Genomic DNA, 57,671 nt, shown 5'->3' on the forward strand with positions numbered 1-57,671 from the left:
AAAAGCTGCTGCTCACCGGTTTGTATATTAATCGCTTTCAGTCCCATATTTCTTTTATACCCGACTAAGACAATGTTTTCGTCATAAGGGACGATACCAGTGATATCAATTTCTTTTTCGGCTGTCTGGTCTCCTGTATAATGCCTGATTTTCCTTATGGTATGGTCTTTTTTATTTAAAACAAAAAAACAGTCTATGTTGAGAGCCGAAGTAAAGAGCAAGTTTTCTCCAGTAATGTCATCGACCATTTCTCTGATTGGCATATTTCCATAGCCCAGATGTTTATAGTCGATTTTAGTGGTTTTATTATATTTTCCACATTTCACCAAAAATGAGGTATTGGATAATTTATACCAAAGAGTGCCATCACCATCTACAAAAACGGCTCTTGGATGTTCATTTTTTTTCGGTTTGATCTCTGGAGGGAGAGGCAATTGTATTTCCTTTGCCACTCCTTGTTCTAAATAATACTTTAATATTTTTCCTCGATTATTGTTGATGAGCACACTGCCATCGGGGCTTTTTACCAAGTTTGAAAATCCATTTCCCTGTATCTTATGTTCTTCCCCATCTAGTCCTACATAGGTTTCGACTATAGCGAAACTATCTACTGACTGATCGTACTTGGATAATATTGCCGACAAAACCCAAAGTTCACCATTAGAATCAATACAAGTGCTGTTAATGTTTCCGACTAACCACTTACCTTTATGTTCTTTTTTGTATTGTACTATTTCATACCCATCATACCTGCTCAAAAAACTACCCCCATATATCCACATATACCCTCTCCCATCTTGTACAAAGCCATTCACGTAGTTTGCCGCAAGCCCATCATCCACTGATAAATGTTTAAAACAGTTATCTGGAACTTGTTGTGAGAACAAATTTTGGGAAAGGAAACTGTATACAAACAAAAAGATTAGTTGAGCCTTATTTCTCATTAGTTTTAGGTTCTAGATAATGATTAGAGCTAAGTAGCTTATCATAATTAATACACATACTGGCATAGATATTTTTTTTACTCAGCTAGCGGACTTTCTCTCAGGACAAAAAAATCCATGCATAGCAACGCTACAGATTGATTTTTTTAACAACGCATAGCAAAAAAAAAGGAACAACTAATATGCATGAGTATTTGTGATTAGCGACTTAATAAAAAAACAATTATTAACTTGGTTGAGAACGGGGCATAAAACCTATTATTATAGCGAAAAGCTTTCCAACACTTTTAACAAAATTCACGACAAGCAGTTTCTCTAAATACTTAGAAAATAAGCCAAGTTCATTAAAGCTTAATGCAACTATGGCTATATCACCTCTTTGAGGCTCTCCTCCATCCATAAATTCGCCCAAAAAGACCTCTAAGCACTCTTTTTGACATCCCAACCCGAAGCCTTGCATCTCTTCAAACACGACTTTAAGATTCGATGTGTTTTGTGAATTGGACAGAGGGCCTTATCCATCCCATCTCGGATGTAGGCGGTGTCACCTAAGAGATTTTAGTAACTATTTTCAGGTTGTTCAAATTGTTTTGCCAGGGTTCGTATCTACTCCACTAAGTCTGCTTTGGTCAACTCAATCTCCTGAAGTTCTGAAAGGTTCAGTGGCATTACGAGGCTCATTTCCCAATAGCTCCCAATGGCATGTTCATTCACCGCAGCTGGATGAAACACAAAGTTATCTTCCGTGCTTTCCGCAGAAGGAGGCCTGTACCAAGACTGCGCTTCCACTACCACTTTTTCATACCCCACCCCAAAAGCATTTACACGAAAAGAATTTGTCTCAAAAGGAGAAAAGATACTGCCTTCCTTGGTTCGGGCTATCAAAAACGTCGCTTTTTCTATTTGCCCATTCTCACGGTTCAACTTTGCCAAAATACTCACCTCAGCACCACCACCGTAGCCATAATCTGAAAACAACACACTATCAAAAGCATGCGTTTGACTGTACCTTTTTTGGAAAGAAGCATCTGTACTATCACTACCATTTACCGAAAAAACAACCCATGGATTATCTTCAGGATCAAGGTTAACTAGCGTCGCCTGCTCTCGCAAACCTGAAATAGCATGAGCCACCCGCCAACTAACATTTCCTGCCGCATCGGTTTTTTGTACATAAGGGTCTTGGTTGGTATTGCTTACTTGATCGTAACCCACTTCGTAGGTATTTCCTATCCTGTCCTTCACCAAAGTGAGGGTTTCAGGCAAAATAATCTCTTCTTTTTCCTCATCCTTTTCAAAAAGGCTACAGCCTACTATTGGCAAAAGGACAGCGAATAAAATATACTTCAACTTCATGATCTATGTGTTAGGTTTTATATCCTCCCAACGAACAAGAAGATGATTTATGGTAACAAATTCAATTTTGAAGTATTCAAAAATACTGATAAGCACCGTGTGCAGGAAAACGCCTGTATATTGACATAAAAAAACCTTCCACAATAGATTCATATTACGGAAGGAGAAATGTATCATTGTTATGATACTAAAACATTACAATTTTATTCCAATCATAGCGATGTCGTCCCGCTGTGGTTCATCTCCCATATACTCATCCAAGTACTTTTCCAAGTATACCTTTTGGTCTAGCAAGGCCAAACCTTTGACTACCTCTAACTGCTCCTTAAGGCGCTTCCTGCCAAGCCTCCTCCTGTCCAAAGCCCGATGCTGGTCTATGTAACCATCTGTGGTAAGATAAAGCACCGTTCCTTCCTCAAAAGAAAACTCCTCTGCCCTGAAGCTGGTCTTTTCGGTCTTGCTTCCACCTACCGACATACGACTGCTCTCAAACACCTCCAGCGGGGCGGTAGGGTACTGTACAAACAGAAAGCTCTTCGCACCGGCAAACACTACCTTTTGATGCCCCTTGTTTTTATAGATGGCGCAGAGCCCCATGTCCATGCCATCTCGGTTTCTACTCGTCTCTTGGCGTAATGCCTTCACTATGTTGTGGTGGAGGTGAGCAAGGATTTCTTTAGGGTCTGTAACTCTCATCTCACCAACTATCCTATTGAGCAAGGAACTACCTATCATACTCATAAAAGCACCTGGCACACCATGCCCTGTACAATCTACTACGGCAATATAAGTCACCCCGTCCCCTTCGTGCATCCAATAAAAATCTCCAGAGACAACATCCCGCGGACGAAAAAGCACAAAATGGTCACTGAACTGGCGCGCAAGCTCTTCTTCCAAGGGCAAGATAGCCTGCTGGATACGCTGGGCATAGTTGATGCTCGCTGTGATCATCTCATTCTTTTGGGAAATCGACTCGTTGGCCTCCTGCAAATAATCCCGTTGCTGTTCTAGCTCCTCTGCCTGTTGGGCCATCTCTTCATTTTGTACCTGAATTTCGTCATTGGCTTCTTGCAGTTCCGAAGTTCGCTCTTGTACTTTTCTCTCCAAAAGCTTTTTCTGCTCCTTTAGCTTAAAAGTCCTGTATCTATAGAACCCAAAAGCCCCACCTATCACTAGCCCCCCTACTATCAGCCTAAACCACCAAGTTTCCCACCAAGGGGGCAGGATCGTTATTTTCAAAGAAAGACCCTCTTCATTCCACAAACCATCATTATTAGCAGCTTTTGCCTTAAAAACATATTCACCTGCATTTAGATTGGTATAAGTTGCTGTTCTTTTTTCACCTATATAATTCCAATCTTGCTCAAACCCTTCCAACATGTAGGCATACCGGTTTTGCTCAGGGTTGGTGTAATTGAGCGTAGTAAGCTCCAAACTGAATATATTTTGCTCATGGGTAAGCGTTAGGTGCTCTAGGCTACTAATATCTTCCTCTAGAGGAGACCCCTCATCTTTGAAAGTAACCTCTTTATTGAACAAATTAAATTTTGTGATAAATACTGGAGGTATATTTTGGTTTGATTTTATTTCTTCTGGACGAAAAACATTCAGCCCTTTCACACCCCCAAAATACATTTCTCCCGTACTCGAATACAAAGACCCATCGTCAAACCCTTTACTCTGCATCCCATCTTTCACCCCAAAGCTTGTTACATCACCCGAAGCCGGATTAAACCTAACCAACCCATTTCCAGTTCCCATCCAAAGGTTGCCTTCTTTATCCTTTTGAATAGACTTAACCTCGTTACTTGGAAAACCATGACTATATTGATTATAGCGTGTTATCGTTTCTGTTTCCTCATCAAACAAAAGAAGCCCTCCCCCTCGTGTACCCATCCACATTTTGCCCTCTCCCTCTTCTAAAAAACAGTCCACTGCAAAGCTATCGAAGTACGTATCCTTTGGTAAAATAAAATGCTTAAACTGCCCCTTATCTATTTCATATTTAAACACATATAAACCCGATCCTTTTTGGGCACCCACCCATAAGTTGTTGTACGAATCTGCATAAAGTACATTTAGCCCATCGGTCAATGGAACACCTTCCTCTCTCGAATAAGAAAAATGCTCAAACTCTTCGGTTACAGGATCGAACAATGAAAATGCAATCCCAGTCTCTCCGCACCAGTTGTATCCTACCCAAATCTTATCATCTGCACTCACAGCTACTTGCATTACATGGTTACAAACTAATGATTCGGGATTATCTTGGTTCATCATATAGGTCTTAAATTTACCCGTTTTAGGGTTAAACTTATTGAGCCCGCCATTCCATGTCGCTACCCAAATTGTCCCATCTTCCGTTTCTGCCAATGACAATACATCATCTGATGAGAGACTTCCTTTGGTAGGGCTGTGTACAAAATGCTCAAACTTCTCTCTTCTAGGATCAAATTTGTTCAATCCTTTGAATGTACCTATCCAAATACTACCATCTTTCCCCTCCAAGTAGGACGTAACCATATTGTAGCTCAAGCTGTTTTCTAAATCAAACCCTTGTTTTTTGTACAACCTAAATGGCTTCAAATTCGGGTCTAATATATTGACCCCTTCATAATGGGTCCCAATCCATATAAGCCCATCAGAAGACCGATACATACTCACTATATTATTGTTTGAAAGGCTATTGGGGTAGTTTATATCATTTTTAAACTCTTTGATTTCACCAGTCTTTAGGTTAACAGACCTTATTCCTAGATTTTCCACATACCCAACCAGTATTGTATTTTCATCGTAAGAAACAGCTCCGGCAAGAAACTTATTTACATAAGTAGTATTTTTCCAAGTATGCCTAACCTTCCTGAAGGTTCTCTCTTTTTTATTGAATAGAAAGAAAAAAGAGAGGTTTGCATTAGGAATCAATATTAGATTTTCGCCTGTATAATCATCAAGGATTTTATTAAGACCCACCTCTCCAAAACCAAGGCTTTTATAATCCAAAAGTACCGCAGGCTCTCCCTTTACGCTCATCACCAAATATGAACTATTAGCCAAATTATACCATAAAACCCCTTCTTTGTCTATAAAGATCGCCTTGCTCTCATTGCCTTGTTTTTCTTCAATTTCTTGTGGTACAGGCACAGAGCTCTCTTCCGATAATAACGTCTTTGTATCTACATGTACTATTCTTTTCCCACCCTTGCTGGCAATCAAGTTGCCGTCGCTATCAACTTCTATATTATTAAACTCTCTTAGGTCAATATTCTCCCCTTCAAGGCTCTTATAGCTTACTATTCTAGTAAAATCATCTGTAGGTTCATTGTACTTCAAAAGCGCAGAACTGGTAAGAAACCACAGCGTCCCAGCCTTGTCAACACAAGCATCATAGGGGTAGCCGTAAAAACTTGTAGAATCATTAGGGTCGTAAGAGTAATGGACTGTACTGTAACCATCGTATCTATTCACACTACCTTCGCCATAAATCCACATATACCCCCGGGCATCTTCCACAAAGCCATCCACATGGTTCTTGGCCAAGCCATTATCCATTGAAAGATGTTTAAACGTATTATCAGGAATATATTGGGCAAATAGACATTGAGAAATAACCCAAAAACAGGTTACTAAGAATATCGTTTTTCTTATTTTCATTGTGCTTTTGTTCGTATCTATTGGTTATTGGTCAGTAAAAAAACATCTCTATAACTCAAATAATAGTTCTAAGGCGAAACGTCAGAATTAGCTTTTAAAAGCTGAAAATCGACATAAATTTTCCATCATTGACTTTTTGTTGAGAAATAACAGACCAAAAACACCCCTCGATGGAGTAAATGTTTAGTCAAGAAATAAGCAGCTGAGGGTATATTGTATAAATGATGTCTAAAAAATAAGGAAGAATTTTTCGGAAGAATCAGATACCTCAAAACAAGCCTATCTATTGATAGCGCCATACCGACCTCCTGGTTCTTTTTTGACAGAACTATATACAGCTCGCCTAAACCAGCAAATTATACTTTAAAAAAAATACTTGATGACATCAAAATATGGCAACCTATAAGTCGGTTGCTTAGCCTTGGTTTTTCGCCAACGGTTAGAGTTCTTTTTTGATTTATAAAAATCAGTTTTGAAGCAAGTCAAGTGCTTCCTCCACCGAATGGACGGGCAACTGGCAAGCCTTGTTTTCACAGACATAAATGGTGGTTTTACCGTCTACTGCGGTTCTATTTTTGAGTAAAGGCAAGTTGCTATCCTCAGTCGTTGCCAAAATTATTTTGTTAGGAAAAAAGCGTTCCGAAATGGCTTGGGCAAAAACATGGCACTCTTCTCCAACTATTGCTATTTCGGCAGGTGCGCTTAGTTTGAGGCATGCCAAAGCAGCCCAGTTGCTCATATAGCGCAGTTCCGAACCAAGTATTTTACCCACCTGCAACAGCATTTGCTCCGATAGTTGGGTGTAATCGACATCATCGAAAATCAGCCCAAGCCAGTGGAGGTTCGTCGCCATAATGGAGTTGGAAGCGGGAATTACATTGTCCATTATTTCCTTTTTCCTTGCTATGAGCTTCTCCGATTTCGCATCGGTGAAAAAGAAAAGCTTCTCTTCCTCATCGTAAAAATTAGCTAAAGTATAATCCGTTAAGTCCTTGGCAAGCTTCAAATATTTCTCTTCAAAACTAATTTGGTAATATGCTAGAAAACCTTGGATAATAGCAGCATAATCTTCCAAAAAACCATCGATGGTTGCTTTTCCATTTTTATAATTGTGGAACACCTTTGCCCCGTCCAGCAGCTTTTCTTCAATGAAGGCAGCATTTTTAGTCGCTAACTGGAGGCAAAGCTCACTTTTCGTTGCCAAATACGCATCGGCAAGTCCTTTGAGTATCAGCCCGTTCCACGAAGCCAGCGTTTTATCATCAAGCCCAGGTCTTATCCGTTTTTCCCTTTCGGGCAACAATTTTTCCTTCCAAACTTCCAGCTTCGCCAAAAGCTCTTCATCGGGTTTTTCATGCAAAGCCAAAATGTTGCTCCCTTCCCAATTTCCTTTCTTTTCCAAGCCATACGTGCCTATAAACCGTGCCGCTTCAGCTCCCAACAGTTTCTCTATTTCATCCTGATCCCAGACATAAAACTTACCTTCCACACCCTCACTATCCGCATCCAGTGCCGAATAAAAAGCTCCTTCGGGGCTGAGCATCTCTCGCTCTAGCCATGCCACCGTTTCGTAGATCACCCCTTCAAAAAACGGGTCGCCAGTAATGCTAAATGCTTCGGCATAAACCGAAAGAAATTGGGCATTGTCGTACAGCATTTTTTCAAAATGTGGGGCAAACCAAAAAGCATCTACCGAGTAGCGGGCAAAGCCTCCGCCAAGCTGGTCGTAAATTCCCCCCATTGCCATTTCATCGAGGGTAAAAAGTGTATGTTGCAATGCTTTTTCATCTCCCGTAAGGGCATAATAACGCAATAGAAAGCTATAAATAGAAGGCATGGGGAACTTAGGAGCGCCTTCCATTCCCCCGTTGGCAGCATCAAATTTTTCAGTAAAACCATCGAAACTATCCATTAGCATTTCCAGATCAATCCCCTCCAAACCTTCTCCTTGGGTGTATTTTTCGAGATCGCTTTTGTTCAGGTGAGCTTTGAACTTTTGGGCAGATTCTTCAAGTTCAGGTCGGTGTTCGGAAAAAGCCTTCGCTATCTGCTGGAGCAAGTTTGCCCACTGCTGCGGTTGGAAATACGTCCCGCCGTAAAATGGCTCTCGACTTGGCGTAAGCATCACATTGAGCGGCCAACCGCCTTGTAAGCCCATTGCATGCACCGCATCCATATAAATTTGGTCAATGTCGGGGCGCTCTTCCCTATCCACTTTTATACACACAAAATGCTCGTTCATAATCGTCGCAATCTGCTCATTTTCAAAAGACTCTCGCTCCATCACATGGCACCAGTGGCAAGCCGAATAGCCTATGCTCAAAATAATCGGTTTATCTTCCGACTTTGCCTTTTCCAAAGCAGCTTCGCCCCACGGATACCACTCCACGGGATTGTAAGCATGTTGAAGTAAATAAGGGCTACTACTTTCTACCAGTTGGTTGGGCTTTTGACTTTGATCCATATCTCGCTTTCTGTTGTATATAATTAGGTTAAAAGAGAAACCTAACAGCGAAGATATGGTTTTGGGAAAAGAAAAAAGGGTTACGGGTTACAAGTTGCGGGCGCGAGGTAGAAGTTATTTACAAAAACCTGCAACCCGAAACATGAAACCTGTAACTGCAAGTGGACAACCGAGCACATTTACGAATTTCACATTCCACCCTACAGCAATCTCATCAAACCAATTCAAACAAATCGTCTTTTATCCTTTCCATTCTTTCTGCTTCCACTTTCGCCTGTTTCATGTGCCCGAAGTTGGTGGCAAAATAGATCAGAGGGTTATACATATTTCCTGTCGATCTTTTTAGCACCGAACTGAAACTATAAAATTTCTTCCTTGCGTTTATCTTGCCCATCTGCAACTCATAAGGGCTCATTCCTTTAGGTTTAAATACTACTGTGTTATGATCATAATACTTCCAATTGGTAGTAGTCAGTCTTCCTTCTTTTTTCAGGTCATCGTAAACTTTCGTTCCTGGGTACGGGGTAAGCACATTCAAAGAAACTGTACTGACTTTATTTTTGATCAAAAACTCAATGGTTTCATCAAAAACCTTCGGTGTATCATTATCAAAACCAAACACCATAGAAGCATGAATGAGAATACCCATTTTTTTGATTTTCAACAAAGCTGCTTCCAAATCCTCTATGTCTTTTATCGCTTTTCTCATAGACTTTAGCTGCTCTACAGAAACACTCTCCAAGCCAAAAAACAAGGCTTGGCAACCGCTATCCGCAGCTAATTGCATCAGCTCATCGTCTTTTACTAAAAGTGAAACAGAAGCTTGCCCCACCCAATGGATATTCAGTGGCTTAATAGCCCTAAAAAGCTCCTTGGCATACTTCGGATGGCCAATAATATTATCATCCAAAAACATGAAATTTTTCGCCCCAGATTCCTTTATATCCCTCACCACATTCTCTATGGACATATGTCTGATTTTCTTGCCAAAAAGGTTGGTCACGCAGCAAAAATCACATTTGTAGGGACAACCCCTAGTGGTCATTATTGGGATGAGTTTGAAGAAACCTTTCTTCATTATCTTGCTATAATTCTTGGGCACATACCTGTCCAAATCTGGAATAGGGTCGTGGTATCTCTTTTTCAATTCACCCTTCTCTGCATCTTCCACCAACTGTTCCCAAACACCTTCTGCCTCACCAACTACCACACTATCTGCATGTTCAAGTGCCTCTTCGGGCAAAATGGTAGGATGCACCCCTCCAACTACTACCGTTTTTCCTCTTTTTTTAAACTCTTCACAAACTTCATAAGCACGAGGAGCATTAGCCGTCATAAAACTTATTCCCACCAAGTCACAAGGCTGGTCGAAGTCAATTGCTTCAGCTTCTTCTTCCAACACTATTACCTCATGTTGCTTGGGAGTAAGCCCTTCCAAAATATACAAAGCAAGTTGAGGCATCATCAGCCCCTTGTTAGTTCTTTTTTCGCCATCAACGGCAGGAGAAATTAGCAAAATTTTCATAAAAAGTTGAGTTAGATAAAAAGTACGCATCATACATCAACTAGCATAAAAACAGCAATTGCATGATGTTTTAATCAAAAAAGTCAGATTAGATCAGTTATAAGTATTTTGTTATTTCAACTGTAATCTATTTCTATGGTGGTGTAAGTTAGTGGGAGTTATAATGAATAGCAATAAAAAATGTCCATAATAAATCATGCTTATAAGAAGGCATAAAACAACTATTAACAGCACAAAACAACGAAACATTGCACCTGAAATTTGAAAAAAGCATTTTACGGACAATGAAATAAGACATCTGTCACCAAGCAGTGATAATATATGTTAGCAAGAAGAGCATTTTAAAGAATAGCGAAAATATATTGATCAACAAAGCAAAATCAAACACTATATTTGAGTGATAAACCACTGCCTACACGTTATCTATGTAAACAAGATTTTTTCAACCAGCAAGAAACAATAAATGGCTCAACACACATCTGCCAGGGTCGGCAACCAGTCCGACGAGAAAGTGAGAAGTTTGGTGAAAGCTTTCCTCAAACAAAGGAAGACAGCCGCGACCAAACACGAAATAGTGACGGAAACGGGGCTTTCGGTTTACGACGTGGAAGATGCCCTGGAAGACTTCATAGGCACTTACCAGTGCGTGCTAAAAGCCGATGCAGACCACAACCTCTCCTACAAGTTCGACTTCTCGGATGTGGTGGGCAAAAAGGACTTTTGGAAAGAGGCTCAAAAGCTTGGAAAAAAGCTCGCCAAGTGGGCGTTTATGGGCTTTATCACCTTTATGCTCTTTTACAATGTGTTGGTTTATTTTCCTTATTTGATAAGCATCGCACCGAAATTACTGCTTTTGCTGTTTTTTCTGGGCTTATTTTCAATGATTGCTTTTTACTTTTATGCTAAAAGTGAAAAAGAAGGTGGAAATAAAAATAGCCAAATAACCTTAGGCAGTCGTTTTCAAAAAGTTTACCGTTTCTTCGTTGGAAGGAGGATGTATTTCTATTTAAGAGATAAAATCAATGTAAATGTATTCCAAACTATTTTCAGCTTTGCTTTTGGGGAAAACAAGCAAGAAAATGAAGTATTGGAAATGGAAAAAAGGGTATTGACGTATGTCAAAAACAATAATAATATACTTACGCTACCAGAACTAATAATGCTGACAGGATGGGATACCGATAAAGCTGACAAAGAAATCACCAAATTCATGTATCATTACGAAGGTAATGTTACAGTGAATGAAGATGGGGTTTTAATCTATCATTTTCCTCACTTAGAGTTGGAAGCAACCACATCTCAAGCAGAAATTTCCAACTTACTGATTTGGAATGATTTGACCCCACGGAAGGATTGGAACAACAATTACATCTATGAAAATGGCTTTATAACTGTACTGAATGCCTTTATATTATCAGCATCTGCAGCATTTATCATATCACCAGACAACGGAGAGTTCAATTTTTTATCTAAAAATATAAACATCCATTTTTTACCCTTGATTTTCTCCATTACCTTTTTCGCCATTTTCATTTATGGGAAGTGGAAATTCAAGAAAAATATGCTTGACAAGCTACAACGGAACAGGTATTATCTGTATCTCAAAAAAGTTTTTTCAAATCCTCTAGAAGTTGCCTTCAAAGAAAACTGCTCCTTTCAAGACAAAGCCTTCAACGAGCTAGATGCAACATTTGAGCATACTCCAGAAGGCAATGTTTATGCATCATTTCATGGAATTACAAATGAATTGGAAACAGTTGGCAATTTGGAGAAAGTTAAATCTTTAGCCCAATTTGATTTCAAGACGCAAGTAGCCGAGAGCCCATTTACAAATATGGGTAAGTGGATTTTGAAAAAAACTAATTCAAATGGAATGACTTATATTCTGAAGGAAAGAGTCGATTTGTTTTCTCACATACGCTTAGTACTCTTTTTTGCAATCTTCTTAGCCTTTGTCACGCTTACCATCTATGTGGAAGGCTCCTGGGTAGTAGCAAGTACATTCCTACTTTACTCAGGTTTTCTTTTTCTCAAACAGGCTTCACAGTTTATTAATTCTACTATAGTTGATGTAAAAGAAACTACCCTCCGCACTAAAAGCAAACCGTTTCCTTTTGCTTGGAATCAAACATTTGAATTAGCTCTTGTAGAAAATTTATATTGCCGAAAGAAAGCTCAGCAACATTTCCAATTAGCGGCAAACGTACATGGGCAAAAATTCACCAAAGTAATTGCTAAAGGAGAAAGTAATGAAACCCTACTCTGGGAAATAGCCACAGAAATAATGGAGTGGAAAGAAGAGCATCAGGAATAGTTTAATTAACCAACCAGCAAGAAACAATAAATGGCTCAACACACATCTGCCAGGGTCGGCAACCAGTCCGACGAAAAAGTGAGAAGTTTGGTGAAAGCTTTCCTCAAACAAAGGAAGACAGCCGCGACCAAACACGAAATAGTGACGGAAACAGGGCTTTCGGTTTACGACGTGGAAGATGCCCTCGAAGACTTCATTGGCACTTACCAATGCGTGCTAAAAGCCGATGCCGACCACAACCTCTCCTACAAGTTCGACTTTTCGGATGTGGTGGGGAAAAAGGACTTTTGGAAAGAGGCAAAAAAGCTTGGGAAAAAGCTCGCCAAGTGGGTGTTTATGGGCTTTATCACGTTTATGCTGTTTTACAATGCGTTGGTTTATTTTCCTTATTTGGTGGGAATAGGTCCTACCTTATACTGGTCATTTGTAAAGGGTATCGTACCTGTTATCCTAGCCTTGTTTATCTATGCTATTTTATACGATTACACTTCATTATTTGACAATATTAGCATCCTAGATAAGATCAAAAAGTTTTTTCTTGGAAAACGGGAATATATTTTCTCCTTCAATAAATTTAGACCGAACCTATTCAGAACAGTATTTGAGTTTGTTTTCGGAGAAAAAACCAACCAAGTTGATGACATATTAGCAGTAGAAAAAAGGGTATTGCAATACGTTCTTTCCAATAACAAAAGGCTAACTGTCTCTGAACTTATTATGATTACAGGTTGGGATAGCCTTAAAGCAGACAAGGAAATCACCTTATTTATGCACCATTATCAGGGAAACATTGAGGTCTCAGACAAGGGCGTACTCATTTATCATTTCCCGAATTTGAGTGCAGAAGACGCCTCCTTGCCATCAAATAAAACAGAGCAACTGTTTATTTGGAATAATTTGCTTGAGATAAAAGAATGGAATAAAAATTTCATGTTTGAAAACACAGTAATTATAGTTATAAACCTATTTATCTGCATTACTTCAGGTATACTACTTACACTTCCAGAAGCCGAGGAATATCTCATTTTTTCAATTATCAATATTCATATTCTCCCTTTCATTTTCACGCTCTCTTTCTTTTTCGCCTCTATCACAAATAAAATCAAATTCCAAAAAGAGAGGGCTCATAAAATAAAGAAAAACAGGTACTTCTTGTACTTGAAACAGATATTTTCTAACCCAGAAAAAGTAGCCTTTGAAGAAAAAAACCACCTCCAAGATACTGCCACAAACGATTTGGAAGCCATATACCACAACACACCTGATGGGGCTATACATCTGTCATTTCAGACCATTATAGATGAACTAAGTACTGTGGATTCACTTGAAAAAATAAAGAAAAAGGCTTCTTTACCCCTCCTTTCTGAGAGCACAAATTCAAAGAGGGGATATGAAAAACTAGGTAAGAGAATTTATAAGAAGTCAAGCCCTGATGAACTAACATTTGTCTTTAAGAAAAGAGTTGAGATAGAAACTTATTTTCGAATCTTATTCTTTTTGGTAATGACAACAGTTATTATATACGGTATAAGCACAACGTCGACACCTTTTTTTCTCTATTTTCCAATTTTAATATTTTTCCTACAAGGCTTCTTTAGAAATCTACAAACCTTTATTGCAGCAACCAAACTCACAATAAACAACAAGATTTGTACTATTAAATCTGGGCCAATCCCGTTCATAGGAACGAATTGCACATGTTATTTATGGCAGCTAAACAGTGTGTTCTGTAAAATTGATCATGGAAAAACCCATCAATTGTTAGCTTCGACAGAACATAAAAGCTTTTATCTGCCACTGATCAGAAGAGACGTTTCCAGAACCCTCCTCTGGGAAGTAGCAATCGAAATAATGGAGTGGAAAGAAGAGCATCAGGAGTAGTTTATTTAATCAACCAGCAAGGAACAACAAATGGCTCAACACACATCTGCCAGGGTCGGCAACCAGTCCGACGAGAAAGTAAGAAGCTTGGTGAAAGCTTTCCTCAAACAAAGGAAAACAGCCGCCACCAAACACGAAATAGTGACGGAAACGGGGCTTTCGGTTTACGACGTGGAAGATGCCCTGGAAGACTTCATTGGCACCTTCCAATGTGTGCTAAAAGCCGACGCAGACCACAACCTCTCCTACAAGTTCGACTTTTCGGATGTGGTGGGGAAAAAGGACTTTTGGAAAGAGGCTCAAAAGCTTGGAAAAAAGCTCGCCAAGTGGGCATTTATGGGCTTTATCACCTTTATGCTGTTTTACAATGCGTTTGTTTATTTTCCTTATTTGGTGGGAATAGGACCTACTCTTTTTTGGGTTTTGTCGGTAGTCCATCTTCCTATCTGGGTTCTACTTTTTATTTATGTGATTCTCGATGATAAAACCAATTTACTCAATAAGGGAATTAAATTTAAGAAATCCGTTTTTCGGTTTTTTATGGGTAAGCGGAAATATGTTTATTCTATAGACAAATGGAATAAAAACATATTTCAAATAGTTTTTGAGTTTGTTTTCGGTGAAAAGGACTCTCAATCAGAAGTTGTTTTATCCGAAGAAAAGAAAGTATTAGAATACATAACCTTGAATGGAAATAGAATTACAGTTTCAGAGCTTGTAATGATTACAGGTTGGAATCTTCATAAAGCTGAACAAGAAATAACCCTTTTTATGTACCATTATGGAGGGAATGTGGAAGTAACTACAGAAGGAGTTCTTATTTATAACTTCCCTGACCTCCTGCCCGATTCTTCTGCCAAACCTGAAAAGGTGGAAAACCTTTATATCTGGAATAATTTACTACCAATAAAGGACTGGAATTCAAATTACATCTTTGTAAATGGTTTGATTGTTATAATCAATTCTTTTATCCTAATCACATCTACTTTTTTGATTTACTCTTCTGAAAGCGGTTCAATCCCATTTTTGCCTAATGAAGTAAATATACATTTGTTGCCTTTTTTATTCTCCTTATCCTTTTTTGCAGTATTTATTTATGGAAAAAGCAAGCATTTGAAGCGGAACGCTGACAAACTAGCCCAGAACCGCTTTTTTTTGTACCTAAAACAAGTATTTGCAAACCCTGAAAAAGTTGTGTTTGAAAAACAGAACCTTTTACAAGATTCTGTTACAACTATTTTCAATGCTACTTATGAAAACTCAGACGATGGGTCAATTCATATTTCATTCCAAAATATAATTGAAGAATTAAATGCTATTGGTACTTTATCAAGAATCAAGAAGACGGCTGTTCTAGAAATAAACCGAGAGAAACATAAGCCAAAGGAAACATATGAGAAGTTAACTAAACGTATTTTCAAACAGACAACTGCCGACAAATTAGTTTATGTATTTAGAAAAAAGGTTGATTTGTATGTTTATACGTACGTAATAGTATATTCTGTAATTGCCATCGCAAGTCTATATGCATTGGCATCATCCAATGTATCAACTGGCTTAAGAACACTATTCTTACTTCCTACTTTTGCTTATTGTAGTTATAGTGCCTTAAAACATTTTAGCTGCTTTACTAATTCAACAAGGCTAGAACTTACCAATAAATCTTGTACTGTAAAAAGTGGGCCAATACCCATTGGTCCAAATTCAAAATGTTACTTAAATCAAATTGAGGGTGCTATAAGCAAGCCAGATATTGATTACCTACATCAACTTTTATTAAATACAGAAAACGAAAAGTTCTACATTCAGCTAGTTCGAAAAGAAGATTCTAGAAACCTAATGTGGGAAATAGCCACAGAAATAATGGAGTGGAAAGAAGAGCACCTAAATAACTAAGCGCTGGCAACGCTCCTTAGCCGAATATCTCTTAATTTTGCAGCTGATTTTTATTAACAGGAAACTTCGAGCTACGCTAGAAATTAAAGACATGAGTAAAAAAGTAATTTTATTGCTTTCTATTGTTGTCGTTGTCATCAATGCAACCAGCCTAACAAATGAAGTATTCACATCAGATTCAGCACTTTATGCATCCATCGCCAAGTCTTTCAGTGCTTCAGGCAACTACTTGGATATTATTGTGCTAGAAAGAGATTGGCTAGATAAACCCCATTTCCCTTATTGGTTATGTGCGCTCTCCATCAATATTTTTGGGGCAAATGCTTTTGCCTACAAACTCCCATCTATCTTACTTTTCTTGGTTTCCTTGTTCTACACCTTCAAGCTTGCCGAGAAAATCTACAATAAGGAAACGGGGTATTTAGCTGCAATTATTCTTGGGTCTTCTCTGCATATAATCATCTCGAATAACGATGTGCGAGCCGAGGCCATTCTGATGGGGCTGATCATGGGCGCTATCTACCACATGTACAAGCTCACCCAGCGGTTTTCATTTGCCGATCTGGTGCTCACGTCACTATTTAGTGGCACTGCCATCATGACCAAGGGGCTGTTCATCCTCATTATTATCTATTCCGCCATTTTCGGGAATATGATTTTGAAAGGGCAATTCAAGGAAATGCTAAAATTCAGGTGGATTTTTGTACTCCTCCTCACGTTTGTCTTCATTTTTCCAGAGCTGTACGCTGTTTACACCCAGTTTGACCTCCACCCCGAAAAAGTGGTTTTTGGCAGAACAGGAGTTTCCGGCTTGAAATTTTTCGTTTGGGATAGCCAATTTGGAAGGTTTTTCAACACAGGTCCTATCAAAGGGTCGGGAGATCCTTTTTTCTTTTTCCATACCATGCTCTGGGCCTACGCACCTTGGGTTTTTATAGGCTTTACCGCTTTGTTTATCTATGTAAAAGAGCTATTCAAGCGTAAAAAAGACCAAGATTACCTTACCCTCCTTGGCTTTTCTATCATGTTCGTCATCTTTTCCGCATCAAAATTTCAACTACCTCATTACCTGAATATTATATATCCTTTTATATCCATTTTAACAGCATCTGTATTGCTGCAAAAAGGCAATAAAAATCCCATTAAGAAGATTACAAACATTTCCCTAAACCTATATGCGGTTGTCTATATTTTAATGATTGCTTTGTTAGAATATTTCTTTCGAACCGACTACCCCGTCATCGGAATTACGCTATGTATAGTACTTACTGGGGTCATCATTTTTTTCAACGTCACCAAAAAATATGGAGAAGGGAAGCCTATCATTTTTGCAGTTCTTGGAGTTGCTATATTTGCCATCTTCCTCAATTTCAGCTTTTACCCAAGCCTGTTCAAGTACCAATCAGGCGTTTTCATGGCTGATTTTGCCAACGAAAACTATCCCAAAGAACCCATCATAGTCACCCACAACGAAGGGCTGATGGAATACTATTCTGAAAATAAGCTGATCCATTTGGATAGCCTTGGCAGCGTAGATGAAGCTATTCAAAAAATATCAACTTTTAATAAAGTGCTTCTTTATACGGATAAAGAATTGATGGATGAATTCACCGAAAAAGGACTGAAATACAACATCATACAAGAATACGAGCATTATCATATCACCACGCTAACCAAAGAGTTCATCTTCTACAAAACAAGACCAGAAGAACTAAAAACAAGATATTTGATGGAAGTGTGGGTAGAGTAAATTGTTTTTTGAACCTCTACTACTCATCATAACAAGCTATTTTCACATAGTCGGGTTCTTCTAGGAGTTGGTCTTTTACCACCTCGCCTTCTTCGTTGATATAGAGCATCACGTATTTGCCCGCCTGCGATATTTCTCTTTCTACTAGGTAAAAAGGCGTGGTTTCATCCCCAAGGTTGATGATTTCGGTATATTCCTCTTGGATCAGCCTGCCCTTGTGGTTGCTGAGCAAACCGTAGCCGCTGCTGCGGTAGGTCACTATCACTACATTTTCAGGGGTATTGTAGAGGTATTCAAATGTATCGAAGGTTTCGGGGAGGAAGTAGTTTCCGCTAAAGTTGTACAGCTTCCATTTGGCTTCGTGCCTCACCAGGCTTACCGTATCGTTCCAGTAGCGCACATCGTCAAACTGGAAATCGGCTACGACTTCGTTGTGCTTGTCCACAAATCCAAACTGCCCTTTTTTGGCAATAAAAATACTGTCCGACTGCCCGTAGAGCTTTAGGGTAGCATCGTATTCAGGAGCTATCACTTCGCTTGTTTTCGCATTGAACAAGCCAAATTTCTTTGTCTTAAAAAGCGAGAAATAAGCGTCTTTGTAGTGGGTAATCACCTCGTACGAAGGCTTTAGCACCGTTTTCCCCCGCAAGTTTGCCAAGCCTCGCTTCCCATAGTTTTCTATCATCACCATCTCCTCATCCAGCAAGGTGATTTTTTGGTACTTATTGCCCAAAATTTCGTACCCGTCTCCTGAAAGCAATCCCTTTTTCCTGCGGGCATCTTCGGTGATGATAAACGGCATGTACTCGTAGCTCACACTGTCCACTGGCAACTTTGCCGACTGGATGTTGAGCGACCTGTACTTGGTAAAATCTGTAAGATCGTCTTTATAAAAATAGCCCAACTTCTTCTTTCCCTGCTCCAGCAAAATCCCTTTGTCTTCCACAAAATGAATAGTGTCGTACACATTTTGGATAAAGAGCTCGCCCTCAAAATTAATCACGCCCCACTTGCCACCTACTCGCACGGCATAGCTTTTTTTGCCCACTATCACTTCTTCATAATCCACAGGCGATATTTTTTGTCCCTGCATATTATAAAAATTAAATCCTGTCGATTTCTCGGCAAGCCAGCCTCCAGGTGTATCTCTTATCTCATCATTTTCGGGCACTACGTCCTCATAGGCATAATTTTTTATACTTTGCTTCCCTCCCTTGCTTAGGTTGAGGAAATACTCATGAGAAACCTCAAAATCATCGTACTCTAGTTGGATAAGGTGGCTGGCATCACCCTTTGCCGAGAGCAAAATCTCCTCGTTCACATACGCCGACTTTCCTCCATTACTGAGCGAGATCACCCCCGCTTCCCTATCAGTATCAATAAATGAATACTCCATGGGAAGTACCAGCTGGTCGTTCATCGTCCGGATGCCGAGGGCGCCATATTTCTTTACACTTACCAAGCCTCTCGAAAGCAATTGCACATCGTCATACTGATTGTCCATCAGCTTAAACCCAGCTTGATGATACAAGCCAAACAGCTTATTTTTGACCGTAAGCAATACGCCAGGGGCAAAATATGCTACCTTATCAAATTCATAAGGCACTATTACCCTTCCTTTTTTGTCTATAGCCCCCGTTTTTCCATTACTAACCACTACTATAAAATCATCGAAAACACCACTACAGCGGTAGCTTTCACCTATATCCTCGTAGCTTGGCGCAAGCATGAGCTTTCCTTGCTGGTCCATAAAACCAAACTTTGCCGAGTCGGGGTCTATAAATGCATAAAAGTTTATTTGGCTCATTTCCACCGCCTCTTTTGCCCAGTCTTTATTGGGAAAATTGGGGTAAATAGAGAGAAATCCTTGAGGCGAATCGCTCAAAAACCAAAGCCAATACCAAGCCCTTTCTACATACCTATTGCTCGGATAATCGGCAATAAACTTTGCGAAAGTGGAAGGTTTGGTATCTGCCGTAAACAACTGGTAAAGGTGTAGTTCTGCTTCTGGTTTGTGCGGATTATCTGGATAATCCCGTATAAAAGCGGCATAACTTTCTATGGTCGCTTCTTTGGTTTTGGCATCGTAGAGCAATTTGTGGTAGCGCTTCTTGGCTTCTTCCACTTGCCTAGCCTCGGGGTACGTCTCAAAAAATGACAAATAAGCTTGGTAGGTATCTGCTTTGAGCGCCGCGGCAAAAGCAATACTATCTCTTAGTACAATGGCCGAATCCATCTGATTGGCCGCCACAAACTCATTTATGAATGTCTGGTACCCAGCTAAATCGTGGTATTCCCGCGCCCTTTCAAAAGCCAAGCTGTCCACCTTTGCCCTAGTATCTCGTATCCGCACTTCCGAAAGCCCAGCTTTATCGAGCTTTAGCACCTCTTTGCCTTCCAGCTTCTGCAAAGTTTCCAAAGAAGTACTGACCGCTTCGTAAGCTTTATCTATGTCATAAAAAGGATTGGCCGTATCGAGGTAATAAAGGCTGTAGAAATAATATGCACCTGCATCTAGTGAATCTTTTTCCAATTTCTTCTTTAAAGAAGCCTCCAGTTTTTCAAAATCTTGCTTCTCCAAAAGCTTCTCTAAAGCCTTGACACTTTGCGCTTGGAGGTTCATAAAAGTGGAAACCAGAAAAAAAACAGTAATCAAAAAACGAATCATCGTATTCCGAGTTGAAAGATGGAATGAATAGGTTTGTTGCTAATTATCGGTCTACTACCTCTTCTTCGTAAAACGTAAAGTGTTTAAGACGCAAAATTTAGATAGAGAATAATACAGGTGATTATTTGGAAAGTCAAGCCTCAAAAGTAATCATTTTTCAGTTTTTAGGATAAATATTAAAAGTTCTGAAACTATTACCGCAGTTCTAATATTGGCTAAAGGTCTAAAAACAATCCACTTACCTTTTCCTTATAACAAGAATTACATTTTTTTATAGGAAATCTAATTTTTGCCCCTATTTTTGTTAATGATTACCAATAACAAGTCACTACGATTCACTTCACAACTTTTACCTCCATTCACAATCCAATAACTCACGACCTTTTATCAAACATCTTAACCCAAGATTTAACTACTTTTTTTAAGGTTGCCGTCACTGCTACTTTCTTTTCGGTTTAGACTAAGTCATTTTCTCGTAACTATTGATATATAAATAAAAGTTTAGCATTTCTCATTAAACTCAAATTCACTTATGAAACATTCATTGTTGTTTCTCATTTTATCAGCTTTCGTTTTCTTCTCTTGTTCCAAGGAAAAAGAGCAAGAAGCAGTAGTAGAAACGGTGACCGTAAATGGTACAATCACGAACTCAAAGACCGAAAAAGTAACAATCAGTTACAGAACTCCATCATTGGACAGCGAAAAGATCACTCTAGCAGAGCTAGGGCTTGACAGTACAGGATATTTTGAAGCTACTTTTGAACTAGCCGAACCAGTTCAAGCCATGGTATCTAATGGCGAGTACACCAAGGTATACCTGGAGCCAGGCGATTCTCTCAGTCTTACCATCGATGCCGAAGAGTTTGACGAATCGGTAGCTTGGACAGGTATCGGCGCTGAAAAGCAAAATTATTTTGCTAAAAAAATGCTCTTGAACGAGGAGCTTATGGCAAAATACGACGGAGGTTTCCGTGGGCTAATGATGCTCGAACTAGCCGATTTTGAACTAGCGATGGACTCGATACTCATGGCTAACAAGGGGCTTTATACCGAGTTTTTCGATAGCTTAGAAGTAAGCGATGCGTTCAAAGCGCTAGAAGAAGCTGAGCTTATTGCTGACTGGGGTCAGAAAAAAATGATGTACCCAATGTACCACAAGTATTATTCAGACTTGGAAGAATTTGCAGTACCCGACTCCTACTATGTATTTATGGAAGAGATTCCTATGGATGAAGCTTACTTGGCTTCAAGTAACTTCAAAAGCTACTTAAACAATATTGTTCGTAAAGAATTTACTGCTTATACCGAAGCAAACCCACAAGATTCTTCTGTGAAAGAAATGTCAGGTTATAGCTTGAAAATGTACGAAATAGCATCAAACTTAGAGGCTCCAGGGCCAATCAAAGATTTCATAGCTGCAAGCCAAGTATTTGATTACATCAGTTTCTCGGGAGTAGATAGCATTGCCGACAGCTTAATGACTGCTTACAAAGCAATAAATATAGACGAAAAAAACTTAGCATCCATTGAAGAAAACTACGAAAAATGGGTGATACTCTCAGAAGGTAAACCCGCTATTGATTTCACTTACACCAGTCTTGATAGTACCGAGGTTTCCCTCAGCGATTTTGTGGGCAAGGTGGTGTATATCGACGTTTGGGCTACATGGTGTGGTCCTTGTATGAGAGAATTGCCTTCTGCCAAAGAGCTTCACACCTATTTTGGCGACAGGGAAGATTTGGTTCTCTTATATGTTTCGATAGATGAAAACATTGATGCTTGGAAGAAACTTCTGTCAGAAGACGAAGAGTTCCGCACTATGGGCGTGCATGTGATAGGCGATGATGCTTGGAACAGCTCAATCAACAAAGACTATATGATCAAAGGTATCCCAAGGTATATTTTGATAGGGAAAGACGGAAAAATAGCCGATGCCACTGCGCCTAGGCCATCGAGCGGAAATGAGATAAAAGGGGCGATAGAAGCGCTACTTACCGCAGGAGCAGTTTCGAAGCTATAAGCTAATTCATATGTGAATACGAGCCGTTGCCAAAAAATTAGGCAACGGCTTTTTTGTTTTATGATCACCCAATATCACATGTACACTTTACGATTAATACTGATTTAAACATATTAAGTCTTGTTGACAGCATGTAGGCTAATGTTTATGAGCGCACCCGTTATACTTGTACACTCGAAAGGTTTTCGACAAACGAAGCCAACGATTTAAGCAAGAGAACCAATTAGCAAGCCAGCTATACAAAACCTTAATTATTAACCAGTGCTTACTTAAACAAGTAACTAGGCAAACTAACTTTATAGGCACTGACTAACCCAATACAGAATACATGGAAGTCATTAAAATGTACGAGTACCAAAGCCGGGAATCTGGATACATCCAAGATTATGTGGCAAGTCTTATGACAGACGGAGATGTTTACAATCTCAAGTGCGGACAAGCCATAATAGATATTAAAAATAAAGAAGCTGGGGAAAAATTGCTAAACCAACTATTTATCAATGTAAAAGAAGTCCCTTCCTTACTAAATGACCTTGGGTCAGAGTTCAACTCTTTTTTCAGCTTCGAAACGTTATATGTTTAGTACAAATAGATTACCATTACAACTTCTCTAACTACTAGCTCCAAGGCAAATACCTTGGAGTTTTTTTTGCTCAAAACTCAAGTAACAACACAAACAATAGATAAAAATATCTTTGGGAATTCAATTAAAAAAAGAAAGTAGGTAGGGATAAAGTTGATACTTGATTTAACTTGTATTGCAAACAACGGTTTGTTCACAACTTCTTCATTTAACCGAGGTTAGCCTTTGATATTCTAACACAATCTACCAGAACAAATTAGTTTGTATAATAAATGTCATTACTCAAAAAATACCGTTCTAGCATAAATCCCCTGCTGTTTAGGGAAGGCATTTATTTAGTGAAAAATACAAATAACACTCATGACTCAATTCTATATTTCATCCTTAATAATAGTTTTTGTAGTAGTACCGCTCATACTGCTCTTGTTCAGAGTTCTCTTTAAAAAATCAATTCTATATATCATTTCTGTTTCGGTAGTATTGAACAGTATGGTAGCTGCGATATCAGGTATGTTAGTTGGCTTTACGGGTAATTTATGGATTATTCCTGTAGCAGCTATTGTCTATACAATAACCTTGTATCTTGGAATTCAATTTTTGAAGACCAAAGTAGGCAAACCGTTGACTAATATGACTGAAAATATAGAACAGCTTTCTAAAGGTTTTTTTTCGGTACAATTTGATGCTGAAATAGCCAAAAAAAATCACGAATTAGGATACATTAATAAAGCCTTGATCAATATGCTTGCTAACCTTAAGGAAAGTATTTCTATTGCAGAATTAGTTTCCCAAGGAAAAATACACAGTGCTACTATTGATTTTGAAAAAAATGATAAGCACGGAGATTTAGATATTGCCCTCAAAAGGATGATTCACCAGCTAGCTTTGACAGTAAACAACATTTCTGAAAGGTCGGGTGCTATTTCTTTGGGATCAGAAGAAATCAACAAAAGTTCACAGATTGTTGCACAGGGTGCTACCGAACAAGCGAGCTCTTTGGAAGAGATATCCTCTTCAGTAGAGCAGATGACAGGCAATATCAATCAAAATGCTGAAAATGCACAAGGTGCCGAAGAAATAGCAAGTCAAACTACGATAAAGATGCAATCGGTAAAATCTTCATCGGATGCCACATTTGACGCTATAAAGGATATTGCGGAGAAAATTCAAGTAATAAATGAGATTTCAGATAAGACCAATCTATTGGCTATAAATGCTGCAGTAGAAGCTGCTAGAGCCGGAGAACAAGGAAAAGGCTTTGCCGTAGTGGCCACTGAGGTCAGAAAACTTGCAGAACGAAGCAGAAACTCAGCTGAAACTATTATAGAGCTTACCAAAAAATGTGTAAAAGAGGCTGAAAACTCAGGTCTTTTACTCGATGAACTGACACCAGGTATGCAAAAAGCATTCAATCTAATCCAAGAAATTTCTTCTGGAAGTGCTGAACAAAGGGCAGGTGTCGAACAGATTAATGCTGCTCTAGCTCAGCTAAACCAGGCAACTCAACAATATGCTTCATCAGCGGAAGAATTAGCTTCTTCTGCTGATAATTTTAATGCACAGGCTCTGCACTTAAAGAAAGACGTTGCCTTCTTTAAATTAAGTGAGGAAAACGAACAACAGTTTTCAAAAGGTAAAATCCTTGATCAGATTGAAAGGTTGAAATCTATTTTAGATGCAACCGAAGAAGTCAGCAAAAACACTCCTACCAACAGCATGCTGACAAATGAACCAGGATCCAAAATTTCTTCCCCTAAGGAGTCAGGTCCTACTATTCATTTGGACAACGATGACGATATTGAAATTCCAGAAGAGAATTTCACCATAGGTATTAAAAACCATTCGGTAAACGGAAATACAGAAGAATAGAAAACGTAAAGTGATTGTTTTATGCCAACTTCAGAAATCAAATCGTACTTGTTGTTTTCACTCTGTAAAGAACACTTTGCCGTAGATGTGAAGTATGTAACAAGGGTAATTGACTTGGAAAATATGATGAGGGTACCAAAAGCCCCAAACTTCATAAATGGTGTTATTAACCTAGAAGGGCTCGTATTGCCTGTAGTTGATTTAGCAAAAAAAGTAGACTTGGGCACTACTGAAATACTTCCCAAGACAAAAAACATAGTTTTAGAAATAGACAATGATGAAGAATCATTTTTTGTAGGCCTGTTGGTAGATGAAGTACTGGATGTGGTGAACACTGAAACCGCTCAACTGAGCGCACCTCCATTAGAAAACATGGGATTCGACACCCAAACGTTAGATGGAATGTTAAAAGTAGCTGAAGAATTTTATATGATTATCAGCGTGGTAAAAGTATTTGAAAAAGAATTGACGAATTTTCTAGAAGTAGATAATTCTGTTTCAAAATGATAATTAAAACTAAAAACACAGATGAGCAAAACCATTTTGGTTGCCGAAGATTTTGACGTATCGCGTAAGGTGATTGCAAAAACTCTTACAACTATGGGGTATAATGTATTGGAGGCTGTGGATGGCCAAGATGCGTCTAGGTATTTTGATGGAAGGTCAATCGACCTTTTGGTGACGGATTTTAATATGCCAAACATAAATGGCGCTGAGTTAATTGAATTGGTTCGCTCCAAATCTCAATACGAGTATATGCCAATTCTTTTGCTCACAACCGAAGTAAGAGAAGACAAAATTAAAAAGGCACTAGACGCAAGCATTACAGCTTGGATAAAGAAACCTTTCGACACGGACTTCTTCTTGAAATTAGTAAAAAAAGCACTTAAATAAGTTTTTATCGATTCATGCAGGAGCTGATTAAAGAATTTATTGTAGAGGCAAAAGACCTTGTAAAAGACCTTGAAAAAAGCTTAATGGTTTTGGAAAAGGACTTGGGCAGTATTGAGGAAATCAACACGGTTTTCAGAGTACTGCACACGTTGAAAGGCTCTGCGGGAATGTTTGGCTTAACAGAAATTGAAAGGCTTACGCATGATCTGGAAAACATCTATGCCGATATAAGAGAAAATATTAGGCAAAACGATGATTTTATTCTAGACCTTACACTCCATACAGCAGACACATTGAAAGATTTGCTCAATGGAAACGACTGTAAAAGTGAAGTAGATAGTATCATAGAAGAAGTTAAAAGATTAAGAGCTGACGAGGATGGAGTTCAGGTTGATATGGAAGGGAAAAATGCTGGTTCTCCCAAAGAGGCATCCTCCTTTTTAATAGTTTTTAAACCTGAAAAATTATTATTTAAAAGAGGGGTAAACTTAACCGCTGTATTTGAAGAAATAGAAGAATTGGGCAAAACAGAGATGATCGTTCATAACGATGACATTCCTCTTGAAACCCAGATTGAAAACAAAGAAATTTCTTCTTGGTTTGAAATTTATTTGAGTACTTCAGAAGGTGAAGAAGAGGTAAATGATGTATTCCTCTTCATGTTAGAAACTGAATACAAGGTACTTCCCCTAACTGATTCTGACCTCTCAAACAACGATACATTCAAAGAAGCTCTTGGCAAAATTGAATTATCCGCAAATGATTATGCAAAAAGAGTAGAGCTTTTAGACAGTATTACTCCTACTGAAAAAAAAGAAATACTAGAAGAATCCAGTCGTCAACCCGAAACGACAGAAGCAGCTGATAATGAAAAAGAAACAACTGAACAGTCTCTTTTTAGCAAGCAAAAAAAGGAAAGTAATATCAGTGTTTCCACCAAAAAATTAGACGACCTAATCAACATAGTTAGTGAAATAGTGGTTTTCAGGTCTGAATTACAGCATTTGGCAGGTTACCTTGGCAATACTGAACTAGATGAAGCTGCTGAAAAGCTGGAAAGGCTATCGCTCAAATTAAGAGACAATGCCTTTAACATCAGGTTAACTCCTGTAAATGTAATGGCTGTCAAGATTCGAAGATTGATCAGAAGCTTATCGCAACAGCTTGGGAAGGAGGTTGAGTTCATCACCCAAGGCTTGGAAACTGAACTGGATAGAAGCATTATAAGTGCAGTAGAAGCCCCCTTGTTGCATATTATTAGAAATGCAGTTGATCATGGAATAGAATCTCCTGAAGACAGGGAGGCTAAAGGAAAACCTAAAAAAGGATTGCTTAAGCTTTTTTCCTACAACAGCAGCGACCATGTTTTTATTCAAATCCAAGATGATGGAAAAGGCATAGACCTTGAGAAGGTAAGGGCTAAAGGCATAGAAAAAGGATTGATTTCGGCTGAGAAAACTTATTCTGAAAGAGAATTAACACAGTTGATTTTAGAACCAGGATTTTCCACTGCCGAAGAAGTTACCAAAGTAAGTGGAAGAGGCGTGGGAATGGATGTGGTGAAAAAAGACTTGGCAACAGTTAGGGGTGAAGTTGAAATTCATACCGAACAAGGGCTGGGGACCATCATCACTTTAAGATTGCCAAACTCTCTTTCGGTACTTGATACCTTAATAGTTAGCGTGGCAAACCAGAAGTATCTTTTGCCAATATCAGAAGTAGAATATTGCTATACTGAAAACCACGATAAATTATTTGAGAAAAAAAGTAGGCAAATCAAGTATGACCACCAGCTTGTCCCCTTTGTTTCACTAAGAGAGTTCTTTGAGGTAAAGGATCAATCTCCAGAGGAGGAAAAGGTGATAGTAATAAACAAAAATGACCAGAGGGTTGCCATAGTAGTAGACAGCATATTGGGAGAGTTACAGACCGTGTACAAACCATTAAATGAGTTATTAAGGCCAGCAGAATGCTTTTCAGGAGCTTCAATTTTGGGAGATGGCAGTATGGCACTAATTCTCAATGCATTAAAGCTTAACAATTAATACGATTTGTTTTGGTCTTAAAACGGTGCACTAACCTCAATCATTTTTATTGAACATGACAAAACCGAACAAACTATCAATTAGTAAACTAAGTGATAAGCAATTTAAAATTGCCCAAGAATACTTGGCTGAAAAATATGGTCTAAACCTTCCTGATATAAAGAAAACTTTATTAGAATCTAGGCTTCATAAAAGGACTAAAGCATTAGGTTTTCCTACCACTGACCATTACATTGATTTTCTGTTTTCCTTCAAAAAAAAAACTGCTGCAAAGGAGTATTGCAATTTCATAGACCTTGTTACTACTCATAAAACAAGCTTTTTTAGAGAAGCTCATCAATTTGATTTTTTGATCAATACCTATCTGGATCAGTACTTACCTAAAAAAGGATCTAATAAACTATTGAAAATATGGAGTGCTGGCTGCTCTACGGGCGAAGAAGTATACTCTCTTGCTATTTTATTAGATAAATACAGGGAACGTAACCCTGCCATCGATTTCCAACTATTTGGCACCGACATTTCTATCCCATCACTCAAAGCAGCAACAAAGGGAATCTACCAAGAGCCAGCTTTGGTCGGGCTAGATAAGACTATTAGGGAATCCTATTTCGAAAAAACAGCTATAAACGGAGTGATGTCTTATAAATTTAAGAGGACAGACTTGAAAAATAAGATTTCTTTTTCGAGCTTAAACCTCAATAAAAAAATATACAATATACCGTTTAAGTTTGATTTTGTTTTTTGTAGAAATGTGATCATTTATTTTGATATAAAAACCCAGAAAGAAGTAATTAACAGGCTTAGCCATACTTTGAAAACAGACGGTATTTTATTTTTAGGTCATTCCGAATCAGCTATAGGATCAAATGCATCAATCAAATCTATTTTCCCTACATCGTACCAAAAACTCTAAAGACCTTGGGCTATGTTTCATAAAATAAAAGTATTAATAGTTGATGATTCGGCTTCAGTACGCCAAGCCCTCAAAACCATATTGGATAAATCTTCTGAAATAGAGGTTATTGGAACTGCAATGGATCCCTATTATGCAGTGAAAAAGATTCAAAAACATAAGCCTGATGTGATTACACTAGACATAGAAATGCCTAGAATGGACGGGCTTACTTTTTTGAAAAAAATAATGAAACAGGCTCCAATGCCAGTAGTAATTATTTCAAACCACACAAAACAAGGAGCAAATTCAGCTTTAAAAGCATTGGAACTAGGAGCAGTGGAGGTAATAGCCAAGCCTGAGCTATCTACAGAACAAGATATCAAGGAATCTGAAATCAGGTTGGTGGATATCATCCGGTCTGCATATTATTCCAAGCGAAGAAAGACAGGGTCTCTAAGTCCAGAAATAACAAGGGCTAAGGTGCATCAAGCCAAATTACAAAACTCAAAAAAATCCATCATTACAGTTGGGGCATCAACCGGAGGAACAGAAGCTCTCAAGACTTTTCTAGAAGCCATGCCTCCTAATTGCCCTCCTATCGTTATTGTCCAACACATGCCTGAAAAGTTTACACTCAGCTTCGCCCAAAGACTAAATGAGTGCTGTACTATCCGAGTAAAAGAAGCAGTAAACAATGATATATTAGAACAGGGCACTGCTTATATAGCACCTGGAAATTTCCATATGAGCGTAGTTTCCTCTCCAAAGGGAATGAAACTGATTACCTACCAAGGAGAGTTGGTAAATAGACACAGGCCATCAGTCAATGTTCTTTTCCACTCTGTAGCTAAAATTTCTAAGAACAATTCCATTGGAATTATAATGACAGGTATGGGAAACGATGGCGCCGAAGGCCTTTTGGCTTTAAAAAACGCCGGGGCTTATACTATCGCTCAAGATGAAGCATCGAGCGTAGTATTCGGAATGCCCAAACAAGCTATAGAAATTGGAGCTGCCTTGGACGTAGTTCCACTAAAGGAAATTTCAGAAAAAGTATGCTATTACCTTGAAGAGGATACCAAACAAGATTCTTGATATAGTCGACCAATGTTAAGTTTCTTCCCTCCATCACCTCAAGAACCAGAAGTAAAAGCTCCCAAAATAGATAACACGCTACAGAAAGCTTCACGAATCACAACTATTGTATAACGAGAGCAACCTGCTACTGAACAAATGCCACTGGAAGAAGACCGATTCCAAATGGAAGAAAGCAGCATCCGCCTAAAGTTTAAGTATAATTTCAGGTTTTAAGGAAACCGCATTGTATAGCCAAGTTGTGTTTTCACTTTTTTGATCGTAAATTAATTGGAGCAATAAATTCAACCAAAATGAACAAGCTCCTAACATACTTACTGGGATTCGTATTTCTCTTATTGGCAGATGGGAAGGCTATAGCTCAAGATGAATTTGTAATTCAGTTTTCAATATTGAATGCATATGGAGGGTCTTTTGATTACAATGGCATACACCATAAATTTAAATTTACACACCACAAACATCGAGACTCTATCAAAATCAACTATTACTATTTGAATAATAGAGAGTTGCCATATATCAAAAAGATGAATTTTATTAAAACATATAATTTTTCTTTTGAAAAGTTAATAGGTGCTTTAAATACCATTGAAGAGATTGAATTTGATACAAACGACAATACAAACCTGATAACACATCCCAATTATGATGGTGGATGGTGCTGCTTTTGTGACCCAAGAAGCAAGATTCTTGGGAAGGTTACTATTGAAATAAATGATATTAGTGGTACGAGTGGAATCATTGGAAATGGAGCTAGGCTATTTCAGGTTAAAGCATTTCTGAAAGATAACTTTGGAATAAAGGATTTTTGAAGTTTTTGACAAAAAAAAGCCAAGGCATCCCTTGGCTCTACGTATCTAAGATCATGTTTAAAAATTTTAAATAGGCATTTTTTTGATCCTATTAAGTATTATTTGGCAGTTTTGCCATAAAACCCAAGCTTCTTGGCTTTTGGTAGTTTTTTCATAGTCTTTGGACAGCCTCCGGAAGAAATTGAACGTGCCGAATGTCCTCTCGGTGACCCATCTCCACTTGATGGGCACAAAGCCCCTGGGGGTTGGGGGACAAGAGGATATCTCGACCTCTACGCCCCTTATGTTGTCCTCTACCCATCCGGTGAACTTCTTTTTATAGGCCTGGTCTGCCAGGATCTTTTCCATCCTGTGCAGGTAGCCCAAGAGGGGCTCCACCACCCGTTGCCCTATCGTGCCGTCATGCTCGTTGGCGCCAGTGGCGACCACTCCCCATACCAGCCCGAGCGTATCGGTGATGACGTGCCTTTTTCTCCCGTTCACCTTCTTGTTGCCGTCCAGCCCCGTGTCCTGCCCGATAAAAGGCGCGCACTTTACCGACTGGCTATCAATGGAAAGCATGCTCGGGGTCGCCTTCTTGCCCTTCCTCTTGCGCTCTAGTTGGTTGAGTGCCGCGTTCAGCCGAAAAAGCGTGTTGTCCCCCTGCCACTTGCGGAAATAATAGTATACCACATTCCAAGGAGGGCGTCCCTCGCCCGAGAGGCTGCGCCACTGCTGTCCGCTGCGCATGCAGTACAAGATCGAGTCCACCACGTCCCTGAGGTCATATTTGCGTTTCCTTTCCACGGGAAGATATTCTTTTATATATTGCCATTGCCGGGAGGTCAAGCGGGTATATCCTGTTTCCATAAACTTTGTTGTTTCGTCACTACAAAGTTTTAGCCTGCCCGGCTCTTTTCAAAATTTAAACATGCTCTAAATCAAATCATCACATAATCGAATCATCATCTCATTAACACATCGGCACGTCAAATTCATCGCCCTTCCATCACCTGCCCCCAAAAGCCATTGAAGCTTCCCTTGAATTTTCGGCAGAGGTAGACTTTTGTTCCATATTCTCTTGCCAGCGGGTTGGTGATGCCACCAACTTCAATTACTTCATCGCAAATAGCAGCTACGTCTTCCCCAAGCTCGTCATTGATATAAATAAAGGCTTCTAAGTCGGGCTCAAAGGAACGAGGCAGCCAATATTCGTAGGCATCGGAAAAGCTGAGGGCTTCGGGCAACCCGTATTTTTTCCCTATCAAGGTGACGGCTCCAGCCTGTCCATAATTCTCACAGTAAATAGCACAGGCTTCCTTGTTTTCCACTTGGTCAAAAGCTTTTTTAGTAACCAGTGCTAGTTCTTCCCAGCCTAGCATATCGGCGTAATCTTGGGGAAGTTCGTGTTTCTTTCCATCTTCAAAAGTCCTTCCTGCATCAATTCCATATTCTTCCTCCACCATATCGAAATGCTCCACCAATTTATCAGGAGAATACACGGGTAAGCCAAAAGGAACAAGAGGAATAATTCCAATCACCAACAAAGCGAACAGAGCAATTCTCAACTCTTTCATCTTCATATTATTCCCAATAAAAACTGCCCCTGCGGCAAGCAAAACTGGGAAAATACCGGCAGCATAGTAGGCTTTCCCTTGCAGGTACATCAGCGTGGCAAATACCAAAATGGAAGTAGAAGCCACTATTCCATATTTCTTTCCAGCAGGGTTCAATAGCAAGTACAGCAAACCGAGCAAGGCTATGAAAAAGGATAAATTCCACATGAAAAGCTGGTTAGTTACAAAGCTGAGCCTATCCACGTTCACCAGTTGTCGCTCGTTTAGCTCCGACATGTGCCGCAGCACGGGCAAGTCGTTAGAAATCTGCCAGTAGAGGTTGGGCAGGAAAATCACAAAAGCTATTAGCAAGCTTATGTAAAATGCTTTTTTGCGAAAAAGTTTGCGCTGGGGCGTGAAGCTGAGCAATACAAAAATGGATGCCAATTGAAGAAAAATGAGGTATTTGTTTAGGAGAGCAATTCCCATAGCTGCCCCTAGCCAGTAGAGCGTAGTATCACTTTCGGTGTTGATGTACCTGATGACGAGGTAAAATACCAGCGTCCAGAAGAACACATCGAAGCACACGGGTTGGTAAAGGAAAAATGCCCGAAGGGAAAACGGGGTACACATAAAAGCTACTACAGCCAAAACCTGTGCATAAAAATTCCCGCCCAATTCCTTCGCAATTCGAGCGAACAAAACGACCATTACCCCTGAAAGCAAGGCAGGCACCAACTTCACTGCAAAAACAGAAAACCCGATGGTATTTTCCACCAAAGCTGCTATCCAACCGATGAGTGGAGGCACAGATGCATACCCTAGGTCGAGGTGCCTGCCAAGGGAAAAATACAGCAGTTCATCTCGATGGTATTCCAGAGAATCGTAGAAAAGTAGGTGGATAAAAATATTTAAAATAGCGAGGACAAAAATTATATACTGTTCTTTGTTCTTCATAGATGGAAATTGGCTTTGGGGCAATTTACGAGAATAGGAAACTTCTTGACGAAAAAATGTGACGAGCGGTGGGAATTCAATGGGGAACACATTTGCGCTCCCCATTTTCTTTTTTTTTGCCAACATTTACTACACTGTAAACTAAATAACCGAATGTTTTAATAGTCTTCATTAAGTTGATTTTTGAACCCTGCTGATGGTTACTGGTTTCTAGTTACTGACGGTCCGCCGCTGCGGATACTGACGGTTCGCCGCTGCGATTTTCATCAATTGAATAAGCATTACTAAAAAAACTAGCAACCAGTAACTAGCCACAATCAGCGACTATTTTGAATTGATAAACAGCTTACAAATACATACGAAAACTTAGTTTACAAGATATTTACTCTACTTCCAACTCAATCATCACCACCGATTTGGAGGGCATTTTCACAGTCAACTTATTCCCCGTCGCTTTAAATGAGTTGAACTCCTGAATATTCACTTGCTCTTCTTGCCCAAAATCATTCAAAGAAGTTATTTTTTCCCCTGTAATGATCTCTCCTTTCAAAGCTTTTACCTTTCCAAGGCCTTCAAAGCCACATTCAACTTCCAGCTCCTTGTTAGGATCTACGTTGCTAAGCGTCACATGTATTTTACCATCTCTCGCCTTGGAGCAAGAGGTCTGGATGGCATTCATCGTCCTGTCCCCTTCCCCATACGTTTCTCCTTTCACTTCACTCGGAATCAGCATAGCATCGTGATGAACTTTGTACATCTTGAACACATAATAGGTTGGCGTAAGCAGCATTTCCTCTTCTTTGGTAAGAATCAAGGCTTGAAGTACATTCACCACTTGGGCAATATTTGCCATCTTTACCCTATCAGCATGGTTGTTGAAAACATTGAAATTGATAGAAGCCGTCACCGCATCGCGAAGCGTATTGTGTTGGTACAAGAAGCCTGGGTTAGAGCCTGGCTCTGGCAAATGCCAATTCCCCCATTCGTCTATGATCAAGCCCTTGGATTTTTCAGGGTCGTATTTGTCCATTATGGCCGAATGCTTGGTAACAAGTTCATCCATTCTCCAAGCATTTATCATGTATTTCTGCCAAGATCTTTCGTCATATTCAGTAGCCGAACCTTTGTCTTCCCAGCGGTCGCCCTCTATGGTATAATGGTGCACGGACACGCCTTGGAAACTGTTTCTGCTCCTAGCAGAACTCATCAAGGTTTCCATCCAGTGATAATCCCCGCTGTTTGGCCCTCCTGCTACTCGATAGAGCTTATTCGATCCGTAATCTTTCGCATAGGTCGAAAAATTAGTCATTTTGTCTCGGTAATATTCTGCCGACATATTTCCCCCACAGCCCCAGTTTTCATTTCCTATCCCAAAATATTTCACATTAAAAGCATCTTCGTGCCCATTTTCCTTTCTCAGGTTTGCCATGGGCGATTCTCCCTCAAAATTCAAATATTCCACCCATTGGGACATTTCCCTCACCGTGCCGCTGCCTACGTTTCCGCAGATAACAGGCTCGCAATCCAGCAATTTGCATAGCTCCAAAAACTCGTGCGTGCCGAAACTATTGTTTTCCACTATTCCGCCCCAATGTGTGTTGATAATGGTCGGGCGATCTTCCTTCGGACCAATTCCATCTCGCCAGTTATACGTATCGGCAAAGCAACCGCCAGGCCACCTCAGGTTAGGAATCCCGATTTCTTTCAGCGCAGCAATGATATCATTCCTCAAGCCATTGGTCGTCTCCACATCCAAGCTGTCGTCTACATAAATACCGTCGTAAATCAACCTACCAAGGTGCTCGGCAAAATGCCCGTAAATATGCCTGCTAATTTGATGCTTGGCAGAATCGGGATAAAAGGTGATAGAATTCTGGGCTGAGACCCAGCTAATATTGATCAGTACAAAAAATCCAATGAGTAGTTTTTTCATTTGTTCAAGGGTATTTATTTAGAATAGAAATTGATTTACCATCTCGGTTTTATGCCAGGGGCATATGGGAAAACCAAACTTTTGTAATAGGATAATTCCCCCTCTGGTTGTTCTATATTTTTGGGAAAAGACTTGCCAGAAAAGGTTTGGAAATAAAGCAGACAAGCATTTCTCCACCACCTCGCTTCTTTTTCTTGAATTTTGAGGAAAGTGGCTACTTCGGCATGCCTTTCATCATCAACCAAAGGCTTTACCTCGTCCCATTGCTTTCTCATTTTCCCCACATTTTTCACCCCTTCATCGTACTTCAAGCACATTTCTTCCCAAAGGGTATTTCCCGATTTCATTTTATAATCCCAAGGCAGGTGATGAAACCACAGCAAAAACTTATCGGGGCAGGTTTTCGGGTTGGAAAAGAGTTTTTCAATTTCGGGGGCATATTGGCTGAGCGCATCGCTGCCAGAAGCCGTTCGGTCAAAGCCTATGCCTTCCTTATCTGCTTTGTGGTAATACACTGAGGTCCAATCGGGGCGACTGCCCCCATCTACCCATGGTCCAGGTCCGTAATGATGATTCCTGCCCATAATGTGGTGCAAGCCTAGCGGCGTCATGTACTTGACAACCGCTTCTCTCGATGCCATCATTATCGCCTTGGCATTGCTCATCAGCTGTTGATTTGTCCCAAAGGTCTGCCCTATCCACTCTTCGGCTATTTCCTCTGAACTCAATTCATACTCCCAAGCCAAACGACCGTATGCGTACCAATTGGCTTGCCCAAACTGATAGCCCGTCCAGTTCCTATCCGTCCCAATGTTGGCAACACCAGCTATGAGCGATTCCTTTTTCCCTTGCACCGAACCATCTATAATTTTGGCTACAGTCGTTCCCTTTTTTGGTGAAAAAGTATCCGAATCCAAGCATTCTTTGAAGAGCGGAGCTAGGTAAGCCAAGCTCGTTCCTTGCCCCAAATATTCCTGTGTAATTTGCAACTCCAAGCCCAAAGCCGTCTTTTCCATCGCCCCAAAAAGTGGATGAAAAGGCTCACGAGGCTGAAAATCAATCGCTCCATTTTTTACTTGGATAAAAACATTGTCGAGGAATTTGCCGTCCAGAGGTTCGAATTCGTTGTTGGCTTGCTTCGCCCTATCGTCGGGAGCTTCGTGGCTGTAAACAAAAGCTCGCCACATCACCACGCCGCCATGAGGCGCCAGGGTTTCTGCCATCATATTTGCCCCATCGGCATGGGAGCGGTCGTAATTTTGAGGCCCGGGTTGCCCTTCTGAGTTGGCTTTCACCAAGAACCCTCCAAAATCGGGAATGTACTCATAAATCTCATCCACCTTGGCTTTCCACCAAGCCCTCACTTCAGGATTGAGCGGATCGGCAGTTTCCAACCCTCCTATCTCAATCGGTGAGCTGAATCGTGCCGTGAGGTACACTTGCACACCATAAGGCCGCATCACATCTGCCAGAGCTGCTACTTTTTCCAAGTACAAAGGCGTGAGGGTAAAAGCATTTGCATTCACATTGGTAAGCACCGTTCCGTTTATCCCGATGGAGGCATTTGCTCGGGCATAATCTATGTACCGAGGGGAAATATAATCAGGCAACCGATGCCAATCCCAAATGGAAAAGCCAGCATAACCTCGCTCCACCGTTCCATCCAAATTGTCCCAATGGTTCAGCACTCGGCGGGTGATTTTGGGAGAAGATTTTATGGGAAGGTCGGGCAAACTACTTTTTGTTTGTAGCAATCTTAAGAGATGAAAAACGCCATAAAGCGCACCTCTCTCGGTCGCCCCAGCAACGGCAAGGTATTTTTTGTTTTCGTAAGAAATGTAATCGATGAGGTAGCCTTCTTCGCCTAGCGTTTCAATTCGGGCTTTCAACTTTGCCTCTTGAAGAAGTTCGCAGTTGCCAAGAGTACCAATCCACAAACTTGTACCTTCTCCTAGTTTTTGGGAAACCAAAAGCTCTTTTCCAAAGAATCCTTCACTTGCCAGACCAAGCTCTTTGATAATCACCGAATCCGTGGCAGAAGTACCAAACACTACAGGTTTACCTAATATACTGTTAATAAATTCGGCACGAGATGCTTCTGCAATAGGTGCGTATCTCAGCCATAACTTGTAACCATCTTCTCCCCAGCTATTCTGGCTAACAAATAGCAGCAGTACGCAAATCAATATTTTACTATGTTTTTTCATATTCATATCATTCTGTTCAATTCTGGCTTATATAAGTAGGAGTGTAAAATAGGTTGTCTTTACCCGATTTTATATAAAAAATGTATTACATACAATTTATAATTCCCCTCTCATGCAGACAAGGATGCATCTCCAAATAATTATTCTTCATTATCAGCCAGTTACTCTAAAAAACAAACACCTATGACCAGTTAAACAACAAAAAATCCTTACCTTTGCAGATTCAAATAAAAATTCGAAAATACCAATGAAAAAAAGAGGCCAGTACGGCGACAAAAGAGAGGGAGGAAAAGGGAAAAGTTTCCCTAAGCGTGGAGGAGACCCAAGATCCAAATCGGGAGATTTTGACAACAAGGGAAAAGATTCTTACAGAGGCGAGAGCCACGGTAGGTCCAAGTCGAGAGACTTCGACAATGACAGAAGAGACAGGCGTCAATCGAGCAGGTTTGATAACGACAGGCCAAGATCAAGAAACCAGGGCAGTGACCGTGGCTTCAACGACAGAAGAAGATCGGGCAGTGATGACGCAAGGTCAGGTAGCAGTTTCAGAAATGACAGGAACAGAGATGATAGAAGGGATGACCGTTCAAGAGGGTTTGACAACGATAGACCAAGATCGAGAGGAAACGGAGAAAAGCGTGTTTTCAGAAGGAGAGCCGATAGAGACCAAGACAGGTACAGGGCTAGAAAAAGGTCTGAAAATGAAGGTAGAGAGGATAGTCACTTTTCTAGAGGAGAAGACAACCAAAGATTTAACGATTTTGACAATGACAGAGGCTTCAACGACAAAAGAAGACCGGGCAGCGATGATGCTAGATCGAGAGGCGGGTTCAGAAATGACAGGAATAGAGATGACAGAAGAGATAGCCGCGAGCCTAGAAGCTTTGGCAATGACAGGTCAAGGTTTGACGATAGGCGCAATGGTGAAGAAAGGGGAAACCCTAAATCGAAATTTGACCGCAAACCTTCCAATCGCTATAGCAATAACAAAGTTGGATCAAGAAACAGACCTGACTATGAAAGTGCGCTAAACAGCAAAAGAAGTTTTAACAAAAGAGAAGACGACGACAAGCTAGTTTCTGATGAAATAAGGCTAAACAGATATATTTCCAACTCAGGTGTTTGTTCTCGCCGAGAGGCCGATGAGCTCATTGCCAACGGACAGATCAGGGTTAATGGAAATGTAATCACTGAAATGGGCTTTAAGGTCAAAAAGACGGACAAAGTCACTTATAAAAACAAGCTACTTTCTAGGGAAAAACCTGTTTACATCCTACTGAACAAACCAAAGGGATTCATTACTACTATGAGTGATCCTGAAGGTAGAAAAACAGTGATGGACTTATTGCAAGATGCTTGTGAAGAAAGGGTTTACCCTGTAGGCAGACTGGATAGGGATACAACAGGTTTATTGCTACTTACCAACGATGGGCAGCTAGCAAAAGACTTGGCCCACCCTTCTGGTAACACCAAGAAAATTTACAATGTAGAATTGGACAGGCCTATTAGCGAGCCTGACTTCAATACCATAGTAAAAAGGGAACTTGTGTTGGAAGATGGGCCGGTTGATTTGGATGGAATTTCCATTATCAATACAGAAAAAACGCAATTGGGTGTAGAGTTACACTCAGGTAAAAACAGGATTGTCAGGAGAATTTTTGAGCATTTCGGCTACAAAATCATAAAATTGGACAGAACTGTGTACGCTGGCCTTACCAAAATAGACTTACAAAGGGGCAAATGGCGTTTTCTATCTGAAAAAGAACTGGTGAGAATGAAACACATGAACATCAGAAAGTAAGTAATTATATCCTACTACTTATATATATCCGCACGCTGGCGAAAGCTGGGTGCGGATTTTTTTGTGGTAAACAACAAATGGTTTGACACAGTTCCTCCTCACCTTTTCACCACTTTATTAGGATTATCGGTGATAAAAGATTTCCACGATTTTGATTTGCTCTCATTGCTCCCACCTTGGTAAAAATGGCAAAGTGCTACTCCTAGTGCATCGGTAGCATCAAGCATGGCATGTTCATCTGCTTCAAATTTCAAGATCGCCATGAGCATTTTCGCCACCTGTTCCTTTGTAGCATTTCCATTTCCCGTCACCGACTGCTTCACCTTCTTAGGTGCATATTCTACAATAGGAATATCCATGGCTAGAGCAGCAGCCATCGCAACTCCTTGTGCTCTTCCGAGCTTCAGCATCGATTGCACATTTTTCCCATAAAAAGGAGCCTCCAAAGCCATTTCATCAGGATGATATTCTTCTATAATATGGGTGATTCGCTCGAATATTTTCTTGAGTTTGAGGGCGTGTGACGCATATTTTTTCAAATGAATAACCCCATACTGAACCAAGGAAGGCTTATTATTTTTGATCAGGATGATACCATAACCCATCACGTTTGTGCCAGGATCAACACCCACTATTATTTTCTCCTTTATCGTCTTCTTTCCTGCCATTTTTTGGGGATTAGCTTTTAGAGTTTGGGGTTAAGGCAAAAGCTCTATTCAGCATTAACCCTTTAACTATTCAATCACAAAGTTGGCGATTTTTTTGATATTCTATCAAGAAAGAGCTTTAGCCTTACTGCATGAGTGCATACCTAAGTTGGAGACCAAAAGCCGTGGTAGAGCGCTTGAACGAACTAGAAATCCGTGGATCGTTGATGCTCCTTTCAAAATACATGGTTAGCTGCGTTTGCTTATTTACAGCATAAGAAATGGTTGGCTTGAATTGCATATTGATATTACCTGCCGTCACGGTCGATACATCATCAATTTTCCGTTGCAATGTTCTCGTGTCTCTTACCGTCATCGCCATTCGCATGGTTATATCGTTTTCCAAGGTCTTAATCGCTCCTCTCACTTTAAAAGGCACTTTCATTCCCGCTTTTGTATAACCAATATCCACAGTGATATCGTTGCTTTTCAACTCGGTCACTTCGGCATTGGAAAGGTTTAACGCAACATCTCTTCGCTTCTTGAAATCCATTTTCACAGTTACGTTCCCCCTTGTCCTCATTTGAATACCTATCAATGGAGAAAACAGTTCGGAAATCGTAACTTGGTTCATCACCAACACAGGTACCAATGTACCATCTTCATTGGCCTGAGGCAAGGAAACTTCCCAAGCTGGCACGTTTAAGCCCAACCTATCGGGGTCATCATTGTAAAAGAGTGACGAGGTGTAGTTTCCGACTTGGTAAAGCGATGTGTACCCATGGGTTAGCGTCACGCTTCGGAATGTCTCTTTTAAAACCGGTATTTTTGAAAGTCCGGAATAAGTTACTTGCCAGTTCGGAATCGGGATGGTCGGGAAAGCATTAAGCTTTATCGAATTCACATCGCTTCCAGCATATGCAGCCCTAAATGCAGGCACCAATACATCCTGAGAATTCAACTGATACTCACCTCCTGGATTTAGCGCATCCAACCTCGACTTTATAACATCTCTATTTCGTACAAACTCGTCAAAAACAGGGTTGTTATTGTTTTCATCATCTGAGGCAAAGGCTGTAGAAAGAGAGAAAAACGACGTTCCGAAAGTTCCCGTCCGCACTGGCGTTTGAGACTGGAAGCGGTTTTCTTCTGGTAACCAGCGGTACACCTCCGAGTAGCCATCGGTAGAAGTACGTTCAGCTTTCAACTGAATTTTCAAGTCTCTCACAGGCTCCAAGTTTGTCTGGAAAGAAAGCTTGGTATTGTTGTTTTGCAAGAAAGGGTTGTTTTGAGAAAAAGTTTGCGCCAGCCAGCCATTTTCAGCAGCAGTGTACCGAACAGTCGGATCTTGCGAACCCAAAAGGAAAGCCACGCCAGGGCTTTCCCAGTTCTCATCAAACCCAAAGTATTTAGGCGTGTTGGTAAAACCTGGCAAAACAGTACTGTTGGTAGACGTATAAGAAGCATTGATATTTTTGATCGACATGAGCAACCTAGCTACTCCTTTCACCGCTTTCATCTCTTTTGGCTTAATATCTTCTGCTTTTCTGCGCTCTATTTCGGCATCAAGCTCTGCTATTTCAGCCTGCAAAGCATCGCGCTTTCTCTCCAACCTACTTGGTTTTACTATCGTATCTTCTGAAGTAATTCCCTCTACGGGCGGCTGTACTTCGGCTACTTCTTCTTGCGCTTCGGCAACCTGCAACGAATCCCCGCTTTTAGCCAATTTTAAAGAATCTTTAGATGCTTGCTTTGCCAATTTTTCCAGCCTCTTTTGTTCTTTCAATTTCGCTTTCTCTTCTTTCTTCTTAATCTTCTCTTCAATTTTTGTAAGCTTTTCTTGGAGTGCATTTCGTTTGATGGTAAGCGGATCATCTGGAGCTCGTCCTCTTCTAGCAGGCTGATTTATCCGTTTGAGGGCAGGAATTGAATTATATATTTTGTTCAAATCAACCTGTCCGTTCACTTGGATAGAATTATTGTTCCGCACAGTATTCCCTAACGAATCAGCTAAACCGAGCGCCCCTGCCGTCCAGTCATAGCTAGCTGTATAGCGAGTATCGGCTTTCAGCCAATTGGTAAGTGGAAACTTATCTAAAGGAAGACGATAATTCACCCCAACTGCTTGGTTGAAACTTTTCATCCTACCAAAATTTTTGAGGTTATCAACTACCTCATTTCTTTTAATATCCGTATCCAAATCACCATCAGGTTCATCCACCAACGCATTTGCCTGAGCAGTATAGTTAACGCCTAAGTTTTGGCTCAGCGCCCAGTTGAGAGAATAACTTCGGTTGAATAGAAATGACTTTTCAAAAGTAGGTAAAATGCCACTGGTAGTAAGGTCTGAATTCCGCAGCTGAGTTCTTCGGAAGTCCCTTACCAAATCTGCCCTTACCGCAATTGAAGAAGGCATGAGCTGTAAATTAAAATCCTTGATAAGCTGCAACCAAGGAGAACTAAGCGCTTCAGCATTTTGGAAAGGCTGAAAAGGCTTTGCCTGACTATTAAACCCATAAACACCTCCTATCCGCCATTGCTTAGTTTGCATGGACTCCGTATTGATATTCCGAGTGAAGGCATCCATATAACTCAGGGTTAAAGACAAATTTTCAATATCGTAGATACGGCTTTTGGAATCCTCCTTAAGCTTCCGTTTTCGCACATTAGTAAGGTTGATACTTTTCCTATAAGACATATCTCGTACCTTGTTGAGATAAGAGTTTCGCTCCCCTAGATCATTGATGGTATTCAAAGAAACGTCTAGGGGCAAGTCTGGGTTGAGAGGATCATAAAACGGATCAATCTGGCTATGTTCGTAACTAACAAACAGCGGTAAGACTAAGCCTATTTTTCCAAACAGGAATTTATCGAGGTTGATATTTGCAGAAACATCGTAGTCCAACCCAGTGTATCGAGCCTTGTCTTGTACCTTATCTTGAATGCCCCCAAAGCCAACGGTATTGTATCTAAACGAACCACTGACCGTCATAAAATCTGCCAATTGGGTATTGAGACTGACATTTGTAGCCCAACCACTTTGCGTATTGAACTCTGTGACCCTCAATTCATTGAACCAAACCAGCACAGACTTAGGTAAGTTATCATCCGATTTAGGGTTCCGAATACCCATCATTACAGTCTGTACCGAACTGAGATCTGGGTTACCCACCACTGTAACCCTATATTTATCCCGCACATTCAGTACTTGCCCTGAGGGATAAGGGACCCGAGAGTCTGCACCTGCTCTATTTCGGTCAGCCTTTACAGTATATAATTCTTCCAAGGCCACATCTATCTCATTTTCCCTTGGCCACAACTCCTCCTGGCTTCCACTTGGGATAGGTGACATACTCAGCGGAACTTCTATCTCATAATAGTTTTGCTTGAAATCCGTACCTATCCTAATGAAAGCAGTAACCTCCCCATCTTTTGTTTCTTGATCCTCGGCATGGACTTCCATTTTGAGCCGTTTGTACTGCACCAAATCGAGGGCGTAATTTTTAAATACGGCTCGGGAATCTTGATCTTGTAAGTTCTCCACAGAAAGCTGGATAGATTGCTCGTTGAGTTGGCGCGTTACAGTAGAAGTAATATCAAAATCTCGGTTGAAACCAGGTGGTAAATCATAGGCATTTTTAGTCGGTTCATTTACCTGCCCGTTTTCCTCAATATTCACTGTAGTCACCTTAAAACCGGCATCATACGGCTCTATGGGCAGATTCAACCCCGGGTCTACCAAACTTTCGGTAAATGGACGCCATTGCGCCCCGACCAACTTAAACTGCACCATTCTCAATACCACTGGCTGATCCCAGCCCGTAAGGAACATTCGCATAAATTTGATGGACTTGAATCCATCAATTCCATTTATATTTTCTGCCTTAGTATCCCTTATCGGAATCCTAAACTGATACCAATTCACTTGCTCACCATTCTCTTCATTTTCCCCTACTACCTTATCTACCACATATGGATGATCTAAGCCTAAACTATTTGGGTCGAGTTCAACCTTGTATTGATAATACTGCTCTACATCTTGTACCGTATTGTCTTTATTCAAATCCTCATTATCAGGCAATTGGCTAGATGATGCGGTATATAACCCCCCAGAGCTTTCGGGCGAGTTCCCATCTGAACCATTAAAGTCCTTATACCTTTCCAATACCTTCCCATCATTTTGGTCGTGTACATCATCGAAATAATAGAGAAAATCATCACTTGAAGGGTCAGTTAAAATCTGTTCCCTAACAGCAGGGTCTAGGTTTGCCGGCAAACGGTTGATAAAACTTTCTCGGTAAAACTCTTCCTCCTCAGTACTATTCAAACCATCGAAACCCACGTCTTGAAGTGCTCTTGCATTTGCACCTACACTAAAAGCATTGGTAAGATACTGTTTATCTGGCACTTTACCCCATATAGTTTCTGTTACGGTTTCTCCTTCTTGCACAGGTAGACCATTCTCGAAGAAGTGCCGCTCATCAGGCACTACATCTTCAGAAATACTTCCCAAATTGAAATAAAGTTCTCCACCAGTATTGGCAGTCGCACCAGTAACTTGCCGTCCGTTTTTTCCTTCTATAAAAGGATCCATTAACCAAAATTCGATGTACTGGATATTGATGTTATCAAAATCCACATCTCCGGAAATGGCCCTTGTTACTGCCGCAAAATTATCTTCCGGATTCTTCAACGTCCCATCAGGGTCAACATCAGGATTGTAGTTATAAGCCCCCCTCTCTTCTGGATAATATGCCAGGTCAAAAGAAATCTCATTAGGGTTTACCTGAGCTGCTTGGATATTTGGAAAAACCTCGTCAAAGGGAATAGCACGTACATAGTTATTTTGCATATCCTCCTCTGTAATATTGGAGGGTCTGCTGCGTATACCTGAACTATAATAGAAGGAATTATCTATATTGTACCAAGCTAGTTTTGCTCTTTTATAGTTATAATTTAGCCCGTCTAGGGCAGTAACATCTTTGTCTAGCACTAACTGAGGTGTTGAACCTATTACCCATGTAGTCGGTTGTCGAGTAAGGTCATAAGGTACTTCGGCCTGTTCAAAATCATCTATATAGGATGTACCAGCATCCCCTACCAAAAGTTTAGGTACGCCAGGAATTATTTGCGCAAATTCTGCTCTTAGTGCAACGTTGGATGGTTCTTTGGTGCTAATGAACGGTATTTTATCCACCAAGCGGGTAAGAAGACGAGATTCGGAGCGGTACTCACCTGCCACACCCCATAGGGTATTCCGAGTCGGTTCATTGCCCACACTCACTCTCGAAATCACTGGGCGCTCACTAAAGTGAAGTAATGTGCCCGAGAACTTAATATCTTTTGTCAAATGGTATTCTGCATCGAATCCGACCAAGCTTCGTTGTTGTAAATTAAACAAGTCAGCTTGTTCGTATTGTATTTTAATTTCCTTCCCTGAACTCAATACGCCCTCATTTATAATTCTTACCCTACCAAACGAGTAATCCACGGTATAATCAATCCCTTCGGTCAGCATCGTGTTGCCTGCCCGAACTACTACCGAATTTTCAGCAATATTTATCCCCGGAAGTATAATTTCATTTCCACCACCCGACTGGTAACTACCCGACATAAAAAATTTATTCTTTGTAGTATTCAGGGCTGCATCGGCTTGGGTCCCGCTATACAAATCATCAAACACATACTTATTGATTAACGGAAGCTCGTCTGCTGGGTCAAATTGTTTTTCTAGGTGTGAACCAAAAGGTTCTAATACGGGGAACATGATTCTACCCGTCTGGGCATCAATCGTAACCCCCTCCACAAAGTCAAAATTACCATCGGGCTGGGGATCATTGTTGGGGTTTAATCTATCAAGCTCCATGATCTGTACCAAAGGCACATCTTTGGTATTTTTACCCTCGTGCAAGCTAGGATTGTCTATTCCCGTAAGGTCATCTCGATAAATGATTCTCATCTGGAAGTTTTCCCTAGAAAGCTGGTTGGCTTGCAGCGAGTATATGTTTTTCATCATCAAATCCCAAGTCGGCAAATCAGTTCGAATAGTAGAAGGGCTCAATAATTTCAAAAAGATCACATCACTATCCTGTAAATTTTGATAATCTTCCGTAAGCTCACCTACTTTATATACCTCACCGTTGTACGTGTATTCAAATGCGGCAACCAAGATTTCATCATTACGAAGCGGAGTGACCAACGATACAAAACCTAACTGAGGATGGAATGTATATTCCCGTTCTTCCAATTTCCTCGAACCTCTCAACAGCTCAAAATCCGTTCCCTTCGTCAAGCCAATCCCTTCAGATTGCGAGCTCAAATTATCCACATTTCTATCAAATCCGCCCAAGCTCTCAAACAAGCTATTCGCCTTATTACTCGCCTCGTTCCTTCCAGAAATAGGTGTCCCAGTAATATTATTATTGTAGGGGTCACCTTCACCCAAATCCATGTAGCCCGCAATGTTTCGGAGCGTTTGGGTATTATTGTTTCGGTTGGTTACATAAAGTTCCACCCTTGTAACTACTATCCCCGAGGTAATAGCGGGAATAGCTTTGAGCCCGTCTTCAAATTGGTCTCGAAAAAAGTGGGCTAGGAAGAAGTGTCGGTTGCCATCGTAAGTATCCGAACGGAGTTCAAACTCCCTTGCCTGTGCCCCATTTTTGATGGTGAGCGTTTGGGTAGAACCCCGCTGACTTGAAAAAACCGTGCTCAACCAAAGCTTGCCAAAACGCATTTTGGTAGTAACCCCAAAGAGATTTTGCGCACCTGTTATCAAGCTGTTAGACACTGGAAAGCTCACATTTCCCAACTGTACTTCTTGAATGATATCTTCTTCAAAAGCCGTGTAGCCTATGTTGTATTTTTGTTCGAACTGGAAGGTGTTTTTCGTATCGAAATTCGCACTCACTTCTAGCTTTTCCCCGATCTTTCCCGAAAGAGCCATCTGGATTTGCTGATCGAAGTTGAAACCTCCGTTCCGCTGCTGCCTAATGGGCAAAGCCGGATTTTCTATTCGCTGCCAAAGCCCTCCAAAATCTAGCAATACCGAACCGTTGGGCTGCACTGTCACCTTATCGCCACCAAAAAGTCGGTTGGCAAAACGCCCCAATTTAATCTCGGGGATGAGCGAGTTTGCCCCCCCACCCTGTTCGTCTTGCGAAAGCGAGATCTGGTTCCAATAGTCTTTGGTCATCTGATTATTCCTCATCTGGCGATAAGCATCGAAAGGAATCCGCGATTCTGTACGGTAGTCTAAATCACCAAACTTCTCAGAAATGTTATAATAGTTCTGGTTACTATCAAGCGAAATACCAAGATCTATCCCGCTGGGGTTGCCCAAAAACAGTGGCGAAGGCGTGAGGTAATTTGAAAAAGGATCACCATACCTGTCCCTAAAATAGGGAGGCAAGTCGCTAGGTTTCACTGTAGAAGTATCCTTCCGAGTTGTATCTTGTTGGAAGGAAAATGCAGCATAATATTCCAGCGAAGAATAGGCAGAAGCCGATGCTTTTACACAGGATGCCGTTACAATGATAGCCGGTAAGAGAAGTAAAGTTACTTTCTTGAAAAAAAGCAATTTTTTTTCAAAGCTTTTGGTGATCATAAACCAATGTCTTTCCACTTAAAACTCATACTTCACAAATTTTCCGAGTGATGGAAAAATTCATTAAAAAGAGCTAAACCCTTATCTTGAAAGTAGTTTGCTCTACTAGTACAAGTTTGTCAATTTGTTAATTACAATCTAAAAAAACTCAATGAGAATTCTATAAGTAGTTTTTCACCATTGGCACTAAAGTGTTTTAAGGGAATGTTTGATTAAGTCTTCAAGTTTAATATCTGAACCGTATTTTTTCAGTACAGAATTGATATTTTTTTCTGCAGCCGTTTTCGGGATACCCAAGGTTACCAGTGCTGCCAAAGCTTCCGTTTTAAGATGTTGCGATCCTCCAGTACCTGTTTCCGAAGCACTTACCGCTGCCATCGAAGCCTCGTCGAGTTGTATTTTGTCCTTCAACTCTAGTATGAGGCGCTGGGCTGTTTTTGCCCCAATCCCCTTCACCGACTGAATTACTCGAGAGTTTCCGCCCACTATCGCTTCTTTTATTTCCACAGTGCTGAGCGAGGAAAAAATCATAAGCCCAGTAGAAGGACCTATTCCCGAAACACCTATCAGGCGCATGAACAAGAGCTTGTCTTCTTCGGTCAAAAAGCCATAAAGTGCCTGAATATCCTCTTTTACATGAAAATAGGTAAACAATTTGCAACTCTCCACAGATTTTATCTCTGAGTAGGTATTGAGCGAGATTTTTATCTCATAGCCCAAGCCACCTACGTCCAACACCACAAAGGTCGGGTCTATTACCGCTATCTTTCCGCTAATATAATAATACATATATGAGTGTTTGCCATGTAGATCTGCCAAATGATAGCTTTTAGTCCCAAAACAGGACAAGCCATTCTTCAGCATTGCCAAAGCTATAAATTTTTAACCCTTATTTTTTAAAAAACGACTCGAATTTCATCCAACTTAGGCTTTCAGACTATATTAACTCCAAATCTGACATCCAATTTTCTATTCGTACAGGATAATATATCCTCCTACCTAAATGAATTACACACAGTAGAGACACATCAAGTCACAAATTGGAAAACAGATTATTTAAATAGATGGAAAAAAACCGCTTAATAAGCTAAGTTCAAAAGTAATTTTGGTAACGATACCATTTATTTTTGTTACCGTTAACATTTTTTCTTGTTTTCCGTTGAAAAATAGAAGAACTATCCATAAACTTGTATTTATTACTTCACCAGAACAAAAATATATTTTATCATAAAACACACCATTTAATATGAAAACAGAGAAGAGTAGGTTGAGAGGGCGATTGCCAAAAATAGGTATTAGACCAACCATAGACGGCAGACTAGGCGGTGTGCGCGAATCGCTGGAACAGCAAACGATGGACATGGCAAACATGGTTGCAGAGTTTTTGACTTCTAGCCTGCGTCATGCAGATGGAAGCGCAGTAGAATGCGTGATAGCCGACTCAACCATCGGTAGAGTTCCCGAATCGGTGGATTGCGAAGAGAAATTTGAACGCGAGGGCGTTGGACTTTCCATCACGGTGACTCCTTGTTGGTGCTACGGAACAGAAACTATTGATATGCACCCTACTCGTCCCAAAGCCATTTGGGGTTTTAATGGAACGGAACGACCTGGGGCGGTTTATCTCGCCGCAGCACTTGCCGGGCATGCCCAAAAGGGCATCCCAGCTTTCAGCATTTACAGCCACGATGTCCAAGACTCTGACGACAAATCTATCCCGTCCGACGTGCAAGAAAAACTACTTCAATTTTCCAAAGCAGGCTTGGCAGTTGCCACAATGAAAAACAGCTCCTACCTTGCCATTGGTGCAGTTTCTATGGGCATTGCCGGCTCGGTAGTTAAAGACGATTTCTTCCAAGATTACTTGGGCATGCGCAACGAGTACGTGGACATGTCGGAAGTGAGCAGGAGGATAAAAGAAGAAATTTATGACAAAGAGGAATTTGCCAAAGCTCTTGCTTGGGTAAAAGAAAATTGCGAAGAAGGAAAAGACTATAACCCAGCTGAGCAGCAACGAGACCAAGCCACCAAAGACGAAGAATGGGAAACAGTGGTGAAAATGACCTTGATATGCCGCGACCTGATGGTTGGCAACCCTAAGTTGAAAGAACTTGGCTTTGGTGAAGAAGCCCTTGGGCACAACGCTGCCGTGGCTGGTTTCCAAGGTCAGCGCCAATGGACGGACTACATGCCGAACGGGGATTTTATGGAAGCAATCCTTAATTCTTCGTTCGACTGGAACGGAATCCGCCAGCCGTTTATGATGGCTACGGAAAATGATTCGCTCAACGGTGTAGTGATGCTTTTTGGTCACCTCCTCACAGGACAAGCACAAGTTTTCTCCGATGTAAGAACCTACTGGAGTCCTGAGTCTGTGGAAAGGGTAACAGGCAAAAAGCTGACGGGAATAGCTGAAAATGGTATTATCCATTTGATAAATTCTGGTTCTTCGGCACTCGACGGCTCGGCAGAGCAAGAAAAAGACGGCAAGCCTGCGATGAAACCTCATTGGGAAATCACAGAAGCGGAAGCGCAAAAATGTTTGGACGCTACCAAATGGCCACCTGCCATGTACGAATATTTCCGAGGTGGTGGATTTTCCTCGCAGTTCCGCACCCGGGGTCAGGGAATGCCTGTGACCATGAGCCGTGTGAATTTGGTGAAAGGCGTTGGACCAGTGATGCAAATAGCCGAAGGCTGGACTACAGAACTTCCCGAAGATATGCACAAAACTCTTGACGAAAGAACCAACCCTACTTGGCCAACTACTTGGTTTGTGCCAAGGCTGACAGGCAACGGATCTTTCAAAGATGTATATTCGGTGATGGCCGCTTGGGGGGCAAACCACGGCGCTTTTAGCTACGGACACTTTGGCTCGGAAATCATTTCGCTTTGCTCCATGCTCCGCATCCCGGTTTGCATGCACAATGTAGAAGAGGACAAAATCTTCAGGCCCAAAGACTGGACTGCCTTTGGGATGGACCCAGAAGGCAGCGATTACCGAGCTTGCCAAAATTATGGTCCGCTATATAGATAAATTGCAAAAAAAAATGTAGAGGTGCGATTAATCGTGTCTCTACATAAAATTTGAAATGTGCACTGGGAAAAGAGGGCAATGTCGGGACTGAAATGGCGCCGATTTTCGGCTTGGGCGGGCGGCCCGACAGACCGGGACGAGGCTTGCACTGCCTTTTTAGACCGGTAAAGTGCGTCCAACTATATTCTTCATCAAGGGCACATTTATTCTTTAAATTGAGAAAAGTGTTCTTTGGAAAGAAACTAGAAGCATAATCTGTTAAATGTTTTAGCTTTTTTAATAAAAAACAACAAAAAGTATAACCCTAAATTTTTCCAAGTCTCATAAATTTTGATTCAATTTGTGAGACCCAGTATTATGAAACAACTTAACGAACTCGTAGAAATATCAAGGTTCTACGGTAATAACTTAGATTTTACGATCGGAGGAGGGGGCAATACGTCCTATAAAGATCAGGAAAATATCTATGTGAAAGCCAGTGGAATAGCCTTGGGCAGCATTTCGGTAGATGGCTTTGCCGTGCTCGACCGTTCCAAAGTACGTGCCATTTTGGGCAATTCGTACTCGGAGGAATCGAACAAACGAGAAGCGGAAATCAAGGATGACTTGATGGCTGCCAGTATATATCCAGAAAAGGGTTTGCGTCCTTCGGTGGAGACAAATATGCACGAGTTTATTGATTATGACTTTGTGGTGCACATGCACCCGTATGCTGTAAACGCTCTACTTTGCAGCAAAAAAGCCAAAGAAATGTCTTTGGAAATTCTTGGAGAAGAAGCCCTCTATATCGAGTACATAGATCCTGGCTACGTACTCTCCAAAAAGGTGGAAGAAGAACTCCTTACCTACCGTCTCAGATTCCCCCAAGACCCAAAAATCATATTACTGGAAAATCACGGAATATTCGTGAGTGCTAATTCTGTTGAAGAAATAAGAAAAATTTATGACGATACGATGGCTCGGTTACGCAGCCATTTTGCACAAACACTACCAGCTGGAAAGCTGCCAATTCACCCCGATACCGAAAAGTTCAAGCAACTTTTGCCTGAACTTTTCGAAAACCACAACCTAGTGGTAGCCCACAGGCACGAGGCATTGGCAGCGCATTTTTACGGAACGGCAGAAAGTTTTGCCAAAATAGCCTTCCCGCTTATCCCCGACCAAATCGTTTATTGCCGAGCTTATCCCATCTACATTGGTGATTTTGAAAATATTGGCGAGCTGATAGAAAAGCTTCATCACGAAATAAACGAGTACCGAGAAGACCATCCTTACGACCCAAAAATTTTGGTGGTAAAAGGCATGGGTGTTTTTGGAATGGAGTCGAGTAAAAAATCGGCTGAGCTTGCCCTCGATGTGTTTGAGGACTGGATGAAGATTAGCATTCTGTCGGAAAACTTTGGTGGACCTCATTTCCTCAACAAGAGGGAAATCAATTTTATTGATACATGGGAAGTAGAAAACTACCGAAGAAAAGTAAGTGCAGGGAGTTAAAATATCACTGTAGAGAATTGAAGCCTGTAATCAAGTAAACAGAGCCGCTTCTTTGCTTTAAAATAGCATAATAAACCCAGTTATAATATGAATATGAAGTACATAGCGGTTTTTGATATTGGGAAGACCAATAAGAAAATCCTAATTTACAATGACAGCCTAAAGGTAGTTGATTCGGCTACTACTCAGGTGAATGAAATTGTCAGCGGCTCACTTATCCACGATGATGTGGAAAGTATCCAAAACTGGTTTTTGGAAGAGCTGGGTAAGTTTGCCCAGAAGTATGACATCGGTTCAGTATCCATTTCTGCACACGGGGCTACGGCGGTTTGTGTAGACGAAAATGGGGAAATATCTGTACCCGAATTGTCGTACACCACCGAGCCAGGCGAAGAGTTCCACACCAAGTTCCATGAAGAATTTGGTGACCCAGTTGCTTTACAGCAGTCTACCGCAACACCTAATTTTGGGGTGTTGCTCAACTTGGCAAAGCTCCTCCAGTTCAGCAAAGAACAGTATCCCGAGCAGTTTGCCAAAACCAAACACATTTTAGCTTATCCGCAGTATTACGGTTACTTACTCTGCGGAAATGCGGCAGCAGATACTACCTACGTAGGCTCGCACACCTACCTTTGGGACTATCAAGAAAACCGTTGGTCGGATGTGGCTGAGAAAATGGGAATTACCGGCATGCTCCCTGCCAAACTCCAAAAACCTTGGGACATAATGGGAACGGTTACGTCCGAAATGGCTGAAAAAACAGGGCTTTCTACCAGTACGGTGGTCACCCTCGGTATCCACGATTCTAATGCGGCACTTCTCCCCTACCTCATCAAACAAGAGGGCGATTTTATGCTCAACTCCACGGGTACGTGGTGTGTGGTAATGCACCAAGAAGAGAAAGTGAGTTTCAAAGAAGATGAGCTCGGAAAGGTAGTTTTCTACAACATCAGTGCTTTCGGAAAACCCGTGAAAACTTCGATTTTCTTAGGAGGTTTAGAGTTTGAGACCTACGATAAGGTTTTAAGAAAAATCCATGGAGATATTCCTTTCCCCAATTTTGACACCTCGCTTTACCAGCAAATCATAGCAGAAAAAGACTGCTTTATTCTGCCTACTGTGGTGCAAGGCTCGGGGCAATTTCCCCAAAGCCAAGCTAGGGTAATAGAAGGGGGAAAAGAGTTTCTGTTGGAGGAAATTGAAAAAGATGGCAAAACACCTGAATTTTTCTCTGACCCAGCGAAAGCATATGCGGTGCTCAACCTTTCACTGGCTATGCAAAGCAAAGTGGCGATAGACCGGGCGGGCATAAAAACAGGAATGCCCATTTTCACTGAAGGTGGATTTAGAAAAAATGACCCCTACAATAAGATTTTGACAACTATTTACCCTTCATCGGATGTGTATTTGACCAACCTCAACGAAGCTTCTGCTTTCGGCGCAGCATTGCTGGGGAAAATTGCGATGGACCAGGTAGAGCCTTCTTCGCTGGGAGACTTAGTCGAAATTGAGTTTTCAAAAGTGGGATCGGCAAAACTGGAAGGGCTAGATGCCTATTTTGACCAGTTCATAAAGCTAGCCAACAACTAGCAACAACTAAGTAAAAACTAATTCAGAACATACATATTTACCTATTTTAACCTATTAAAATGAAAAAAACAGCATCCGATTTTAAGTACGTAGATTACCTTTGGGATGACGAAAAAGCAGCCTCTTTTGGCGACGATCAAGTTGCCCTTTTGCTTTACCGTTCCAATATTTTGGGAGCAGACCTTCGTATCACCAACTACGGTGGTGGAAACACTAGCTGCAAAACCGTAGAAAAAGATCCGCTTACAGGTGAAGATACTGAAGTAATGTGGGTAAAAGGATCTGGTGGAGACATCGGTACGCTAAAGCGCTCTGGCTTAGCTGGTTTGTATGTAGATAAGCTGCGTGCTTTGGAAAATGTATACAAGGGAATTGAGTTTGAAGACCCTATGGTGGCTCTTTTCAACCACTGTATCTATGACCTCGATTCTAAAGCGCCTTCTATCGATACGCCTTTGCATGGTTTCTTGCCATTCAAACACATCGACCACCTTCACCCCGATGCTGCTATCGCTATTGCCGCTTCTAAAGACGGCAAGCAGATCACCAAAGAAATTTGGGGAGATACCATCACTTGGATTCCTTGGCAAAAACCTGGTTTCGACTTGGGCTTGCAATTGAGAGATGCCGTAGCGGCAAAGCCCGACATCAGGGGAATAATGCTAGGCGGCCATGGACTATTCACTTGGGACGATGATGCGTACAAATGCTACATCAATAGCCTAGAGGTAATCGAAATGGCATCGGCTTATTTGGAAGCGAACTATGGTAAAAAGGGGCCTGTTTTTGGTGGAGCTCGTACCGAGTCGTTGCCAGCGGACCAACGTACCAAACAAGCTTCTGTCATTGCTCCAGTACTAAGAGGACTTTGCTCTTCTTACCAGCAAATGGTTGGTCACTTTACGGATGATGAGCGTGTGTTGGAATTTGCCAACAGCCACGACATAGACAAGCTTGCTCCATTGGGAACTAGCTGTCCTGACCACTTCCTTCGTACCAAAATCCGCCCATTAGTGTTGGATATTCCTGCTGTCGAAGACGTAAGCGATTGGGAAGCATTGAAAGAGCGTTTGGCAAAACCGTTTGAAGAGTACAGACAATATTATACTGACTACTACGAAAACCATAAGCATGACAACAGCCCAGCGATTAGGGACAGAAACCCTGTCGTGATCATCTGGCCTGGAGTTGGTATGTTCACCTACGCTAAAAACAAGCAAACAGCAAGGGTAGCAAGTGAATTTTACATCAACGCTATCAACGTGATGAAAGGAGCGGAAGCTATTTCTGAATACGTTGCCCTTCCTCTGCAAGAAGCATTCAATATTGAGTATTGGTTGCTAGAAGAAGCGAAATTGCAACGTATGCCTAAAGAAAAGCCTCTTTCTAGAAAAGTTGCGCTTGTTTCGGGCAGTGCTGGTGGAATTGGGCTAGCTATCGCCGAAAAATTCATCCAAGAAGGAGCTTGCGTGGTAATCACCGATATTGACGGCGACCGTGTGGTAGAAACTAACGAGGAGTTGAAGAAAAAATACGGTAGAGATGCTTCTGGCTTTGCCAAAATGGACGTAACCAGCGAAGAAGATATCGCCTTGGCTTTCGAGAAAGCGAGCCTTGAGTTTGGCGGCGTAGATATAGTAGTGCATAGCGCAGGTTTGGCAATCTCTAAACCTCTTTTGGAAACTGAAAACAAAGACTGGGATCTTCTTTACGACGTATTGGTAAAAGGCCAGTTCATGTTGGGCAGAAAAGGTGCTGAGATATTCAAAAAGCAAGACCTAGGTGGGGACATTGTGAACATAGTAAGCAAAAATGCTTATGTTTCTGGACCAAACAACGTAGGTTATGGTTCTGCAAAAGGTGCTCAGGCACACATGAGCAGGCTATTGGCAGCTGAGCTTGCCCCAGACAAAGTTCGAGTGAACGTGGTAAACCCTGATGCGGTAATAGAAGGCAGTAAGATTTGGGAAGGCAAATGGGCGGAAGGCCGTGCGAAAGCATACGGCATCACTGTAGAAGAACTTCCTGCATTCTATGCTAAAAGAAACTTAATGAACGAGATCATCGGTACGAAAGACATTGCCAATGCGGTGTTCTGCTTCGTAGGTGGTGAGCTATCCAAATGTACAGGCAACGTGCTCAACGTAGACGGTGGCGTTGGAGCATCATTCCCTAGATAGTTTTTTATTAACGCCGTTACTCGAAGTAACGGCATTAGTTTCCAAGCCCCATGCCTGCCTAGGCGTGGGGCTTTTTTGTAGATAACTATTTGGAAAAACAAAACATTATATGTAATGTTACTACATGTCACACTTTAAAACATTCCACTCAGCTACATGAAAACATATATTTTGCCCCAAATCAGTATTGCGCTGCTTTTATTGGCCGCAACCATCACAAGTTGCCAGCAAGAAAAACCGACCAATGCAAAGCTTTCCTTCAACAGTTCTTTGGACAGTGCCCAGCAAATAAAAATTGGCATTGTTAATACATTCGACTTTTCCGATTCCACACTGGCTGAAATTACCTTGGATTCTGTCGGCCATGCTTCGGTAGAATTGGCTGTGACAGACAGTATTTTGGCTTATATCAATGTAAAAGAAAAAGGATTCCAGCTTTACCTTGTCTCAGGATACGACTTAACGATCAATATCAGTGAAACAGAAGAAGAGCTAAATGTATCTTTTTCGGGCAAAGGCGCCGAAGTGAACAATTACTTAGTTCAAGCAGCTAAATTGAAAGAAGAACTCCAATTTGGATACGGTGAAGAAATTATGAGGTTGGATAAAAACAAGTTTATGCAGCGACTTGATACAATAAGAGTAGTACTAGAAAATCATTTACAAGGATATTCGAATTCGGTGATGTTTTCGGATGAACTTATTGGTACTTTAGAACAAAAAATCAGGCTTGAGCTGATATCAATAAAAAGTACTTATGCGTTGGTGCACTTTTGGGAAACTCCAGATATTTCTGCTAGGCTCGAAAAGGTTGCTTTGGAAAAGGGAAAAGAGGGCTATTTTCAAATCCCACTTGATACGGCTTTATTGAACAACAGTCTACTCGGATTAGAATATACCTTATTAATGAATTATTATTCTGACCTTCTTGCATTTCCGATTTATATTGACCTAGCTAAAACAGAAGAACAATCTTCCATCAATAAAATATTTCCTTTTGTTGCCGAAAAAACTATCAAAAAAAAGGAATACCCTTCAGGAGTGGAAGAGCTTTTATTGGCTAAAAATGTATTAAATTTTATGGAAGGAGCATTGACACCTTCTACAGATAGCTTATTCAACAACTTCAAAAAACAGTATCCTCAATCAGAATACATTGAACCTTTACAAACCTTACACGATGATTGGTATGCTCTTGCACCGGGCCAGCCAGCTCCACCAATCTCAGGTACTACGCCAGATGGGAAAGAAATAAGCCTCAGTGATTTTAAAGGAAAAGTAGTTTATGTTGATGTATGGAGCACGACATGCCCACCTTGTATAGAAGAGTTTCCTCATGCTAAAAAATTAATGGAAGAGTTTAAGGAAATCGATCAAGTTACATTTTTATTCGTCTCAGTTGATGGAAAGAAACGAATTGAGAAATGGAAAGAAATGGTGGCTGAAAAGCAACTAGGCGGCATTCAAATCAACAATCCAGAAGCTCCTTTTTGGAAAGATTATATGATGAGTGGCGTTCCTCAATATGTTCTCATAGACCAAGAAGGAAAGCTAGTGAACGTCAACCCACCGAGACCCTCTTCTGGCGAAGTGAAAGAGGAAATATTGAAGCTTTTGACGCCTGAAAGTGATCTTGCCAGTAGGCTATAAAAGAGTCATTCCATTTTAGCTTACATATACACATACGAACAGCCCAATGCTTCGGTATGGGGCTGTTCGTGTTTCAAAAATGCTCAATTTTTCCCCCGTTGTCTCATTTCTTGCCTTCTCATGGGCATGCCATCTATCAAGGAGAAAATCTCATTTAGGTCAAAACCCTTTGTCTTTCTGTATTTTTCACCTCCATCTTTCCCGATGAGTAATAACGTTGTCACCTCTCTGCTAGGCAGGTAGCTCTTCCACAACTTTTCTACCTCTTTTTCATCCAATTTCTTCCCCTCAAATTCTCCTGAATTGTCTTGAAAAAAGTAAAATACAAGTATATCTCGCCCTTTCAGCTCGTCCGCTTCCGCCTTCAAT

The 57,671-nt window shown here is 40.8% G+C and carries 34 protein-coding genes (2 of these 34 cut by a window edge); 19 read left to right on the forward strand and 15 right to left on the reverse strand.

The features are described 5' to 3' along the window. The 6 genes from R9C00_21695 to R9C00_21720 all read right to left on the reverse strand — a co-directional run. Nucleotides 1–842, reverse strand: the beginning of a protein-coding gene (locus tag R9C00_21695; protein WPO34316.1) for a two-component regulator propeller domain-containing protein. Its footprint begins 2,482 nt before the window's first position; the window shows 842 of its 3,324 coding nt (coding positions 1–842); the start codon lies at nt 840–842; the stop codon falls past the left edge of the window. 328 nt (nt 843–1,170) lie between these two features. Beyond that, entirely contained in the window at nt 1,171–1,416 is a 246-nt protein-coding gene (locus tag R9C00_21700; GenBank protein WPO34317.1) for a hypothetical protein, read from the reverse strand. Nucleotides 1,417–1,550: 134 nt separating this feature from the next. Beyond that, nucleotides 1,551–2,300, reverse strand: coding sequence for a hypothetical protein (locus tag R9C00_21705; GenBank protein WPO34318.1), 750 nt, complete (start codon nt 2,298–2,300; stop codon nt 1,551–1,553). 195 nt (nt 2,301–2,495) lie between these two features. Continuing rightward, nucleotides 2,496–5,849 (reverse strand): two-component regulator propeller domain-containing protein, encoded by a 3,354-nt coding sequence (locus R9C00_21710; protein WPO34319.1) that lies wholly within the window; start codon nt 5,847–5,849, stop codon nt 2,496–2,498. Nucleotides 5,850–6,417: 568 nt separating this feature from the next. Beyond that, nucleotides 6,418–8,415 carry a thioredoxin domain-containing protein gene (locus tag R9C00_21715; GenBank protein ID WPO34320.1) on the reverse strand — a complete coding sequence of 666 codons (1,998 nt, stop codon included), beginning with the start codon at nt 8,413–8,415 and terminating at the stop codon, nt 6,418–6,420. 214 nt (nt 8,416–8,629) lie between these two features. Continuing rightward, complete coding sequence (locus tag R9C00_21720) at nt 8,630–9,940, reverse strand: radical SAM protein (GenBank protein ID WPO34321.1); 1,311 nt, start codon at nt 9,938–9,940, stop codon at nt 8,630–8,632. A gap of 463 nt (nt 9,941–10,403) precedes the next feature. Between R9C00_21720 and R9C00_21725 the strand changes: the two genes are divergently transcribed. The 4 genes from R9C00_21725 (at nt 10,404) to R9C00_21740 (ending at nt 17,781) form a co-directional block, all read left to right on the forward strand. Further along, complete coding sequence (locus R9C00_21725) at nt 10,404–12,254, forward strand: hypothetical protein (protein WPO34322.1); 1,851 nt, start codon at nt 10,404–10,406, stop codon at nt 12,252–12,254. Between the two features lie 30 nt (nt 12,255–12,284). Then, the gene (locus tag R9C00_21730) at nt 12,285–14,135 is read left to right on the forward strand and encodes a hypothetical protein (GenBank protein ID WPO34323.1); all 1,851 of its coding nucleotides are present in this window, start codon (nt 12,285–12,287) and stop codon (nt 14,133–14,135) included. A 30-nt stretch (nt 14,136–14,165) separates the two neighbouring features. Continuing rightward, nucleotides 14,166–16,031, forward strand: coding sequence for a hypothetical protein (locus tag R9C00_21735; GenBank protein WPO34324.1), 1,866 nt, complete (start codon nt 14,166–14,168; stop codon nt 16,029–16,031). Between the two features lie 91 nt (nt 16,032–16,122). Beyond that, nucleotides 16,123–17,781, forward strand: a complete 1,659-nt coding sequence (locus R9C00_21740; protein ID WPO34325.1) for a glycosyltransferase family 39 protein — start codon at nt 16,123–16,125, stop codon at nt 17,779–17,781. Nucleotides 17,782–17,800: 19 nt separating this feature from the next. On the opposite strand, the gene R9C00_21745 is transcribed toward R9C00_21740, so the two are convergent. Beyond that, nucleotides 17,801–20,449 carry a WG repeat-containing protein gene (locus tag R9C00_21745; GenBank protein ID WPO34326.1) on the reverse strand — a complete coding sequence of 883 codons (2,649 nt, stop codon included), beginning with the start codon at nt 20,447–20,449 and terminating at the stop codon, nt 17,801–17,803. A 532-nt stretch (nt 20,450–20,981) separates the two neighbouring features. On the opposite strand from R9C00_21745, the gene R9C00_21750 reads away from it, so the two are divergent. From R9C00_21750 to R9C00_21790, 9 genes are all read left to right on the forward strand, one after another. Next, entirely contained in the window at nt 20,982–22,469 is a 1,488-nt protein-coding gene (locus R9C00_21750; GenBank protein ID WPO34327.1) for a TlpA disulfide reductase family protein, read from the forward strand. 328 nt (nt 22,470–22,797) lie between these two features. Continuing rightward, on the forward strand, nt 22,798–23,052 hold the full coding sequence (locus R9C00_21755; protein ID WPO34328.1) for a hypothetical protein: 255 nt from the start codon (nt 22,798–22,800) through the stop codon (nt 23,050–23,052). A gap of 360 nt (nt 23,053–23,412) precedes the next feature. Next, complete coding sequence (locus tag R9C00_21760) at nt 23,413–24,921, forward strand: methyl-accepting chemotaxis protein (GenBank protein WPO34329.1); 1,509 nt, start codon at nt 23,413–23,415, stop codon at nt 24,919–24,921. Nucleotides 24,922–24,942: 21 nt separating this feature from the next. Next, nucleotides 24,943–25,428, forward strand: a complete 486-nt coding sequence (locus tag R9C00_21765) for a chemotaxis protein CheW (protein ID WPO34330.1) — start codon at nt 24,943–24,945, stop codon at nt 25,426–25,428. Nucleotides 25,429–25,449: 21 nt separating this feature from the next. Continuing rightward, the gene (locus R9C00_21770; GenBank protein WPO34331.1) at nt 25,450–25,815 is read left to right on the forward strand and encodes a response regulator; all 366 of its coding nucleotides are present in this window, start codon (nt 25,450–25,452) and stop codon (nt 25,813–25,815) included. Between the two features lie 14 nt (nt 25,816–25,829). Then, nucleotides 25,830–27,860, forward strand: a complete 2,031-nt coding sequence (locus R9C00_21775; protein WPO34332.1) for a chemotaxis protein CheA — start codon at nt 25,830–25,832, stop codon at nt 27,858–27,860. Nucleotides 27,861–27,915: 55 nt separating this feature from the next. Beyond that, the gene (locus R9C00_21780) at nt 27,916–28,776 is read left to right on the forward strand and encodes a CheR family methyltransferase (GenBank protein WPO34333.1); all 861 of its coding nucleotides are present in this window, start codon (nt 27,916–27,918) and stop codon (nt 28,774–28,776) included. A 12-nt stretch (nt 28,777–28,788) separates the two neighbouring features. Continuing rightward, nucleotides 28,789–29,853 (forward strand): chemotaxis response regulator protein-glutamate methylesterase, encoded by a 1,065-nt coding sequence (locus R9C00_21785; protein ID WPO34334.1) that lies wholly within the window; start codon nt 28,789–28,791, stop codon nt 29,851–29,853. A gap of 293 nt (nt 29,854–30,146) precedes the next feature. After that, nucleotides 30,147–30,665 (forward strand): hypothetical protein, encoded by a 519-nt coding sequence (locus R9C00_21790; GenBank protein ID WPO34335.1) that lies wholly within the window; start codon nt 30,147–30,149, stop codon nt 30,663–30,665. A 66-nt stretch (nt 30,666–30,731) separates the two neighbouring features. Here the strand turns inward: R9C00_21790 and R9C00_21795 are convergent, their stop codons facing one another. From R9C00_21795 to R9C00_21810, 4 genes are all read right to left on the reverse strand, one after another. Further along, nucleotides 30,732–31,514 carry an IS5 family transposase gene (locus R9C00_21795; protein WPO34336.1) on the reverse strand — a complete coding sequence of 261 codons (783 nt, stop codon included), beginning with the start codon at nt 31,512–31,514 and terminating at the stop codon, nt 30,732–30,734. A 125-nt stretch (nt 31,515–31,639) separates the two neighbouring features. After that, nucleotides 31,640–33,157 carry a glycosyltransferase family 39 protein gene (locus R9C00_21800; GenBank protein ID WPO34337.1) on the reverse strand — a complete coding sequence of 506 codons (1,518 nt, stop codon included), beginning with the start codon at nt 33,155–33,157 and terminating at the stop codon, nt 31,640–31,642. Between the two features lie 382 nt (nt 33,158–33,539). Further along, nucleotides 33,540–35,090, reverse strand: coding sequence for an alpha-L-arabinofuranosidase C-terminal domain-containing protein (locus R9C00_21805; GenBank protein ID WPO34338.1), 1,551 nt, complete (start codon nt 35,088–35,090; stop codon nt 33,540–33,542). Between the two features lie 35 nt (nt 35,091–35,125). After that, nucleotides 35,126–37,297: an alpha-glucuronidase family glycosyl hydrolase gene (locus R9C00_21810; protein WPO34339.1), complete on the reverse strand. Its 2,172-nt coding sequence runs from the start codon at nt 37,295–37,297 to the stop codon at nt 35,126–35,128. Between the two features lie 247 nt (nt 37,298–37,544). On the opposite strand from R9C00_21810, the gene R9C00_21815 reads away from it, so the two are divergent. Beyond that, entirely contained in the window at nt 37,545–39,098 is a 1,554-nt protein-coding gene (locus R9C00_21815) for a pseudouridine synthase (protein WPO34340.1), read from the forward strand. Between the two features lie 98 nt (nt 39,099–39,196). Here the strand turns inward: R9C00_21815 and ruvC are convergent, their stop codons facing one another. From ruvC to ruvA, 3 genes are all read right to left on the reverse strand, one after another. Continuing rightward, nucleotides 39,197–39,766 carry a crossover junction endodeoxyribonuclease RuvC gene (ruvC, locus tag R9C00_21820; GenBank protein WPO34341.1) on the reverse strand — a complete coding sequence of 190 codons (570 nt, stop codon included), beginning with the start codon at nt 39,764–39,766 and terminating at the stop codon, nt 39,197–39,199. A gap of 124 nt (nt 39,767–39,890) precedes the next feature. Beyond that, nucleotides 39,891–47,351, reverse strand: a complete 7,461-nt coding sequence (gene sprA / locus R9C00_21825) for a cell surface protein SprA (protein WPO34342.1) — start codon at nt 47,349–47,351, stop codon at nt 39,891–39,893. 186 nt (nt 47,352–47,537) lie between these two features. Next, complete coding sequence (gene ruvA / locus R9C00_21830; protein WPO34343.1) at nt 47,538–48,140, reverse strand: Holliday junction branch migration protein RuvA; 603 nt, start codon at nt 48,138–48,140, stop codon at nt 47,538–47,540. A 457-nt stretch (nt 48,141–48,597) separates the two neighbouring features. Between ruvA and R9C00_21835 the strand changes: the two genes are divergently transcribed. The 5 genes from R9C00_21835 to R9C00_21855 all read left to right on the forward strand — a co-directional run bounded on the left by R9C00_21835 (nt 48,598) and on the right by R9C00_21855 (nt 57,302). Next, the gene (locus R9C00_21835; GenBank protein ID WPO34344.1) at nt 48,598–50,388 is read left to right on the forward strand and encodes an L-fucose isomerase; all 1,791 of its coding nucleotides are present in this window, start codon (nt 48,598–48,600) and stop codon (nt 50,386–50,388) included. A 357-nt stretch (nt 50,389–50,745) separates the two neighbouring features. After that, on the forward strand, nt 50,746–51,882 hold the full coding sequence (locus R9C00_21840) for a class II aldolase/adducin family protein (protein WPO34345.1): 1,137 nt from the start codon (nt 50,746–50,748) through the stop codon (nt 51,880–51,882). An 87-nt stretch (nt 51,883–51,969) separates the two neighbouring features. After that, nucleotides 51,970–53,472 (forward strand): FGGY family carbohydrate kinase, encoded by a 1,503-nt coding sequence (locus R9C00_21845; protein ID WPO34346.1) that lies wholly within the window; start codon nt 51,970–51,972, stop codon nt 53,470–53,472. Nucleotides 53,473–53,531: 59 nt separating this feature from the next. Further along, a complete protein-coding gene (locus R9C00_21850) occupies nt 53,532–55,652 on the forward strand; it encodes a bifunctional aldolase/short-chain dehydrogenase (protein ID WPO34347.1) in 2,121 nt (706 codons plus the stop codon). A gap of 156 nt (nt 55,653–55,808) precedes the next feature. Beyond that, nucleotides 55,809–57,302 (forward strand): TlpA disulfide reductase family protein, encoded by a 1,494-nt coding sequence (locus R9C00_21855; protein WPO34348.1) that lies wholly within the window; start codon nt 55,809–55,811, stop codon nt 57,300–57,302. Nucleotides 57,303–57,385: 83 nt separating this feature from the next. Here the strand turns inward: R9C00_21855 and R9C00_21860 are convergent, their stop codons facing one another. Next, nucleotides 57,386–57,671: the 3' portion of a DUF4174 domain-containing protein gene (locus R9C00_21860; protein WPO34349.1), read on the reverse strand. The gene runs 167 nt beyond the window's last position; 286 of the gene's 453 nt are visible here — the last part of the coding sequence; the start codon falls outside the window, past its right edge; the stop codon is at nt 57,386–57,388.

This window comes from Flammeovirgaceae bacterium SG7u.111 (assembly GCA_034044135.1).
Taxonomy (GTDB): domain Bacteria; phylum Bacteroidota; class Bacteroidia; order Cytophagales; family Flammeovirgaceae.

Bases quoted from the DNA above. Each gene is read 5' to 3' on its own strand.
- R9C00_21780 (WPO34333.1), top strand. From the start codon at position 27,916: ATGACAAAACCGAACAAACTATCAATTAGTAAACTAAGTGATAAGCAA.
- R9C00_21720 (WPO34321.1), bottom strand. From the start codon at position 9,940: ATGAAAATTTTGCTAATTTCTCCTGCCGTTGATGGCGAAAAAAGAACT.
- R9C00_21805 (WPO34338.1), bottom strand. From the start codon at position 35,090: ATGAAAAAACTACTCATTGGATTTTTTGTACTGATCAATATTAGCTGG.
- R9C00_21845 (WPO34346.1), top strand. From the start codon at position 51,970: ATGAATATGAAGTACATAGCGGTTTTTGATATTGGGAAGACCAATAAG.
- R9C00_21840 (WPO34345.1), top strand. From the start codon at position 50,746: ATGAAACAACTTAACGAACTCGTAGAAATATCAAGGTTCTACGGTAAT.
- R9C00_21775 (WPO34332.1), top strand. From the start codon at position 25,830: ATGCAGGAGCTGATTAAAGAATTTATTGTAGAGGCAAAAGACCTTGTA.
- sprA (WPO34342.1), bottom strand. From the start codon at position 47,351: ATGATCACCAAAAGCTTTGAAAAAAAATTGCTTTTTTTCAAGAAAGTA.
- R9C00_21835 (WPO34344.1), top strand. From the start codon at position 48,598: ATGAAAACAGAGAAGAGTAGGTTGAGAGGGCGATTGCCAAAAATAGGT.
- R9C00_21770 (WPO34331.1), top strand. From the start codon at position 25,450: ATGAGCAAAACCATTTTGGTTGCCGAAGATTTTGACGTATCGCGTAAG.
- R9C00_21745 (WPO34326.1), bottom strand. From the start codon at position 20,449: ATGATTCGTTTTTTGATTACTGTTTTTTTTCTGGTTTCCACTTTTATG.
- R9C00_21725 (WPO34322.1), top strand. From the start codon at position 10,404: ATGGCTCAACACACATCTGCCAGGGTCGGCAACCAGTCCGACGAGAAA.
- R9C00_21795 (WPO34336.1), bottom strand. From the start codon at position 31,514: ATGGAAACAGGATATACCCGCTTGACCTCCCGGCAATGGCAATATATA.
- ruvA (WPO34343.1), bottom strand. From the start codon at position 48,140: ATGTATTATTATATTAGCGGAAAGATAGCGGTAATAGACCCGACCTTT.
- R9C00_21755 (WPO34328.1), top strand. From the start codon at position 22,798: ATGGAAGTCATTAAAATGTACGAGTACCAAAGCCGGGAATCTGGATAC.
- R9C00_21850 (WPO34347.1), top strand. From the start codon at position 53,532: ATGAAAAAAACAGCATCCGATTTTAAGTACGTAGATTACCTTTGGGAT.
- R9C00_21765 (WPO34330.1), top strand. From the start codon at position 24,943: ATGCCAACTTCAGAAATCAAATCGTACTTGTTGTTTTCACTCTGTAAA.
- R9C00_21760 (WPO34329.1), top strand. From the start codon at position 23,413: ATGACTCAATTCTATATTTCATCCTTAATAATAGTTTTTGTAGTAGTA.
- R9C00_21785 (WPO34334.1), top strand. From the start codon at position 28,789: ATGTTTCATAAAATAAAAGTATTAATAGTTGATGATTCGGCTTCAGTA.
- R9C00_21705 (WPO34318.1), bottom strand. From the start codon at position 2,300: ATGAAGTTGAAGTATATTTTATTCGCTGTCCTTTTGCCAATAGTAGGC.
- R9C00_21730 (WPO34323.1), top strand. From the start codon at position 12,285: ATGGCTCAACACACATCTGCCAGGGTCGGCAACCAGTCCGACGAAAAA.
- R9C00_21715 (WPO34320.1), bottom strand. From the start codon at position 8,415: ATGGATCAAAGTCAAAAGCCCAACCAACTGGTAGAAAGTAGTAGCCCT.
- ruvC (WPO34341.1), bottom strand. From the start codon at position 39,766: ATGGCAGGAAAGAAGACGATAAAGGAGAAAATAATAGTGGGTGTTGAT.
- R9C00_21855 (WPO34348.1), top strand. From the start codon at position 55,809: ATGAAAACATATATTTTGCCCCAAATCAGTATTGCGCTGCTTTTATTG.
- R9C00_21740 (WPO34325.1), top strand. From the start codon at position 16,123: ATGAGTAAAAAAGTAATTTTATTGCTTTCTATTGTTGTCGTTGTCATC.
- R9C00_21710 (WPO34319.1), bottom strand. From the start codon at position 5,849: ATGGATAATGGCTTGGCCAAGAACCATGTGGATGGCTTTGTGGAAGAT.
- R9C00_21815 (WPO34340.1), top strand. From the start codon at position 37,545: ATGAAAAAAAGAGGCCAGTACGGCGACAAAAGAGAGGGAGGAAAAGGG.
- R9C00_21790 (WPO34335.1), top strand. From the start codon at position 30,147: ATGAACAAGCTCCTAACATACTTACTGGGATTCGTATTTCTCTTATTG.
- R9C00_21735 (WPO34324.1), top strand. From the start codon at position 14,166: ATGGCTCAACACACATCTGCCAGGGTCGGCAACCAGTCCGACGAGAAA.
- R9C00_21810 (WPO34339.1), bottom strand. From the start codon at position 37,297: ATGAAAAAACATAGTAAAATATTGATTTGCGTACTGCTGCTATTTGTT.
- R9C00_21750 (WPO34327.1), top strand. From the start codon at position 20,982: ATGAAACATTCATTGTTGTTTCTCATTTTATCAGCTTTCGTTTTCTTC.
- R9C00_21800 (WPO34337.1), bottom strand. From the start codon at position 33,157: ATGAAGAACAAAGAACAGTATATAATTTTTGTCCTCGCTATTTTAAAT.